Source organism: Microbacterium sp. H83, from assembly GCF_001650405.1.
GTDB lineage: Bacteria > Actinomycetota > Actinomycetes > Actinomycetales > Microbacteriaceae > Microbacterium.
Genome location: NZ_LWCU01000024.1, coordinates 1 through 48,033 on the forward strand (window position 1 = coordinate 1; position 48,033 = coordinate 48,033).

At 70.3% G+C, this 48,033-nt stretch carries 36 protein-coding genes and 4 tRNA genes; 25 read left to right on the forward strand and 15 right to left on the reverse strand.

What is annotated here, in order from left to right:
• Positions 1–119: 119 nt before the first annotated feature.
• On the forward strand, positions 120–1,160 hold the full coding sequence (locus tag A4X16_RS11375) for an alanine racemase (RefSeq protein ID WP_067120692.1): 1,041 nt from the start codon (positions 120–122) through the stop codon (positions 1,158–1,160).
• A gap of 71 nt (positions 1,161–1,231) precedes the next feature.
• Here the strand turns inward: A4X16_RS11375 and A4X16_RS11380 are convergent, their stop codons facing one another.
• A complete protein-coding gene (locus A4X16_RS11380) occupies positions 1,232–1,444 on the reverse strand; it encodes a DUF7455 domain-containing protein (RefSeq protein ID WP_042540282.1) in 213 nt (70 codons plus the stop codon).
• Positions 1,445–1,626: 182 nt separating this feature from the next.
• Here A4X16_RS11380 and A4X16_RS11385 point away from each other — a divergent pair, with 182 nt between their 5' ends.
• Positions 1,627–3,708 carry a DNA gyrase/topoisomerase IV subunit B gene (locus A4X16_RS11385; protein WP_082914428.1) on the forward strand — a complete coding sequence of 694 codons (2,082 nt, stop codon included), beginning with the start codon at positions 1,627–1,629 and terminating at the stop codon, positions 3,706–3,708.
• A gap of 3 nt (positions 3,709–3,711) precedes the next feature.
• On the opposite strand, the gene A4X16_RS11390 is transcribed toward A4X16_RS11385, so the two are convergent.
• Positions 3,712–4,929 carry a glycosyltransferase gene (locus tag A4X16_RS11390; protein WP_067120631.1) on the reverse strand — a complete coding sequence of 406 codons (1,218 nt, stop codon included), beginning with the start codon at positions 4,927–4,929 and terminating at the stop codon, positions 3,712–3,714.
• Between the two features lie 32 nt (positions 4,930–4,961).
• Here A4X16_RS11390 and A4X16_RS11395 point away from each other — a divergent pair, with 32 nt between their 5' ends.
• Genes A4X16_RS11395 through A4X16_RS11410 form a run of 4 tightly spaced genes read left to right on the forward strand, consistent with a single transcriptional unit; the run spans position 4,962 to position 8,966 of the window.
• On the forward strand, positions 4,962–5,951 hold the full coding sequence (locus A4X16_RS11395) for an NAD-dependent epimerase/dehydratase family protein (RefSeq protein WP_067120633.1): 990 nt from the start codon (positions 4,962–4,964) through the stop codon (positions 5,949–5,951).
• Complete coding sequence (locus A4X16_RS11400) at positions 5,948–6,745, forward strand: MBL fold metallo-hydrolase (protein WP_067120635.1); 798 nt, start codon at positions 5,948–5,950, stop codon at positions 6,743–6,745. Before A4X16_RS11395 ends, A4X16_RS11400 begins: the two co-directional genes overlap by 4 nt.
• Positions 6,746–6,759: 14 nt before the next feature.
• Positions 6,760–8,037: a F390 synthetase-related protein gene (locus A4X16_RS11405; RefSeq protein ID WP_197491825.1), complete on the forward strand. Its 1,278-nt coding sequence runs from the start codon at positions 6,760–6,762 to the stop codon at positions 8,035–8,037.
• Positions 8,031–8,966 carry a 3-oxoacyl-ACP synthase III family protein gene (locus A4X16_RS11410; RefSeq protein WP_082914430.1) on the forward strand — a complete coding sequence of 312 codons (936 nt, stop codon included), beginning with the start codon at positions 8,031–8,033 and terminating at the stop codon, positions 8,964–8,966. Before A4X16_RS11405 ends, A4X16_RS11410 begins: the two co-directional genes overlap by 7 nt.
• A gap of 149 nt (positions 8,967–9,115) precedes the next feature.
• Here the strand turns inward: A4X16_RS11410 and A4X16_RS11415 are convergent, their stop codons facing one another.
• Entirely contained in the window at positions 9,116–11,557 is a 2,442-nt protein-coding gene (locus A4X16_RS11415) for a DNA gyrase/topoisomerase IV subunit A (protein WP_067120642.1), read from the reverse strand.
• Between the two features lie 44 nt (positions 11,558–11,601).
• Here A4X16_RS11415 and A4X16_RS11420 point away from each other — a divergent pair, with 44 nt between their 5' ends.
• Entirely contained in the window at positions 11,602–12,723 is a 1,122-nt protein-coding gene (locus A4X16_RS11420) for an alkaline phosphatase family protein (protein ID WP_067120644.1), read from the forward strand.
• A 73-nt stretch (positions 12,724–12,796) separates the two neighbouring features.
• Here A4X16_RS11420 and sepH read toward each other — a convergent pair whose 3' ends face one another.
• Positions 12,797–13,852, reverse strand: a complete 1,056-nt coding sequence (sepH, locus tag A4X16_RS11425; RefSeq protein WP_067120646.1) for a septation protein SepH — start codon at positions 13,850–13,852, stop codon at positions 12,797–12,799.
• Positions 13,853–14,048: 196 nt separating this feature from the next.
• Here sepH and A4X16_RS11430 point away from each other — a divergent pair, with 196 nt between their 5' ends.
• Positions 14,049–14,342, forward strand: coding sequence for a DUF4193 domain-containing protein (locus A4X16_RS11430; protein ID WP_050720878.1), 294 nt, complete (start codon positions 14,049–14,051; stop codon positions 14,340–14,342).
• Between the two features lie 79 nt (positions 14,343–14,421).
• Here A4X16_RS11430 and A4X16_RS11435 read toward each other — a convergent pair whose 3' ends face one another.
• Positions 14,422–14,889 (reverse strand): DUF3093 domain-containing protein, encoded by a 468-nt coding sequence (locus A4X16_RS11435; RefSeq protein WP_067120647.1) that lies wholly within the window; start codon positions 14,887–14,889, stop codon positions 14,422–14,424.
• A gap of 12 nt (positions 14,890–14,901) precedes the next feature.
• On the opposite strand from A4X16_RS11435, the gene dut reads away from it, so the two are divergent.
• The 5 genes from dut (at position 14,902) to dxs (ending at position 21,849) form a co-directional block, all read left to right on the forward strand.
• Positions 14,902–15,393: a dUTP diphosphatase gene (gene dut, locus A4X16_RS11440; protein WP_197491826.1), complete on the forward strand. Its 492-nt coding sequence runs from the start codon at positions 14,902–14,904 to the stop codon at positions 15,391–15,393.
• Entirely contained in the window at positions 15,386–15,973 is a 588-nt protein-coding gene (locus tag A4X16_RS11445; RefSeq protein WP_067120652.1) for a DUF3710 domain-containing protein, read from the forward strand. The genes dut and A4X16_RS11445 overlap by 8 nt, the downstream gene beginning before the upstream one ends.
• Positions 15,974–16,071: 98 nt before the next feature.
• Positions 16,072–16,758, forward strand: a complete 687-nt coding sequence (locus A4X16_RS11450; RefSeq protein WP_157560144.1) for a DUF3159 domain-containing protein — start codon at positions 16,072–16,074, stop codon at positions 16,756–16,758.
• 153 nt (positions 16,759–16,911) lie between these two features.
• A complete protein-coding gene (locus A4X16_RS11455; RefSeq protein WP_067120656.1) occupies positions 16,912–19,749 on the forward strand; it encodes an aconitate hydratase in 2,838 nt (945 codons plus the stop codon).
• A 159-nt stretch (positions 19,750–19,908) separates the two neighbouring features.
• Positions 19,909–21,849 (forward strand): 1-deoxy-D-xylulose-5-phosphate synthase, encoded by a 1,941-nt coding sequence (dxs, locus tag A4X16_RS11460; protein ID WP_067120658.1) that lies wholly within the window; start codon positions 19,909–19,911, stop codon positions 21,847–21,849.
• A 33-nt stretch (positions 21,850–21,882) separates the two neighbouring features.
• Here the strand turns inward: dxs and A4X16_RS11465 are convergent, their stop codons facing one another.
• The gene (locus A4X16_RS11465) at positions 21,883–22,575 is read right to left on the reverse strand and encodes an SPFH domain-containing protein (protein ID WP_067120660.1); all 693 of its coding nucleotides are present in this window, start codon (positions 22,573–22,575) and stop codon (positions 21,883–21,885) included.
• A 233-nt stretch (positions 22,576–22,808) separates the two neighbouring features.
• Between A4X16_RS11465 and A4X16_RS11470 the strand changes: the two genes are divergently transcribed.
• Positions 22,809–23,741, forward strand: coding sequence for a diacylglycerol kinase family protein (locus tag A4X16_RS11470; RefSeq protein ID WP_067120662.1), 933 nt, complete (start codon positions 22,809–22,811; stop codon positions 23,739–23,741).
• 51 nt (positions 23,742–23,792) lie between these two features.
• Here the strand turns inward: A4X16_RS11470 and A4X16_RS11475 are convergent, their stop codons facing one another.
• The 4 genes from A4X16_RS11475 to A4X16_RS11490 all read right to left on the reverse strand — a co-directional run bounded on the left by A4X16_RS11475 (position 23,793) and on the right by A4X16_RS11490 (position 29,005).
• Positions 23,793–25,952 (reverse strand): 3-hydroxyacyl-CoA dehydrogenase NAD-binding domain-containing protein, encoded by a 2,160-nt coding sequence (locus tag A4X16_RS11475; protein WP_067120664.1) that lies wholly within the window; start codon positions 25,950–25,952, stop codon positions 23,793–23,795.
• 6 nt (positions 25,953–25,958) lie between these two features.
• Positions 25,959–27,164, reverse strand: coding sequence for a thiolase family protein (locus A4X16_RS11480; RefSeq protein WP_067120666.1), 1,206 nt, complete (start codon positions 27,162–27,164; stop codon positions 25,959–25,961).
• Between the two features lie 73 nt (positions 27,165–27,237).
• Complete coding sequence (locus A4X16_RS11485) at positions 27,238–28,431, reverse strand: ribonuclease D (RefSeq protein ID WP_067120668.1); 1,194 nt, start codon at positions 28,429–28,431, stop codon at positions 27,238–27,240.
• Positions 28,424–29,005, reverse strand: coding sequence for a DUF3000 family protein (locus tag A4X16_RS11490; RefSeq protein WP_067120670.1), 582 nt, complete (start codon positions 29,003–29,005; stop codon positions 28,424–28,426). The genes A4X16_RS11485 and A4X16_RS11490 overlap by 8 nt, the downstream gene beginning before the upstream one ends.
• Positions 29,006–29,030: 25 nt before the next feature.
• Between A4X16_RS11490 and A4X16_RS11495 the strand changes: the two genes are divergently transcribed.
• On the forward strand, positions 29,031–30,185 hold the full coding sequence (locus A4X16_RS11495; protein WP_067120672.1) for an alpha/beta hydrolase family protein: 1,155 nt from the start codon (positions 29,031–29,033) through the stop codon (positions 30,183–30,185).
• Here the strand turns inward: A4X16_RS11495 and A4X16_RS11500 are convergent.
• Together A4X16_RS11500 and A4X16_RS11505 are read right to left on the reverse strand one after the other, a co-directional pair.
• Positions 30,169–30,600: a SufE family protein gene (locus tag A4X16_RS11500; protein ID WP_157560136.1), complete on the reverse strand. Its 432-nt coding sequence runs from the start codon at positions 30,598–30,600 to the stop codon at positions 30,169–30,171. The two genes, A4X16_RS11495 and A4X16_RS11500, sit on opposite strands and share 17 nt — an antisense overlap.
• 18 nt (positions 30,601–30,618) lie before the next feature.
• On the reverse strand, positions 30,619–31,512 hold the full coding sequence (locus tag A4X16_RS11505; RefSeq protein WP_067120676.1) for a sulfurtransferase: 894 nt from the start codon (positions 31,510–31,512) through the stop codon (positions 30,619–30,621).
• Positions 31,513–31,659: 147 nt separating this feature from the next.
• On the opposite strand from A4X16_RS11505, the gene zapE reads away from it, so the two are divergent.
• The 4 genes from zapE (at position 31,660) to A4X16_RS11525 (ending at position 35,118) form a co-directional block, all read left to right on the forward strand.
• Complete coding sequence (zapE, locus tag A4X16_RS11510; protein ID WP_067120678.1) at positions 31,660–32,709, forward strand: cell division protein ZapE; 1,050 nt, start codon at positions 31,660–31,662, stop codon at positions 32,707–32,709.
• Between the two features lie 114 nt (positions 32,710–32,823).
• Positions 32,824–34,062, forward strand: coding sequence for an ammonium transporter (locus A4X16_RS11515; RefSeq protein ID WP_067120680.1), 1,239 nt, complete (start codon positions 32,824–32,826; stop codon positions 34,060–34,062).
• Positions 34,063–34,082: 20 nt separating this feature from the next.
• Positions 34,083–34,652, forward strand: coding sequence for a type II toxin-antitoxin system PemK/MazF family toxin (locus A4X16_RS11520; RefSeq protein ID WP_067120682.1), 570 nt, complete (start codon positions 34,083–34,085; stop codon positions 34,650–34,652).
• 79 nt (positions 34,653–34,731) lie between these two features.
• Positions 34,732–35,118, forward strand: coding sequence for an SPW repeat domain-containing protein (locus A4X16_RS11525; protein WP_067120684.1), 387 nt, complete (start codon positions 34,732–34,734; stop codon positions 35,116–35,118).
• 87 nt (positions 35,119–35,205) lie between these two features.
• Here A4X16_RS11525 and A4X16_RS11530 read toward each other — a convergent pair whose 3' ends face one another.
• The 3 genes from A4X16_RS11530 to A4X16_RS11540 form a co-directional block, all read right to left on the reverse strand.
• Positions 35,206–35,628: a GIY-YIG nuclease family protein gene (locus A4X16_RS11530; protein ID WP_157560137.1), complete on the reverse strand. Its 423-nt coding sequence runs from the start codon at positions 35,626–35,628 to the stop codon at positions 35,206–35,208.
• A gap of 57 nt (positions 35,629–35,685) precedes the next feature.
• The gene (locus tag A4X16_RS11535) at positions 35,686–36,138 is read right to left on the reverse strand and encodes a hypothetical protein (protein WP_067120686.1); all 453 of its coding nucleotides are present in this window, start codon (positions 36,136–36,138) and stop codon (positions 35,686–35,688) included.
• Between the two features lie 119 nt (positions 36,139–36,257).
• Positions 36,258–36,330, reverse strand: a tRNA-Val gene (locus A4X16_RS11540).
• 152 nt (positions 36,331–36,482) lie between these two features.
• Here A4X16_RS11540 and A4X16_RS11545 point away from each other — a divergent pair.
• The 6 genes from A4X16_RS11545 to A4X16_RS11570 all read left to right on the forward strand — a co-directional run.
• A tRNA-Gly gene (locus A4X16_RS11545) sits at positions 36,483–36,555 on the forward strand.
• Positions 36,556–36,608: 53 nt separating this feature from the next.
• A tRNA-Cys gene (locus tag A4X16_RS11550) sits at positions 36,609–36,679 on the forward strand.
• Between the two features lie 25 nt (positions 36,680–36,704).
• Positions 36,705–36,776, forward strand: a tRNA-Val gene (locus A4X16_RS11555).
• A 110-nt stretch (positions 36,777–36,886) separates the two neighbouring features.
• Entirely contained in the window at positions 36,887–37,270 is a 384-nt protein-coding gene (locus tag A4X16_RS11560) for a hypothetical protein (protein WP_157560139.1), read from the forward strand.
• Positions 37,271–37,496: 226 nt separating this feature from the next.
• Positions 37,497–43,619 carry a beta strand repeat-containing protein gene (locus A4X16_RS11565; RefSeq protein ID WP_067120690.1) on the forward strand — a complete coding sequence of 2,041 codons (6,123 nt, stop codon included), beginning with the start codon at positions 37,497–37,499 and terminating at the stop codon, positions 43,617–43,619.
• On the forward strand, positions 43,616–48,033 hold a 4,418-nt coding region (locus A4X16_RS11570), incomplete at its 3' end, for a beta strand repeat-containing protein (RefSeq protein ID WP_231880345.1). The genes A4X16_RS11565 and A4X16_RS11570, both read left to right, overlap by 4 nt.

Below are 48,033 nucleotides of genomic sequence, written 5' to 3' on the forward strand. Positions count from 1 at the left end.
CCCGTGACGGCCGCCCACCCCGCGGGGGCGGGCCTCGCGGGGTGGGCGGCCGTCACGGGTCTGACGATCGGGGAGCTGATCGCCGTCGCGGGATCGCACGCCGAACGGGGGTGGGAGGCGTGAGTCGTCCCGAGCTGCGCATCTCGTCGCAGCGCCTCTCCTGGAACATCGCCGCGGTGCGCGATCGCGTGGCCCCGTCCGAGCTCATGATGGTGCTGAAGGACGACGCGTACGGGCACGGCCTCCGCTGGGCGGTCGAGACGGCCGTCGCCGCGGGCGTGGGCTGGTTCGGCTCGTACGACGTCCGCAGCGGCGTCGAGACCCGCCGGATCCTCGGCGCCCACGGACGCGTCTTCGCCTGGGTCACCTCGACGCACGACGAGATCGACGACGCCCTGCGCGCCGGCGTCGACCTCGGGGTGGGCTCGATCGAGTACCTCGCGCGGATCATCGCCCGGGCGCGGGAGCTCGGCGCTCCTGCCCGGATCCACCTCAAGATCGACACGGGCCTCCACCGGAACGGCCTGCGGCCCGAGGAGTGGACGGGAGCCGTCGCCACCGTGCGAGCGGCGGAGGCCGAGGGCGTGCTCGATCTCGTCGGGATCTGGAGCCACCTCGCCGAGGCCAGCGACGCCGAGGACGACGACGCGCATCGCGCATTCCTCGATGCGGTGCGCCTGGCCGCGGAAACCGGACCGACCCCCGAGGCGCTGCACCTGACCGCATCCGCGGCGTCCTGGTGGCGGCCCGAGCTGCGCGGCTCGGTCTCGCGCATCGGAGCGTTCTGCTACGGCATCCGTTCGGCGGACGGACCCGAGCTGGAGGGCGTCGCGCCCGTGGCATCCCTCGTCGCGTCGGTGACGGCGGTGCGTGATGACGAGGCCGTGATCGCCCTCGGCTCGTTCGACGGGATCCCGTCGACGCTCGCCGGCGCGACCGTGGGCACGCCGGGCGGAGCCCGCGCGCTGCTCCGCATCGACGAGACGACCTCTGTCGTCGCCGCATGGCCGGGCGCGGCGGAGGGCGACGAGGTGTGGATCTTCGGCGGCGGCGAGCACGGGGAGTCCAGTGCGACCACCCTGGCCGAGCGCATCGACACCGTCGGCGAGGAGATCCTCACGAGGCTCACCGGACGCGTGCGCCGCGTGGTCGTCGACTGACGTCGGTCCCGGATACAGAAGGAGCCCGTCGGATCGACGGGCTCCGAGGACGGCTGGCGGAGCCGTGCGACTCAGTCGATGAGACGTGCCGTCTCGTCGTGCCAGCTCGTGGCGATGCTGCGGAGCTTCTCCTCGTACTTGCGTCCGTGGTGGGCGCAGAAGAGCAGCTCGGAGCCGTTGACCTCGGCCGCGATGTAGGCCTGAGCGCCACACGAATCACAGCGATCCATGGCGGTCAGGCGGAACTCGACGGCGGAGGTCTCACGTTCGGTCGTTGCGTTCATCTCGGTGCCTCCTTGAGTGTCGGGTTCGCTGGTTGGGCGTGTTCAATACAACCACGCTGCGGCTGTGGGGATGCCCGGCTTGCGGCGTGTTTCGCTCAGCGCGTACACTCCCGCGGCCGGCTCGCCCGCTGCGGGGAGTGTCTGCGGAGCGCACGGCGGTACCGCGAATAGACTCGGAGATTGTGACCGCCGAGTATTCCGCCCATCATCTCCAGGTGCTCGAGGGCCTCGAGGCCGTCCGCAAGCGTCCCGGTATGTACATCGGCTCGAACGGATCGCCCGGCCTGATGCACTGCCTCTGGGAGATCATCGACAACGCCGTCGACGAAGCGGTCGCCGGCAACGGGTCGAAGATCGACACGATCCTGCACGCGGACGGCAGCGTCGAGGTGCACGACCGCGGCCGCGGCATCCCCGTCGACGTCGAGCCCCGGACGGGACTCACAGGCGTGGAGGTGGTGTTCACCAAGCTGCACGCCGGCGGCAAGTTCGGCGGCGGCTCGTACGCGGCATCCGGCGGTCTCCACGGTGTCGGCGCCTCGGTCGTCAACGCGCTGTCCGAACGTCTCGACGTGGAGGTGGATCGCGGCGGCAAGACCTACGCGATGTCCTTCCACCGCGGTGAGCCCGGGCTCTTCGCCGACTCGGGCGAGAAGCGCCCGGATGCGCCCTTCACGCCGTTCCAGGACAAGAGCGAGCTGCGGATCGTGGGCAAGGCGCCGCGGGGAGCGAGCGGAACCCGGATCCGGTACTGGGCGGACCGACAGATCTTCACGAAGGACGCGGCGTTCCAGCTCGGCGAGCTCGAGACGCGTGCCCGTCAGACCGCGTTCCTCGTCCCCGGCCTCGAGATCGTCGTCCGCGACGAGCGCGGGGAGGAGACGAACGAGACCTCGTACCACTACCAGGGCGGGATCTCCGAGTTCGTCGAGTACCTCGCGACCGATGCCCCGGTGACCGACACGTGGCGGATCCAGGGCGAGGGCACCTTCCGTGAGACCGTCCCCGTGCTGCAGGCCGACGGGCACATGGTCGCGACCGAGGTCGAGCGCGTGTGCGCCGTCGACATCGCCATGCGGTGGGGCACGGGCTATGACACGGTCACCCGATCGTTCGTGAACATCATCTCGACGCCCAAGGGCGGAACGCATCAGCAGGGGTTCGAGCAGGAGCTGCTGAAGGCGCTGCGGGCGCAGGTCGACCAGAACGCCCGTCGCCTCAAGGTCGGGGCGAACGACAAGCTGGAGAAGGACGACGTCCTCGCCGGGCTCACCGCCGTGCTGACCGTCAACGTCCCCGAGCCGCAGTTCGAGGGACAGACCAAGGAGGTCCTGGGCACGCCGGCGGTGCGCCAGATCGTCGCGCAGGTCCTGCGCAAGGACCTCGCTGCCCGGTTCGCCTCGACCAAGCGCGATGACAAGAGCCAGGCGACGCAGCTCCTCGACAAGGTCGTCGCCGAGATGAAGGCACGCGTATCGGCGCGCGCCCACAAGGAGACGCAGCGTCGCAAGAACGCCCTCGAGTCGTCGACCCTGCCGACCAAGCTCGTCGACTGCCGGACCAACGACGTCGAGCGCAGCGAGCTGTTCATCGTCGAGGGCGACTCGGCGCTCGGCACCGCCAAGAACGCGCGCAACAGCGAGTTCCAGGCGCTGCTCCCCATCCGCGGCAAGATCCTCAACGTCCAGAAGGCGTCGGTCGGGGACATGCTCTCGAACGCGGAGTGCGCGTCGATCATCCAGGTGATCGGCGCGGGGTCGGGACGCAGCTTCGATATCGACGCGGCGCGCTACGGCAAGGTGATCCTGATGAGCGACGCCGATGTGGACGGCGCGCACATCCGCACCCTCCTGCTCACTCTCTTCTACCGCTACATGCGGCCGCTCATCGAGCACGGTCGCGTCTTCGCCGCGGTGCCGCCGCTGCACCGGATCATCGTCATGAACCCCGGATCCAAGCCGAACGAGACGATCTACACCTACAGCGAGCAGGAGATGCACGCTCTGCTGGCGAAGCTGCGCAAGGCGGGCAAGCGCTGGCACGAGCCGATCCAGCGGTACAAGGGACTCGGTGAGATGGATGCCGAGCAGCTGGCCACGACGACGATGGAGCGCGGCGGCCGTCTGCTCCGCCGCGTGCGCATGGAGGACGCGGAGGCGGCGGGTCGGGTGTTCGAGCTGCTGATGGGCAACGAGGTGGCGCCGCGTCGCGAGTTCATCATCGATTCGTCGGGACGGCTGTCCCGTGAGTCGATCGATGCCTGAGCATCACCGCACGGCGGCGATCGCGGCGCGGTAGACGTCGAGCAGCTCGTCGCGGTGGGTCGTCTGCGCGATCCGGCGGCGATGCCGGATCGCCGTCTCGCTCATCCGCGCGACCTCGTCGGGTGCGTCTCGGAGCGCGGCGAGCGCCGCGGAGAGCCCCTCGGCGTCGGGAGACGCCGTCACGATGCCGGCGCCGGGCGGGAGCATCTCGGCGAGATCCGGGTCGCAGACGATCACCGGGAGCCCGGCCGCGAGGGCCTCGAGGACGACCATCGGCTGATTGTCGAAGTCCAGAGAGCTCGAGACGAGGACGTGGGCGTCGGACATGCCCTCGAGGACACGGGACTGGGGCACGGCTCCGTGCACCCGGATGCGGCCCGCCGCCGTGGCGCCCACCCGTCGCAGCACGCGGCGACGGGACACCCCGTCGCCGAACATGTCGGCCTCGACCCCCGGCGTCCGGCCGATCGCGTCCACGAACACCTCGGGCCGCTTCTCGGGCGACAGCCGGCCGCACCACACCGCACGCAGCGGTCGGTCGGGCGCGGGATGCCGTGCCGCCGGGTGTCCGATGCGCTCGAGCACCGTGTCCTCCAGCCCGTTCGAGATCACGGTCAGCGGGACGCGCACGCCCTGGGCCCGGAGCTTGGCGGCGAAATGGGCGGACGGCACGATCACCTGCGAGGCGTGGTTCGCCTGGCTCACCATCAGACGCCACATCCGCCGAGCCTGCCTGGTCGACGCGTACGGCGCCGTGAGATCGAGGGATGCGCGGTCGTGGCTCATCCGCTGCCGATGCAGTCGGGCGAGCAGCGCGGTCGTCACGGAGGGGAGCGGCAACACCGAGCGCGTGTAGACGTCGATGCGCCCGTGCATGGTCTGGACCACGGGGATGCCGAGTGCGCGCGCAGCCTCGAAGCCGGCGAGCGCCGCGAACATCTCGGTGTGGACGTGCACGACATCGACGGCGATCTCGCGGAGCCGGTCGGTCAGCGCCGCCGCCGCGGCGGCCGGCGACCAGGTGAAGGGGTACCCGTCTGGAGCGAATCCGCGAGCGGTCGGCAGCCGGACGATGGCCGGATCGGCGCTCGGAGCGGCGAGCGGCGCGAAGACGTGCACATCGTGGCCCTCGCGCTCGAGCGCCTCCCGGTGGGCTTTGATGACGGTCTGCACGCCGCCGAGCGTGGGCAGATAGTAGTCGGTGACCATGGCGATGCGCACCCGACCACAATAGGGCGGCTAGGGTGAGGACCATGTCCGGAGCCCGCGTTCTCGTGACGGGGGCGAGCGGCTTCCTCGGCGGATACGTGGTCCGCGATCTGCGGCGTCACGGTGTCGAGGTGTTCGCCGCGGGCCGCGACGGCGCCGCCCTCGATCGCGTGGTCGACGGGGAGCATCGGATCGTCGGCGACCTCCGGTCCCTCGCCGCTCTCGATCTCCCTGTCGACGCTGTCGTCCACTGCGCCGCGCTGTCGACACCGTGGGGGCGCTGGAGCGCGTTCCGGGAGGCGAACGTGGAGGGGACGGGGCACGTCGTGACGTTCGCGCGACGCAATCACGTGCGACGGGTCGTGCACGTGTCCTCTCCGAGCGTCTATGCCGGCGCCCGCGATCGCCTCGGCATCCGTGAAGACGATGTTGACCCCGGCAATCGGCTGAACGGCTACATCCGCTCGAAGATCGCCGCGGAGGCCCTGGTCCGTGCGGCTCTCCGGTCCGGCGAGCTCCCCGAGGCGGTCATCATCCGACCGCGCGGTCTCATCGGTGTCGGCGACCCCAGCCTCGTGCCGCGTCTCCTCGACGTGCACGATCGGATCGGCATCCCGCTGGCCGACGGCGGCGCGACGATGATCGACGTGACGGCCGTCGAGAACGTCGCCGTCGCGCTGCGCCTCGCGCTGTCATCCGGCGACCCGGCGGGCGGCACCTACAACATCACCAACGGCGACCCGCGGTCCTTCCGGGACCTGCTGGGAGCCCTGCTCGGGATGATGGGCCGTGCGCCCCGGTTCCGGCCCCTTCCACGGCGCACGGCGTGGGCGCTCGCCTCCGTCATGGAGGGCGTGTGCTCCGTGCTGCCAGGACGCCCGGAGCCGCCGTTGACCCGGTACACGCTCAGCACGATCGCGTACTCGCAGACCCTCGACATCTCGCGGGCGGAGGCGGAGCTGGGCTACCGTCCCGAGGTCGCGCTCGACGATGCGCTGGCGCGGGTCGCAGACCATCTGCGGAGCACCGCATGAGCGCGCGGCTCCGCCACTACGCGTGCGGCCGCACCTCGCACGACCTCGGCCGGATGTTCCGCGACGGGCCCCGGGAGGTGCGCGAGTTCCCGTCCGGCGTGTTCCTGTACGACGCCTCCGACGAGCGGCGGGTGCTGTTCGACACGGGCTATGCGACCGGGGATTGGCGCACGGGCTGGCGCGGAGCGGCGTACCGGCGGCTCCTCCCGCCTCAGGTCGCCGACACGGACGACGTCGCCGCGCGACTGCTCGCCGACGGCGTCCGTCCGGACTCCATCACCCACGTCGTCCTGTCGCACCTCCACCCCGATCACGTCGGGGGCGTCCGTCGGTTCCCGTCGGCGACGTTCGTGCTCAGCGCCGGCCACGTGCGCACCCTCGCCGCACCTCGTCTGCGCAGCGGTGTCCTCCCCGGCCTCCTGCCCGACTGGTTCGACACGGCGAGGCGCGTCGAGCTCGGCGACGCCGACTTCGTGTCGGCCGGTCATTGGGGGGTGCGCCTGCGCAGCCACGATCTGTTCGGCGACGGCTCGTATCTCGTGCTCGACCTGCCGGGCCACGCCGACGGGCATCTCGGCGCGCTGGTGCACGGACGCGTCCTCCTCGCGGGCGACGCCGCGTGGGGCAGCGACCTCCTCGACGAGGCGACCCGGCTGCGTCGCCTGCCGCGAATGGTCCAGCACGACGCCGACCGCTACGCCGCGACCGCGCAGGTGCTCCGTGCTGCCGGGGATCACGGCGTCCGCGTGGTGTGCAGCCACGATCCGGTCACTGCGACGGAGCTGCTGCGCTGATGGGCAGGATACGAGTGCTCAGGGAGTTCGCCGCCGTCCGCTGGGCGCGGCCCCTGCGATCGCGGCGCGCGGTCGAGCGGCGTCAGCGGCGCCTCCTGCGCCGGCATCTCGCCTTCCTGCGGCGGCGCTCCCCGTATTTCGGCGCGCTGCTCGCACGGCATCCGTTCCCTGAGCTGCCCCTCCTCGACAAGCGCGCGATGATGGCGTCCTTCGATGAGATCTCCACGGTCGGGGTGCGACGGGACGAGGCTCTCGCCCTCGCGCTCGCGAACGAGAGGTCTCGGGATTTCCACGAGGACCTGGGGTCGGACTCCGTCGGACTCTCCAGCGGCACCAGCGGGCATCGAGGGCTCTTCGTGGTGAGCGCCGCCGAGCGCGACGCCTGGGTCGGCACGGTGCTCGCCCGGACCCTGCCGCGCCGGCGTCTCCTCGGGCATCGGATCGCGCTCTTCCTCCGCGCCGACAACACCCTGTACGAGTCGGTCGGTTCGCGGGCGGTGTCGTTCCGGTACTTCGACCTCTACGGAGATCTGGACGCGAACATCACGGCGCTGCAGAGCTACCGCCCCACCATCCTCGTCGCGCCTCCCTCGGTGCTGCGGCTGATCGCCGGAGCCGCCGACTCCGGACGCTTCGACGCCCTCCCGCAGAAGGTGTACTCGGTGGCCGAGGTGCTCGAGCTCGCCGACGAGGAGCGAATCCGCGTATCGCTCGACCAGCGGGTCATCCACCAGCTGTATCAGTGCACCGAGGGGTTCCTCGCGCACACGTGCGAGCGGGGAGTCATCCACCTCAACGAGGATTCGGTCCTGGTCGAGCGCGAGATGCTCGACGACGGGAGATTCACCCCGATCGTCACGGATCTGCGCCGACGCGCGCAGCCGATCGTCCGCTACCGTCTCGGCGACGTGCTGCGGCTGCGCGACGATCCCTGCCCGTGCGGCAGCGCTCTGACCGCGATCAGCCGCATCGAGGGCCGCCAGGGCGACACGCTGTGGCTTCCGGGAGGCGACGGCGGCCGCATCCCGGTCTTCGCGGACGTCGTGACACGCGCACTGCTGCACGCGCAGGGGTTCGACGAGTTCCGGATCAGGCAGACCGGCGCGTCGCAGCTCGAGATCGCACTGGACACGCTCGATGATCGGTCACGTCGTCTCGTCGCCGACGAGATCGGCGCGCTCTGCGCTCGACTGGGGTGCGCGATGCCGGAGCTGACCTTCGTCGGCTACGACCGCGACGATCGGGTGAAGCTGCGCCGCGTCGTGCGGGAATGGGGGGATCCGTCATGGTGAGGAACTGCGAGATCGTCGGATGGGGCACGAGCCTGCCGACGCGCACCGTGCGCTTCGGCGACGAGGTGCGCCATCGCATCGAGGACGACGTGACGCACCTCGACATGCTCGTCGAGGCGTCCCGGCGCGCGCTCGACCGGGCCGGGATCGACGCGGAGGAGATCGACCTCGTCCTGGGTGCGTTGGCGGCCGGGGTGCAGCCGATCCCGTGCACGGCCGCGCTCGTGCTGGAGCAGCTGTCGCTGAGCGGCCGGGCAGCCGCCTTCGACGTGAACTCGACCTGCACGAGCTTCATCACGGCCCTCGACGTCGCGTCCCGATTCCTCGATGTCGGCGACCGTCGCACGGTGCTCATCGTGTCGGGGGACGTCGGCTCGCGGTTCCTCAACCCGGAGCAGCGGGAGAGCTTCGAGCTGTTCAGCGATGCCGGAGCGGCGGTGGTGCTGCGACGCGCGGAGGATCGGGGGCGCGGTGTGATCGCGAGCGCCCAGCGCACGTGGCCGGCGTACGCGCACGACACGGAGATCCGCGGCGGGCTGTCGCGATCCCCGGCTCAGGCCTATGACGAGGCGGATGCCGCGGACTACCTGTTCGACATGGACGGGCGTCGGGCGCTGCTGGGCATGATGCGCGTGCTGCCGGCGTTCTTCGAGGAGTTCCATGCGACGAGCGGCGTCGCGCACGACGACGTCGCGCTGTGGGTGCCGCACCAGGCATCGGCCGCGCTGGGCCCGATGCTCGACCGCCTGGGCATCCCGGCCGAGCGCCGCATCGACGAGGTCGCCGCCTTCGGCAACATGGTGTCGGCATCCGTGCCGTTCATGCTCGCCCGGGCGCTCGATGAGAAGAGGGTCGCGCGCGGAGACACGGTGATCCTGTGCGGGACCGCCGCCGGACTGACCGCGAACATCCTCGCCCTCCGTCTCTGAGTCGGAGGCCGCTGACAGGATGGGGCCATGATCGCGATCAGCGCCTCCGGAACGTGGCGGCGGTCGTGGATCTCGCCGCGCTCGCGCCCCGCGCGCGGAGCTCGGGGCGGACGCGGGGCGGGCGCCGGGGTGACCGGCGCCGCCCCGCATCACACGAGAGTGCGGCCGATGCTGCCGATGACGCCGTCGATCTGCTGACCGGACGCGTCGCGGCGCGCCAGGCCCTCGGGCAGCTTGCGCACAGCCCCGGTGGGATCGACCGCGAGCGCGGGGTTCGGGCCCACCCAGGCGACTGTGAGGCGGTCCTCGCCCTTCAGGAACGCGTGCGCACGGACCCCGCCGGTCGCTCGGCCCTTGGCGGGGTACTCCGCGAAGGACGACACCTTGGCGCGACCGGGGTCGGTGCCGGGGAGGACGCTGTCACCGCCGGAGACCGTCGCGACGACGGCATCCGCTCCCGCCGTCACCGCTCCGAAGAAGAGGACGGATGCCCCGTTGCCGAGCTTGATGCCGGCCATGCCGCCGGCCGGAGCGCCCTGGGGTCGGACGCTCGACGCGCCGAAGCGGAGGAGCTGGGCGTCGGTCGTGACGAAGACGAGGTCGGCGTCGTCGGGGGCATCGGTCGCGCCCACCACCGTGTCTCCCGGCTTCATCCCGATCACCTCGAGGTCGGGGCGCACCGGGAGCGCCGTCGGGACGATGCGCTTGACCGTTCCCTGAGCCGTGCCGATCGCGATGGGGGTGTCGCTGTCGAAGCGCACGAACGCCAGGATCCGTTCGCCCCGGGTCGTGATGCCCAGGTAGTCGCGCAGCGGCGTTCCGGCGGCGAGCTGCACGGACGTCGCGGGCACGGACGGCAGGTCGACGGGGGAGAACCGCAGCACGCGTCCTTCGCTCGTCAGCGCCCCGATGTCGGAGCGCACGGTCGTCCGGACGGTGGCCAGGATGGCGTCGTGCTTGCTCCGGCGCGCAGGCAGAGCGAGCTCCTGCCCCTCGCCGAGGTCCACCCGCACGGCGCGGCCGGTCGTCGAGAGCACGAGAACGGTCGGAGCGTCGGCGATCTGCAGATCCACGGCGCCCTTCGTCGCTCGGGGCTTCGGCGGTGCGGCGTTCATGAGAAGCGTGCGGCGCGGCGTGCCGTAGGCGTCCGCCGCGGCATCCAGCTCCTTCGCGACGGCGGCGCGGAGGAGGACGTCGCTCGCCAGCAGCTCGCGCAGCGCGGCGATCTCGGCGAGGAGGGCGTCGCGCTCGGACTCGAGCTCGATGCGCGAGAACTTGGTCAGGCGGCGCAGACGCAGCTCCAGGATGTACTCGGCCTGCAGCTCGCTGAGGTCGAAGACGGAGCGGAGACGGGTGCGCGCCTGCTCCGAGTCGTCGGAGGAGCGGATGACCTGGATGACCTCGTCGATGTCGAGGATCGCGATCAGCAGGCCCTCCACGAGGTGCAGTCGCTCCTCGCGACGCGCGAGGCGGTAGCGGCTGCGTCGCGTGATGACCTCGACGCGGTGGGCCACGTAGACGCTGAGCATCTCCTTGAGGCCGAGCGTGCGCGGCTGGCCGTCCACGAGCGCCACGTTGTTGATGCTGAAGGAGTCCTCCAGCGGGGTCAGTCGGTACAGCTGCTCGAGCACGGCGTTCGGATCGAAGCCCGTCTTGATCCCGATCGCCACCCGCAGCCCATGGTTGCGGTCGGTGAGGTCGGTGACGTCGCTGATGCCCTGCAGCTTCTTCGCCTGCACGGCGTCGCGGATCTTCTCGATCAGTCTCTCGGGGCCGACCATGTACGGCAGCTCGGACACGATGATGCCGGTGCGCCGGGGGCCGAGCGGCTCGACCGAGACCCGGCCGCGCACCTTCAGCGCGCCGCGGCCGTTCGTGTACGCATCCTTCACTCCGTCGAGTCCCATGAGGATGCCGCCGGAGGGGAAGTCCGGCCCCGGCACGAATTCCATGAGCTCCTCGGTGGTGGCGTCGGGGTTCTCCAGCAGATGGGTCGCCGCCGCCACCACCTCGATGAGGTTGTGCGGGGCCATGTTCGTCGCCATGCCGACGGCGATTCCGCTCGCGCCGTTGACGAGGAGGTTCGGGAAGGCGGCCGGCAGCACGGCCGGCTGCTGGAACTGGCCGTCGTAGTTCGGCACGAAGTCGACGACGTCCTCGTCGAGATTCTCCGTCAGGGCCATCGCCGGGGCGGCGAGGCGAGCCTCGGTGTACCGCGCGGCCGCCGGGCCGTCGTCGAGGGAGCCGAAGTTGCCGTGTCCGTCGACGAGCGGCACGCGCAGCGCGAAGTCCTGGGCGAGGCGGACGAGCGCGTCGTAGATCGCCGAGTCGCCGTGCGGGTGCAGCTTTCCCATCACCTCGCCGACGACGCGGGCGCTCTTGACGTGCCCGCGGTCGGGACGCAGGCCCATCTCGGCCATCTGGTAGAGGATGCGACGCTGGACGGGCTTGAGTCCGTCGCGGGCGTCGGGGAGCGCGCGGGAGTAGATGACCGAGTACGCGTACTCGAGGAACGAGCCCTGCATCTCGCTCTCGAGGTCGATGTCCTGGATTCTCTCCGGGGCGAGCTCGGGCGGCGGGGTTTTCGGCATGGGCATCCTGAGGGCGTGCGGGAGCCTGTGTCAGACTGGCTCGGATGTCCCTCATGCTACCGTCCGAGTCGTCCTCGGCCCGGAGCGTCGTCGGGGTGGCGGACGACCTGTTCGCGGCTCTGCGCGGCGAATCCCCGTCTCTCCCGCGCGCGGAGTCGGTCGTCCTCGTCGTCATCGACGGGCTCGGCGCCATCGCCCTGCGCCAGCACGCCGGTCATGCGAGGGCGCTGACGGCCGGCATGGCCAAGAAGGACGTCGCCACGTCGGTGTTCCCGTCGACGACCGCGGCCGCACTCACCAGCATCCTGACCGGCGTCTGGCCGGGAGTGCACGGGCTCGTGGGGTACCGGGTCCTGGATCCGTCACGCGACGCGCTCGTGAACCAGCTCACCGGGTGGGAGTCCGAGGGACTCGATCCGATGACCTGGCAGTCCGCCCCGACCGTCTTCGAGCGGGCTCGCGTCGAGGACCGGCGCGCGTTCGCCGTCGGCGTCGCCGCGTACGCGGGCAGCGGGTTCACGCGGGCGACGCTGCGGGGTGCGGACTTCGTGGCCGCGCAGACGCCCGCGGAACGAGTCGAGGCCGCCTACGAGCTCGCCGAGCGGCACCCCGGTTCGCTGGTCTACTGCTATCTGCCCGAGGTCGACAAGGCCGGGCATCGGCACGGCGTGGACTCGCGAGCGTGGATCGCCGCCCTCGAGGAGATCGATGCGGCGCTCGCACTGCGGGTTCCGACCGGGGTCGGCGTCGTCGTGACGTCGGACCACGGCATGGTCGACGTCCCCGCTCACCGCCAGGTCGTCCTGGAGGCGGATCACCTCCGCGGAGTGCGGCATCTGGGAGGGGAGCCGCGCATGCTGCACGCGTACGTCGAACCCGATGCCGCCGCCGACGAGATCGTCGAGCGCTGGCGGCGTGATCTCGACCGGCTCGCCGACGTCGTGACGCGGCGCGAGGCGATCGACGCCGGTCTCTTCGGCCCTGACGTCTCGGATGCCGCGTCGTCGCGCATCGGAGACGTGCTCGTCGTGTCCCGCGGGGCCGTCGCGGTGTACGACGGCACGGCCGCCGACCAGCGCAATCGCGGCATGGTCGGCCAGCATGGCGCTCTCACCGCCGAGGAGCGCCAGGTGCCGCTGCTGCGACGGGGTGCCTTCGCCCGCTGAACGTCGGGCCGTCTCGTCGGCGCTGTCCGCCGACGGAGTGTCTCACTCGACGAGCATCACTCGCCGGAGCGTCTCACTCGTCGGTGCGTGCTCCGAAGACGATCTCGTCCCACGAGGGCATGGCGTTGCGTCGCTTGCGTCGCCCGCCGCTCTCGGACGACTGCTCGGGTGCGGAAGAGGGGCGCGGCTCCTCCTCGGGCTCCGGCTCGTCCGGCTCAAAAGCCGCATCGAACAGAGCGATGGGATTCGACTCCTCCGTGCCGTCGGCATCGTCGATGTCGCTCGCGATGAGCGGAGCGGCCTCGCGCTGGCCGCGCCGACGACGCAGCGCCTCGAGCAGGTCGGCCGTCTCGGGGCTCGTCGTCGGCGAGTCGGGGGCGCGCTTGGTCGCGGCCTCCTGCACGGACGAGGGCGAGCGCTCGGGCACGGCGCGCTCGTCGGCGGGAGAGTCCGCCGGCGAGACGAGTCGGGGGCCGAACGCGCCCGAATCGAATCTGCTCTCGTCCTTGTAGGGGGACGCGGGACGCTCCGCCTCGACCGCCCGCAGACGGGGGATCAGCCCCTCGGGAAGCGACCCCTGCCGTGAGAGCTGGGTGGCGTCGGCGTTCAGCGGTGCGAGCGCACTGCGCCGCGGGTCGAAGCTCCAGCGCGCGTCGTGATCGACCTCGTTGGCCGAGAACTCCAGCTTGATGATCCAGCCGGTCTCGTCCTTCCAGCTCGCCCAGCGCTCGGCGGTGGCCTCGACCTCCGCGAGCTTGGCGCGGATGGCGGTGCCGAAGGTGGGCTGGGCGTCGGGCTCGACCTCGCTGCCGATCAGGACGGGGACCGCGAGGGCCTGTCCGATGATGTGCTCGCGCTCCGCGAGCACGGGTCCTTCGAAGCGCGAGACGTCGTCGACCGTGATGCCGAGCAGCTCGGCGACCTCCGGTGCGGTGAGCCCGGCCCGGATCTGCGCCTGGATGTCGCGAGGGCTCGCGGCGAGCCTCTGCGCGGTCGGCTCGCTCTGCCGCGTCGCACGGCGGATCTCACGGTGCAGCACGTCGTCGATGGGCAGGGCGAAGCGCTCGCCCGACTCGGTCGCGAGTACGAGGACTCCTGCCTCTGTGCCGACGATGGTGACGTTTTCCATGCGTGTGCCCCTCTGATGGGTGTGCGTTCATGGTGTCACGCAGGACGCCCCCGATCCGGGAATACCCTGGGCGTGCCGTGAGTTTGCTCTGTCGCGTCCGCCGGCATTTGCTTATTGCTCTGCGGTCGTGCAAACTATGGCCGCCGATTACCCCGACGGCGCACCACCCACTCGCATGAAAGTGGAGATTCACCACATGGCAACCGACTACGACGCTCCCCGCAAGAGTGAAGACGACTCAGAATCGATCGAAGCCCTCAAGGAGCGTGTGCCGGACAAGAACTCCGGTTCCACGGGAGACGAGGACGCGGACAACCCGTCCAGCTTCGACCTCCCCGGTGCCGACCTCTCCGACCTCGAGCTCGATGTCGTCGTGCTGCCCGCGCAGCAGGACGAGTTCACCTGCATGAGCTGCTTCCTCGTGAAGCACCGCTCGCAGCTCGACCACGAGGACGCATCCGGCCCGATCTGCAAGGAGTGCGCCGCCTGAGCGCATCCGACCGACCTACCCTCGCGCCCCGACCTTCCCGGTCCGGGGCGCGTCGTCGTCTCCGGGCGGTGACAGACGATCAGGCCCGGGCGGCGCGGATGGCGGCGGCGAGTCGATCAGGAGTCCGGGTGGAGATGGTCCAGGTGTCCACCGGATCGTCCGCGTCTGTGTTCGGCACCACGACGACACCGTCGATGCCGCCCCGGATGAGGTGCCATCCCCGCGCCGGGAGGCCGGGTCCGCGTGCCTGACGCGCATCCTCCCCGGTGAGTGCCAGCGGTTCGCCGAGGTGGCGGGCATCGATGTGCGCGCGACCCGCGTGCAGGACGCCGCCCTCGACCCGCACCACCGGCGTGACGGAGATCGCGCCGAGCACGAGCAGAGCGGACACCGCGGCGCCCACGATCAGCGCGAACGTCGTGGATCCGATGCGGACGAAGATCAGCGACACCATCGGTCCGGCCAGCGCCACCGTGACGAGCAGCCACAGGCTCGGCGAGAGCCGCTCGCGGTATCGCGGACGTGTGTCGGGAACGGTGTTCTGCATTAGCCTCGGGGGGTGACTGATTCGGTGGATGTTCCCATTATCGCCCCTGTGCTCGGCGGTGCTGCCGTCGTGCCGGGGTACGCGCACCCGGGCGACGCCGGCGCCGATCTCGTGGCCGCCGAGGCGGTGCACCTCGGACCGGGGGAGCGGGCCCTCGTCGCGACCGGGGTCCGGATCGCGCTTCCCGACGGCTACGCGGCCTTCGTCGTGCCGCGCAGCGGCCTCGCCGCGAAGCACGGCATCTCGATCGTCAACTCCCCGGGGACGGTGGACGCCGGCTACCGCGGCGAGATCAAGGTCAGCCTGATCAACACCGACATCCGAAGCGCGTACGATGTGGCCGTCGGCGATCGCATCGCACAGCTGATCATCATGCCCGTGACGCGCGCCACGTTCATCCCGGTCGACGAGCTCCCCGAGAGCATCCGCGGCGAAGGCGGCTTCGGATCGACCGGATACCAGGCAGGACTCCACCCATCTCCAGCAGGACAGGTCAATGACTGACAACAACGCGACTCCTTCGAAGTCGGCGCCCCTCAACCGGGCGACCGATGGCCCCTTCGACGACTCCGAGGCGAACCCGGTGCGTCCGTACATCGATCTCGGCGGCATCAAGATCCTGCCGCGCGAGGGGCTCAACCTGCGTCTCGAGGTCGAGGAGCAGTCCAAGCGCATCGTCGCCGTGGGCCTCGACTACGCGGATTCGTCGCTCCAGGTCCAGCCGTTCGCGGCTCCGCGGTCGGGCGGTCTCTGGGACGAGACCCGCGTCCAGCTGCGCGATCAGGTCCGCTCGCAGGGCGGTCGGGTCGAGGAGCGCGAAGGGCCGCTCGGCAAGGAGCTCCTCGCGGAGGTCCCGGCCCCGGCGAACGAGGGCTCCGAGCTCCGACTCGCGCGGTTCATCGGCATCGACGGACCGCGGTGGTTCCTGCGCGGCGTCATCGGCGGCGCGGCGACCTCGGACCTCGAGGCCGCGGCCAAGGTCGAGGATCTCTTCCGGTCGATCGTGGTCGTCCGCGGCGGCGCGCCGATGCCTCCGCGCGATCTCATCCCCCTGAAGATGCCCGCGACCCCCGGCTCGGCGTGAGCGCGGCCGGTCCAGGGGCCGAGCGCGAGCAGAGCGCATCCGGGCCCGAGCGCGAGCAGTCGGCATCCGGGTCGGAGCGCGAGCAGAGCGCCTCGGAGATGCTGGGGGCGGCCCTCGGCGGCGCCGCCCGGCGCGCCGGTCTCGACCCCTCCGAGAGCGGCGCCACGCACCGCGTCGTGTGGTCGGCGATCGGCGGCTGGCGGGGGATCCTCGAGTCGGTGCTGCCGAGCCTCGCCTTCGTGATCCTCTTCACGATCCGTCCGGAGCCGCTCATCCTCTCGCTCGGCGTGTCGGTCGGACTCGCGGCGGTCTTCACGGTCGTGCGGCTGGTCCAGAAGTCTCCGCCGTCCGCCGCGATCGGCGGCCTCGTCGCCGCTGCCGCTGCCGCCGGACTGGCGCTGTGGACGGGACGCGGAGCGGACAACTTCGTGCCGGGCCTGATCACGAACGCGGCATACGGGACGGCGATGCTGGTCTCGGCGCTGATCGGCTGGTCGCTGATCGGCCTCGCCGCCGGCTTCCTGATGGGGGAGGGCACCGCCTGGCGCGCCGACCGCCGCAAGCGACGTGCCTTCCTGTGGCTCGGGATCGCCTGGGCGGCCCTCTTCTTCGCCCGACTGGCCGTGCAGCTGCCCCTCTACCTCGCGAACGAGGTCGCCGTCCTCGGCACACTGAAGCTCATCATGGGGCTGCCGCTGTTCGCGCCCCTGATCGCGGTCACCTGGCTCGTCGTCCGGGCTCTGTACCCCCGCGAGCCGAATGCCGGAACACCGTCGCAAGCGTGATAGATTTATCTTGACATCAAGATAAATTGCAGGCTTTCGTCCTGGCGTCTCGCGGAGCAGACTGGTTAGGTCTGCCTTGCTAGCCGCAGGGGCTCGCTGGCGAGCAAGATGGAGGCGCCTGTCGCTCCCATCCGAATAGAAGGAGACGGATTCGTGTCCACGGTGAACAGCTTCGGTGCCCAGAGCACCCTGACGGTCGGCAGCACCGACTACGAGATCTTCCGCATCGACACGGTGCCCGGTTTCGACAAGCTCCCCTTCAGCCTCAAGGTCCTCCTCGAGAACCTGCTGCGCACCGAGGACGGTGCGAACGTGACGAAGGCGCAGATCGAGGCGCTGGGGTCGTGGGATGCCGCGGCCGAGCCCAACACCGAGATCCAGTTCACCCCCGCGCGCGTGGTGATGCAGGACTTCACCGGCGTTCCGTGCATCGTCGACCTCGCCACCATGCGCGAGGCCGTGACGGCGCTCGGCGGAGACGCGAACAGGATCAACCCGCTCTCGCCGGCCGAGATGGTCATCGATCACTCCGTCATCGCCGATCTCTTCGGCTCCGAGAACGCCCTCGAGCGCAACGTCGAGATCGAGTACGAGCGCAACGGCGAGCGCTACCAGTTCCTCCGCTGGGGCCAGACGGCCTTCAGCGACTTCAAGGTCGTCCCCCCGGGAACCGGCATCGTGCACCAGGTGAACATCGAGCACCTGGCGAAGGTCATCTACGACCGCTCCGTCGACGGTGTGCTCCGGGCGTATCCCGACACCTGTGTGGGCACCGACTCGCACACCACCATGGTCAACGGCCTGGGCGTGCTCGGCTGGGGCGTCGGCGGCATCGAGGCCGAGGCCGCGATGCTCGGACAGCCCGTGTCGATGCTCATCCCGCGCGTCGTCGGCTTCAAGCTCTCCGGCGAGATCCCCGCCGGCGTCACGGCGACGGACGTCGTGCTCACGATCACCGACCTGCTGCGCAAGCACGGCGTCGTCGGCAAGTTCGTCGAGTTCTACGGCGAGGGCGTCGCCTCCGTCCCGCTCGCGAACCGCGCCACCATCGGCAACATGTCGCCGGAGTTCGGCTCCACCGCGGCGATCTTCCCGATCGACGACGTCACGCTCGACTACCTGCGCCTCACCGGCCGCAGCGAGGAGGCCGTCGCGCTCGTCGAGGCCTACGCCAAGGAGCAGAAGCTCTGGCACGACCCGTCGCACGAGCCCGTCTTCAGCGAGTACCTCGAGCTCGACCTCGGCACCGTCGTGCCGTCGATCGCCGGCCCGAAGCGCCCGCAGGACCGCATCCTCCTCTCCGAGGCGAAGTCGCAGTTCGAGCAGGACATCCTCGCGTACGCGTCCGCCTCCACCTCGGACGACGTGGTCGACCTCGAGTCGAAGCACTCCTTCCCGGCATCCGACCCCGGCGCCGTCCCCGGCGAGGAGGAGCCGCGCACGACCCGTCCGGTGCACATCAACAGCGGTGCGCCGGCGAACGCCTCGAAGCCGGTTCCGGTCACGACGCCGTCGGGCGAGAAGTACATCCTCGACAACGGCGCGGTCACGCTCGCGGCGATCACCTCGTGCACCAACACGTCCAACCCGTCGGTCATGATCGCCGCCGGGCTCGTCGCCCGCAAGGCGCTCGAGAAGGGCCTGAAGCAGAAGCCGTGGGTCAAGACGACGCTCGGCCCCGGCTCCAAGGTCGTCACGGACTACTACGAGAAGTCAGGGCTCGACAAGGACCTCGAGGGCCTCGGGTTCTACACCGTCGGCTACGGCTGCACGATCTGCATCGGAAACTCCGGACCGCTCATCGAGGAGGTCTCCGAGGCGATCAACTCGCACGACCTCGCCGTGACCGCCGTCCTCTCGGGCAACCGCAACTTCGAGGGTCGCATCAGCCCCGATGTGAAGATGAACTACCTCGCCAGCCCGCCGCTGGTGATCGCGTACGCTCTTGCCGGATCGATGCACTTCGACTTCGAGAACGACGCGCTCGGCACGGGCTCCGACGGCTCCGAGGTGTTCCTCAAGGACATCTGGCCGACGCCCGACGAGGTGCAGGAGATCGTCGACTCCTCGATCTCGCGCGACCAGTTCATCAAGCAGTACGCGACCGTGTTCGACGGCGACGAGCGCTGGCGCAGCCTTCCCACCCCGGACGACGACATCTTCCAGTGGGATGAGAACTCGACGTACGTGCGCAAGGCCCCGTACTTCGACGGCATGACGATGGAGCTCACCCCGGTGCGCGACATCGAGGGCGCACGCGTCATGGCCACCCTCGGCGACTCGGTGACGACCGACCACATCTCGCCGGCCGGAAACATCAAGCCCGGCACGCCGGCCGCGCAGTACCTCACCGAGCACGGCGTCGACCGCAAGGACTTCAACTCCTTCGGCTCGCGTCGAGGCAACCACGAGGTCATGATCCGCGGCACGTTCGCCAACATCCGCCTGAAGAACCTCATGGTCTCGGCGGTCAACGACGGACAGGTCGTCGAGGGCGGCTACACGCGCGACTTCACGCAGCCCGGCGGACCGCAGTCGTACATCTACGACGCGAGCATGAACTACCAGGAGCAGGGCACCCCGCTCGTCATCTTCGGCGGCAAGGAGTACGGCTCCGGCTCGTCGCGCGACTGGGCGGCCAAGGGCACGAGCCTGCTGGGCGTCAAGGCGGTCATCACCGAGAGCTTCGAGCGCATCCACCGCTCCAACCTCATCGGCATGGGCGTCGTCCCGCTGCAGTTCCCCGCCGGCGAGAGCTGGGAGTCGCTGGGCCTCGACGGCACGGAGATCGTCTCGATCACCGGCCTGGAGGAGCTCAACGAGGGCACGACCCCCAAGACGGTGCGCGTCACCGCGACCCCGAGCGAGAACTCGCCCGAGGGCAAGCAGGTCGTGGAGTTCGACGCGGTCGTCCGCATCGACACCCCCGGTGAGGCGGACTACTACCGCAACGGCGGCATCCTGCAGTACGTGCTGCGCTCGCTGGTCTGACCAGCGCACGGAGAAGGGGCCCGGCTCTCGTAGCCGGGCCCCTTCTCGCATGTCAAGGCACCACGCATTCTCCGAGCTTTCCCGGGGTGCCGGGGTAGGATCGAACCGGCATCCGCACCGGAATCGGATGCCGACAACGGTGCCTGTGAGGAGGTGCAGATGCCCATTCTTCCGAGCATCTCAGGACCGCGTGACCTGGATCGCCTGAGTGAGGACCAGCTGGTCGAGCTCGCTGCGGAGATCCGCGAGTTCCTCGTCGAGAACGTGTCGCGCACGGGCGGTCACCTCGGCCCGAACCTCGGCGTGGTCGAGCTGACGATCGCCCTCCACCGCGTCTTCTCGTCTCCCGAAGACCCCTTCATCTTCGACACCGGTCATCAGTCGTACGTGCACAAGCTCCTCACCGGACGTCAGGACTTCTCGTCGCTCCGCCTGCGCGGCGGACTCGCGGGGTATCCGCAGCGCGGCGAGAGCGACCACGACGTGGTCGAGTCCTCGCACGCCTCCAGCTCGCTCAGCTGGGCCGACGGGGTCTCGCGCGCTCTCACCGCGACCGGTCGCGCCGACCGACACGTGGTCGCCATCGTGGGCGACGGAGCCCTCACGGGCGGCATGACGTGGGAGGCCCTGAACAACATCTCCGACGACAACGACCGCAATCTGGTGATCGTCGTCAACGACAACGGCCGCTCCTATGCGCCGACGATCGGCGGCATGTCGCGGTACCTGAACCGGGTGCGCACCGCCGCGGCGTACAAGGATCTGCATCACAAGTCCGACCGCCTCTTCCGGGCGTTCGGTCCGATCGGACGCGCGATGTTCCGCGGACTGAGGGGCGGGACGCACGGCTTCCTGTCGCGCTTCACGAACAACGAGGCCCTGTACTCGAACCTCGACATCAAGTACCTCGGGCCGGTCGACGGCCACGACCTCCCCGCACTGCTGGAGACGCTCGAGCTGGCCAAGTCGTACGGCGCCCCGGTGATCGTGCACACGATCACCGAGAAGGGGCGCGGCTATCAGCCCGCCCGCGACGACGAGGCCGACCAGTTCCATGCCGTGGGCAAGATCGATCCGGTCACGGGGGAGACCCTCGGATCCGGGGGAACCGGATGGACGGACGTGTTCTCGGACGCGCTCGTGTCGGTCGGCGAACGGCGCGACGACGTCATCGCCATGACGGCAGCGATGCTGCGTCCCACGGGTCTCGCACCCTTCGCCGAGCGCTTCCCGGAGCGCGTGTACGACGTCGGCATCGCGGAGCAGCACGCCGTGGCATCCGCCGCCGGTCTCGCCTTCGGCGGCCTGCACCCCGTCGTCGCGCTCTACGCGACCTTCATGAACCGGGCGTTCGACCAGGTGCTCATGGACGTCGCGCTGCACCGCGCAGGAGTCACGTTCGTACTGGATCGCGCGGGCGTCACCGGCCCGGACGGTCCCAGCCATCACGGCATGTGGGATCTGGCCATGCTGCAGATCGTGCCTCACATCCGCATCGCCGCTCCGCGTGACGCCGTGCGTCTGACGGAGGCACTCGACGAGGCGGTGCTGGTCGATGACGCGCCGACCGTCATCCGCTTCCCGAAGGGCGACGTGGCCCCCGAGCTCCCCGCTCTCGAGCGGCTGCACGACGGCGTCGACGTGCTCGCGCGCGGCGAGACCGAGGACGTGCTCCTCGTCGCCATCGGTCCCTTCGCCGCCCTCGCGATGGACGTCGCGGAGCGACTGCGGGCGCAGGGGATCGGCGCCACCGTGATCGATCCGCGCTGGGCGATCCCGGTGCAGCCGTCGATCGTCAGCATGGCCGCGCGCCACCGCCTGGTGATCACGCTCGAGGACGGCATCCGCGTCGGCGGCATCGGGACCAGGGTCCGTCAGGTGCTCCGTGAAGCCGGCATCGACACCGCCGTCGACGAGCTCGGTCTGCCCGACGAGTTCATCGATCACGCCTCTCGAGATGAGATCCTCACGGACGCGGGGCTGACGCCGTCGAAGATCGCGCAGGACGTCGTCTCGCAGGTCCTCGGAACACGGATCCCCGTCGCCCGTCATGCCGGTGAGACCGGAACCATCGACCTCCCGCTGCGCGAGCGCAGCTGACGCCGGTCGCGCGCGGCGCGCCCGCCGCTGCGCTCAGTTGAGGGCGTGCAGAGCGGCCACGGCCCGTGCGTCGCGATCGGTGTCGCGGAGGGCCGTCGACAGCAGGTATCCGTCGGTGAGCGCGTCGCCGGTCACCATGACCCGCACGAGCTCGACTCCGCACGCGCGGCGGACCTCTTCGGCGCTGGCGGCGATGACCCGGGTGTTGATCTCGTCGTTGTGCGGGAGCTCGGCGCCGTCCATCCCGCGGATGACGTCGCGCAGCGCAGCGCCGACGATGTTCGAGGCGCGTTCCGTGACATTCACGACATCGAGTTCGAACACCCTGAGATCCCGCCCGGTCGGAATCGGTCTCCATTCGAAGGACGCATGCACGCGATGCTGGTGGCCGCTCGCACCGCTCATCTCGCGCGCGGGCAGATCGGTGGCCCGGCACCGCACGTCGATGAGCTTGTACCAGTAGAACAGCGGGAAGGCACCGTGGGAGCCGGGATCCAGCACCACCACTTCGCCCACGGCTCCACCGCGCTTGGGGCGCCGCGACGGACGATTGCGGATGATCGGCTTGCCGTTGCGCGTGCGGATCGCGGCCCAGCCCTCATCGACCGTCACGATGAAGATCTTCAACAGGGCCGGGACGACGAGCAGGATCGTGAGGATCGCCGTGCCCGTCTTCAGAAGACCCGACATTCCCTTACCGCTCAGCATCGTGAGGAGCATGTCCATGTGACCACTGTGCACGCCACGGGGACGGATGATCGTCCCCGGCGCCTGTCTCGACGCGGTATTCACGTGCTGTTCGCGGAGCGTTCTCCCGACCGCCTCGCCACGGAAAGGGGACGCGAGAGGTGCCTCGCGGTGGACGACGGCCGCGTCTTCCGCGTCGGCCGGCGCCGGCGGGGGATACTGAGCGGGAGCCGGTCTGCGCGACCGATGATCGCGTGACCGGAGGGCCGACAGTGGATGCACACGTCGCCGTGCTGTCGAACCCGACCGCGGGCAAGGGCAGAGCGCGTGTCGCCGCGGTGCAGGCCGCCGATGCACTCCGCATCGCAGGAGCGACGCTCCGCGAGTACTCGGGTGCATCCGTCGCCGAGACCCGGATGCTGGCGGCGCAGGCGCTCGCCCTCGCACCCGCCGCGCTCGTGGTCGTCGGCGGCGACGGTACGCTCTCCGGCATCCTCGACATCGTGTGCGCGAGCGACGTCCCCGTCGTGGTCGTGCCGGCCGGCACGGGCAACGATCTCGCCCGAGCGCTCGGTCTGCCGCTCGTCGATCCCGCTGCGGCGGCGATCGTGGCGCTGCGCGGCCGCACACGCCGCATCGACGTCGGCGAGGTGCGCAGCGCCGACGGCACGAGGCTCTTCCTGACGGTGGCTGCGCTGGGGTTCGATGCGAAGGTCAGCGATCGCACCGATCGTCTTCGCTGGCCGCGGGGACAGCTCCGGTATTACCTCGCACTGGTCATCGAGCTGTTCCGACTCCGGCCGATGCGGTTCCGGATGTCGATCGACGGCGGCGCGGCCACGGATGCCCCCGGAACGCTGATCGCGGTGGGGAACACGGCGAGCTACGGCGGGGGCATGCCGATGTGCGTGGGTGCGCAGCCTGACGACGGACGCCTCGACGTGGTCGCCGTCCGGCCTCTCGGACGACTGCGCCTGCTGCGGGTGTTCCCGCGTCTGCTCCGCGGGCGGCATCTCGACCTGCCGGAGGTCTCTCATCGTCGTGCGCAGACAGTGTCGGTGGCCGCCCCCGACCTCGTGGTCTACGCGGACGGCGAGCGCGTCGCGCACGGCGAGTGCGTCATCGCGCTGCGTGCATCCGCTCTCGCCGTCCTGGTACCCGTCGACGGAGTGCCGAGCGTGTCATCGCGGCCCGGAGACCGCTGACGACGACGCAGGGGCCGCGCGACGCGCGACCCCTGCATGTGCGACCCGTGTTCAGCGGTTCTCGGCGCCGCGGATCTGAGGCGAGTGGAACGACCCGCCGAAGGCTCGCTCCGACGCCCCCTCGCGGTCGAGGTACGGCGACGCACCGCCGTCGATGAACGGCCAGCCGGCGCCCAGGATGAGGCACAGATCGATGTCCTCGACCTCGGGCACGACGCCCTCGTCGAGCATCAGTCTGATCTCGCTCGCGAGTCCGTCCTGCACCCGCTGCAGGATCGCCGATGCCGAGGCGGGCGTCTTGCCCACGGCGGGTCGCAGGACCTTCTCCGCCTGCTTCGTCCAGCCGGTCACACGACCGCCCTTGTCCTTCTCGACGACCGCATCGAGCTCCGCCAGCGCGTGGAAGTTCTCGTTCGCGTAGAAGCGCTCGGGGAACGCGTGCGCCATCGTGTCCTGCACGTGGGCCGCGACCTTCCAGCCGACCAGATCGATCAGCTGGAACGGACCCATCGGCAGGCCGAGAGGAGCGAAGGCCTTCTCGACGTCCGTGACGGTCGCGCCCTCGTACACGGCGCGCGCCGCCTCGCCCATGACCTTGGCGAGGAGGCGATTCACGACGAAGCCGGGAGCATCCGCGGTGAGCACCGCGTTCTTGCCCAGGCTCTTCGCGACCACGAAGGCCGTGGCCAGCGCGGCATCGGCGGTCGTCGGCGTCTTCACGATCTCGATGAGCGGCATGACCGCGACCGGGTTGAAGAAATGGAAGCCGACGAGGCGCTCGGGGTGTGCCAGCTTCGCGCCGATCTCCTCGACCGACAGCGACGAGGTGTTCGTGGCGAGGATCGCGTCCTCGGCGATGATCGCCTCGATCTCGCCGAACACCTGCTGCTTGACGCCGACCTCCTCGAACACGGCTTCGATCACGAAGTCGCAGTCCGCGTACAGGCTCTTGTCGGTCGTGCCGGTGACGAGCGCCCGCAGCCTGTTCGCCGAGTCCGCGTCGAGGCGGCCCTTCGACTCCAGCTTGCCGATCTCCTCGTGGATGTAGGCGACGCCCTTGTCGACGCGCGCCTGGTCGAGGTCCGTGATCAGCACCGGCACCTGCAGCTTGCGGACGAAGAGCAGGGCGAATTGGCTCGCCATCAGCCCCGCGCCGATGATGCCGACCTTGGTGACCTTCTTCGCGAGCGCCTTGTCGGGCGCTCCCACCGGACGCTTGGCCCGCTTCTGCACGAGATCGAACGCGTACATGGAGGCGGCGAACTGGTCGCCCGTCACCAGGTCGGCGAGAGCCTCGTCCTCGCGGGCGAATCCCTCGGCCTTGGTGCCGCTCTTCGCCCTGTCGAGGAGATCGAGTGCGGCGTACGGCGATCTCGGCACCGTGCCGATCTTCGACTCGAGCATGCCGCGCGCCATCTTGATGGCGATCGGCCACTTGGTGAGTCGCTCGATCTTGCCCGGCTCGTTCCGGCGCTCGACCTTCTTGCCGTTCAGCACGGCGTCGGCCCACGCGAGCGAGTTCTCGAGGTAGTTCGCCGCCGGGAAGATCGCGTCCACGATGCCGTAGTCGAAGGCCTGCTGCGGCTTCAGCATCCGGTTCTGCTTGAGCGGATTCGAGATGACGACCTCGAGCGCGTTCTCGATCCCGATCAGGTTGGGCAGCAGGTACGCGCCGCCCCACCCCGGGATGATGCCGAGGAAGACCTCGGGCAGGGCGATCGCGGCGGCGGACGCGTCGACCGTGCGATACGTCGAGTTGAGCGCGATCTCCAGCCCGCCGCCGAGTGCGAGGCCGTTGACGAACGCGAACGACGGGACGCCGAGCTCTCCGAGGGTGCCGAGCACCTTGTGGCCGAGCTGGGCGATCAGCCGCGCGTGATCCCGCGATCCCACCTTGCCGATGTCCGAGAGGTCGGCGCCGGCGGCGAGGATGTACTGCTTGCCCGTGATCCCGACGGCCTGGATCTCGCCGGCGGCGGCTCGGTCGCGCAGCGTGTCGAGCGTCTCGCCCAGCGCGGTGAGAGTGGCGGGGCCGAGCGTGTTGGGGCGGGTGTGGTCGCGGCCGTTGTCCAGGGTGATGAGGGCGAGCACCTTGCCGGACCCGAGGCGGATGTCGCGGACGGTGGAGCGGGTGATCACCTCACCGTCGGTGAGCTCCTGGATGGGGGAGAAGTCGACGTTCGCGTACTGGTCGGAAATCGGAGTGGCCATCTGCGCTTACTTCCTCTTCTTGCCGTCGAAGTGCGGGTTCTCCCAGATGACGGAACCGCCCTGGCCGAGACCGACGCACATCGCGGTCAGGCCGTAGCGCACGTCGGGACGCTCGGCGAACTGGGCCGCGAGCTGGATCATCAATCGCACGCCGGAGGCCGCGAGCGGGTGTCCGACCGCGATCGCCCCGCCCCAGGGGTTGACGCGGGGATCGTCGTCGGCGATGCCGAAGTGGTCGAGCAGGGAGATCACCTGGATCGCGAACGCCTCGTTGAGTTCGAAGAGGCCGATGTCCGAGATCTGGAGGCCGGCCTTCTTGAGGGCCTTCTCGGTGGAGGGGATCGGTCCGATGCCCATGATCTCGGGCTGCACACCGGCGAACGCAAAGGAGACCATCCGCATCTTCGGGGCGAGACCGAACTCCTTCACCGCGCCGCCGCCGGCGAGCAGCGACATCGTCGCGCCGTCGGTGAGGGGGGACGAGGTGCCCGCGGTCACACGGCCGTGGGGGCGGAACGGGGTCTTGAGAGAGGCGAGATCCTCCATCGTCGTCTGCGGGCGACGACCCTCGTCCTCGGTGGCGAGGCCCCAGGCGCCGTCGGCGTCCTTGATGGCGACGGACACGAGGTCGGGCTGGATCCTGCCGGCGTCGTACGCGGCCTGCACCTTGTGCTGGCTCAGCATCCCGTAGCGGTCCGAGCGCTCCTTGGTGAGGTGCGGGAATCGATCGAAGATGCGCTCGGCGGTCACGCCCATGTTGAGCGCGCCGGGATCGACCATCTTCTCCGCCACGAACCGCGGGTTCGGGTCGGCGTTGCCGCCGATCGGGTGGTGGCCCATGTGCTCGACACCGCCCGCGAGCGCGACGTCGTACATGCCGACGCCGATCGAGGCGCCCATCGTCGTCACGCTCGTCATCGCACCGGCGCACATGCGCTCGACGGCCAGTCCCGGCACGGTCTGCGGAAGACCCGCGAGGATCGCGACGGAGCGACCGAGGGTCAGCCCCTGGTCGCCGGTCTGACTCGTCGCGGCGATCGCCACGTCGTCGATCCGATCGGCCGGCACGGTCGCGTTGCGCTCCATGAGACCGATCGTCGCCTTCACGGCGAGGTCGTCTGCGCGGGTGTTCCAGTACATGCCCTTTTCGCCGGCGCGCCCGAAGGGGGTGCGCACTCCATCGACGAAGAAGACGTCCGAGATCTCGGCCACTCTGCCTCCAAGTTTGTGCGGTGGCCTCAGTCTATGAAGGCGCAGAAACGGGGAGGAATCGGTTGGATCGAACCTACGAAGCGGGTGCGGACGCCTCGTCGGGCGATTGCGCGGCTTCTACAAAGGCAGTGGCGATCTTCTGTGCAGTCTGTGCAACCTGCCACGGCCGCGCGCCCAGCGCGATCAGAGCCGATCCGATCGCCTCCGGGGTCGTGCCGGGCACGTCCCAGGCGATCCGCCGGAGGTAGTCGGGCGTGAGGAGGTTCTCCGTCGGCATGTGCAGCTCTTCGGCGGTCGCCTCGACCAGCGGGCGCGCCACCTTCAGGCGAGCGTCGGCCTCGGGGTTCCGATCGGCCCAGGCGCGCGGGGGAGGCAGGGTGTCGCTGGGCACGCGCTCACGGGGCAGCTCCTCCGACGCGCGGCCCTCGACGATGGCCTGCCACCAGCGGTCGAGCTGCGTGCGGCTCGCCCGCCCCTGGAAGTCCTTGATGCCCGCGAGGGCCTGTTTGCTCTGCGGGTTCGCCAGCACGGCGGCGACCAGGGAGCGGTCGGGCACGAGTCTGCCCGGCGAGACGTCCTGCTGCTGCGCGTAGGCCTCCCGCGCCTGCCAGAGCGCCCGGGCGACGGCGAGGTTGCGTGCCCCCCGCACCTGGTGAAGGCCGCTCAACCGGCGCCAGGGATCCTCGCGAGGCGGCTTGGGCAGTCTCGTGAGCGTCGCGGCGAACTCCTCGGCGGCGAACGCGGTCTTGCCCTGCTCCACGAGCTCCGCCTGGAGCGCCTCGTAGACGTCGATGAGGTGGAGGACGTCGAGGGCCGCGTACTCCAGCCATGCGGCAGGAAGCGGACGCGTCGACCAGTCGGCCGCCGAGTGCTCCTTCTTGAGCGTGATGCCGAGGGTGCGCTCGACGACGGCCGCGAGACCGACGCGGTCGTGGCCGAGGAGACGGGAGGCCAGCTCGGTGTCGAAGATCGACGCGGGCATCAGATCGAGCTCGCGCAGGGAGGGGAGGTCCTGGCTCGCGGCATGGAAGACCCACTGCACATCGCCGATCGCCGCCTGGAGGGGAGCGAAGTCCCCCAGCGCGGGCGGGTCGAACAGGAAGACTCCCGCATCCCGTCGGAACACCTGGACGAGGTAGGCGCGCTGGGAGTAGCGGAAGCCCGACGCCCTCTCGACGTCGACGGCGACGGGGCCCGTGCCTGCGGCGAGCGCGGCGCAGGCCGCGGCGAACTCCGAGACGTCGGAGATCACGGAGTATTCAGTCACGTGCTGCCTTTCGCGCGCCGATCACGGCGATGCCCTCGGAACCGGGCGGAAGACCCGCCAGCATCCCGACCAGTTCGGCCCATGCTTCGACGTGCGGTCGGAACGGGCCCTCGGGTGTCCAGGACGCCCTCAATTCTATCTGCGCGCCGTCGCCTTCGTCCGCGAGGCCCCCGAAGCCCTTGGAGAGGGTCTTCGTCGACGTCCCGGATGGCGAGTGGTAGACCGCGCCCCGGGAGTCGAGAGCGTCCACGAGCCATGCCCACGTCACGTCCGCCAGAAGGGGATCGGTGCCGATCTCGGTCTCCAGCGGGGCCTGCGCGAAGATCACCGTCCGCCACGACCCGCCCCACGCGGCGGGAGCCTCGGGATCGTGGAGCAGCACGAAGCGCCCGGTGCCATAGACGGAGTCCCCGTCATCGTCCGGCCGGACGTCCGCGGCGAGGGCCAGAGCGAACGGTGCGAGGCCCTGGGGCGTGGGGATCTCACGGACGACGAGGTCCGCGCGGAACGCCGTATCGCGCAGTTCTGCCACGGCGGCGTCGAAGATCGTCCCGGCATCGGGGTGAGCGGTCACGGCAACAGGCTAGAGTCAGGAGGCGATGAAGAGTCTCAGGCACGCCGTTGCGCTCGTTGTCCCTGCTCTGCTCGCTCTGGGGACGGCGATGAGCCTTCTCGTGTTCGCGGTGGCGCGTCGTGTCGTCGTCCCGGCCCGTCGTCCGGCCGACGCCGAGATCATCTCCGTGGACACCGGGGCGCAGACGATCGAGCTCGCACGCACCCCCGACACCGAGCTCCCCGGCCGTTACGGACTGTCGACCTCGGGGACCTACGGCTACGTGAAGCTCGGGGCCGTGCTCAGCGCCGATGCCACGACGGTCCGGCGGAAGCTGCTGACGAAGATCGAGCCGGGCGCACGCGTCGACAGGTCAGCGGGGTTCAGCGGGTGGTACTACTCCTCGCCGAGCGAGCTGCACCTGCGGTGGGAGAACATCCTGATCGGCTCGCCGGCCGGACCGTGTCCCGCCTGGTACTTCCCCGCGGAGTCCTCGACCTGGGTGATCCAGGTGCACGGGCGCGGGGTCACCCGGGCGGAGTGCCTCCGAGCCGTCCCCGTGCTCAACGCCGCCGGCTTCCCGAACCTGGTCGTGTCGTACCGGAACGACGGCGAGGCTCCGCGCAGCCGATCCGGTGCCTACGCGCTCGGGGCCGCGGAGTGGCGAGACGTCGACACGGCGATCGCGTATGCACTGCGGCGCGGAGCGGAGCGGGTCGTCCTCATGGGGTGGTCGATGGGCGGCGCGGTGGCGCTGCAGACCGCCGTGAACTCGGGCCATCGCGATCGGATCGCCGGCCTTATCCTCGAGTCCCCGGTCGTCGACTGGCGAACGGTTCTCCGGTTCCAGGCGAAGGCGGCCGGGATGCGGGCGCCGCTGCCCGATCTCGCGATGAGCGCGCTGTCGGTGCCGTTCACCGCACGCCTCAGCGGTGCGGAGGACGCGATCCCGTTCGACCGCCTCGACATGGTCGCGCGCGCGGCGGAGCTCACGGTCCCCATCCTGATACTGCACAGCGACGACGACGGCTTCGTGCCCGCGGACGCCTCGCACGCGCTGCAGGAGGCGCGGCCCGACCTCGTCACGATGCCGCGGTTCTCGGTGGCGCGCCACACCAAGCTGTGGAACTACGACGAGGCGGGCTGGAGCACCGCGATCACCGACTGGCTGGCGCAGCGCGGATTCAGCGCTTCTGCCTGACCTGCTTCTTGGCGCGCATGAGCATCCCCGTCATCCCGCCGATGCGCAGCGGTGACACCGCTCTGGTGAGCCCGATCGACTGCGGGTAGTCGTCGGGGATCGCCAGGACCTCGTCGGGCGTGAGCCCGGTGATGCCCTGCACGAGGATGCTGGCGAACCCCCGCGTGGTCGGCGCCTCGGGCGGTGCCGTGGCGTGCATCGTCACCACGTCGTCGTGCACCTCTACGTAGATGTAGACCGGGGACTGGCACTCCGCGACGCGCTCGCACATCTCCGGATGGTTCGCGACCTCCTCCGAGACCTCCGGCAGCTCGTCGGCGTACTCCAGGAGGAGCAGCAGCCGATCGGACTCCGGGGTCTCCAGGAAGCCGTCGCGGATCTCGGCGAGGATGTCAGGAACGTTCGCGGTGGTCATCCCTGTCATTGTCACACGTCAGAGGGAGCCGGGCTCCGAGCCGGTGACGATCGGGACGCGCACCGCGCTGCCCCACTCGGTCCAGGAGCCGTCGTAGTTGCGGACGTTCTGGAAGCCGAGCAGGTGCTTCAGGACGAACCACGTGTGGCTCGAGCGCTCGCCGATGCGGCAGTAGGCCACGACGTCGTCGCCGTCGGCGAGTCCGGCGCCGTCGCGGTAGATCGCGTCGAGCTCGGCGCGCGACCTGAACCCGCCGTCCTCCGCGACCGCCTTCGCCCACGGCACGCTCTGCGCGGTCGGGATGTGCCCCGCGCGCAGCGTGCCCTCCTCGGGGTACGCGGGAGCCGTGGTGCGCTCCCCGCTGTACTCCTCCGGAGAGCGGACGTCGATCAGCGGGCTGCCGATGTGGGCGAGCACGTCCTCCTTGTAGGCGCGGATCGCGGCGTCGTCGCGCTCGACGATGGGGTACTCCGTGGGCGAGATCTGCGGGGCGTCCCGGGTGATCTCGCGTCCCTCGGCGATCCAGCGGTCGCGGCCGCCGTCGAGCAGGCGCACGTCCTCGTGTCCGAAGAGCGAGAACACCCACAGGGCGTACGCGGCCCACCAGTTGTTCTTGTCGCCGTAGATCACGACGGTGTCGTCGCGCGCGATGCCCTTGCTGCTGAGCAGCGCCGCGAAGCCCTCCCCGTCGACGTAGTCCCGCACGACGGGGTCGTTCAGCTCGGTGTGCCAGTCGACCTTCACCGCACCGGGGATGTGGCCGGTCTCGTACAGGAGGACGTCCTCGTCGGATTCGACCACCACGAGACCCGGCGTCCCGAGGCGCTCGGCGAGCCACTCGGTGGTGACGAGGCGGCCGGGCTCGGCGTACTCGGCGAACTTGGGCGAGGTGGTGTCGAACTCGATGGCCACAGGGATCTCCTCAGACTGGTGAGCGGCGATGATGCGGGGTGCGACGGCGTAATGTGGAGCCGTCACTTCGACGATAGATCCACGCCGTACGCCCTGCACCCGATTCGTAAGACTTCGACACAGGTGCGCACCCGAATCAGGACCGTGATGACCGACACGCCCACCCGCACGGGCATCGTGCACCTCACCGATCGCCAGCCGACCGTCAGCGGCCCCGAGATGCTCGCGAGCCTCGTCCCGCCGCCTCAGTTCGACGGTGCGACGTTCGACAGCTATCGGGCCGACCCCGCCTATCCGTCGCAGGAGGAGGCCAAGGAGACGCTGATTCGATTCGCGGGCCGCGGGGCGCCCGTCAAGCGAGGCGGATTCTTCAGCCGCGCGAAGAAGGAGCCGGAGGTCAAGCCCGGCGTCTATCTCGACGGCGGCTTCGGTGTGGGCAAGACCCACCTCCTCGCGTCGATCTACCATGCGATGCCCGCGCGCAGGAAGTACTTCGGGTCGTTCATCGAGTACACGGCGCTCGTGGGAGCGCTCGGCTACAAGAACACCGTCGACCTGCTCAAGGGCGCGGATCTGCTGTGCATCGACGAGTTCGAGCTCGACGATCCGGGCGACACGATGGTCATGACCCGTCTGCTCGGCGAGCTGGTGCCCACGGGGACCAAGCTCGCCGCGACCTCCAACACGCCGCCGAACGCGCTCGGCGAAGGGCGCTTCGCCGCTCAGGACTTCCTGCGCGAGATCCACGCGATGTCGGACAGCTTCCAGACGCTGCGCATCGACGGCGTCGACTTCCGTCAGCGCGCGCTGGACGGTCACGCCGTCGTGAGCGACGCCGACGAGTACGCACAGGCGCTCGAGACGGGCGCGGCGGCGGGAACGGCATCCGATGACTCCTTCGACGACGCGATCCGTCATCTGGCCCGCGTGCACCCCTCGCGCTACCTCCGCCTCATCACCGGCCTCGACCTCGTGGGGCTGCGCGACGTGCGCGTCCTGACCGATCAGTCGGAGGCCCTGCGCTTCGTCGCCTTCGTGGATCGGGTCTACGACGCGCAGATCCCGATCGTCGCGACGGGTGTGAGCCTCGACCAGGTCTTCGCGGAGGAGATGCTGGGCGGGGGATACCGCAAGAAGTACCTGCGAGCGATCTCCCGACTCAACGCACTCACACACGCGGATCGCAGCCCCGCGTAACGCGATGTTCACATCGCGGCCGCGGCTGTAACGCGCGCGCAACAAACTTCACGCATTCCGGAAATCGAGCGTCGCCACACTGAAGCTCTCCCTTCCCGAATGTGAGGTTTGACTATGGATGCTCCAGGCAACATCTCCTGGGCGATCACCGCGACCGCCCTCGTCCTGCTCATGACGCCCGGCGTCGCCTTCTTCTACGGCGGTCTCGTCAAGGCGAAGAGCGTCGTCAGCATGATGATGATGAGCTTCGGCTCGATCGGACTCGTCGCGGTCCTCTGGATCCTCTTCGGATTCTCGATGAGCGCCGTCGACAGCCCGACCGCCTTCGCCGGAAACCCGTTCGCGGACTTCGGCCTCTCGTCGCTCGCCTCGGGCGAGGGTTCGAACGTCGCGCTCCTCGGCGTGGCCTACGGCGCGACCTTCGCGATCATCACGGTCGCCCTGATCTCCGGCGCCATCGCGGACCGCGCGAAGTTCGGCAGCTGGCTGATCTTCGCCGGCGTCTTCGCCACCGTCGGCTACTTCCCGGTCGCCGCCTGGGTCTGGGGCGGCGGATGGATCATGAACCTCGGTACCACGCTGTTCGGCGAGGACAGCGGCATCGGCGTCATCGACTACGCCGGCGGCACCGCCGTGCACATCAACGCCGGGGCGGCCGCCCTGGCGCTCGCGCTCGTCCTCGGTAAGCGCATCGGCTTCCAGAAGGGCATCCTCAAGCCGCACAACGTGCCGCTCACGCTCCTCGGCGCCGCGCTGCTGTGGTTCGGCTGGTTCGGCTTCAACGCCGGTGCGGAGTGGCTCGCCGAGGACATGGGCGGCGTCGGACTCATCGGCCTGAACACGCTCGGCGCCACGGCGGCCGCGATCCTCGGCTGGATCCTCATCGAGAAGATCAAGGACGGGAAGCCCACCTCGGTCGGCGCCGCCTCGGGTGCCGTCGCCGGTCTCGTCGCCATCACGCCCGCGTGCGCCAACCTTACGCCCGGCTGGTCCCTCCTGCTCGGTGCGGTCGCCGGCATCGTGTGCGCCCTGGCCGTCGAGCTGAAGTTCCGCCTCGGCTTCGACGACTCGCTCGACGTGGTCGGCATCCACCTCGTGGGCGGCCTCATCGGCACGGTCTACCTCGGCTTCTTCGCCACCGGCACCGGCCTCTTCGTCGGCGGCGACGCCCGTCAGCTCGCCGTCCAGGTGATCGCCGCGCTCGGCGTGCTGATCTACTCGTTCGTGGTCGCGTTCATCATCGGCTTCGCGATCCAGAAGACGATCGGCTTCCGCATCACGAGCGAGGACGAGATCGCCGGCGTCGACCAGGTGGTCCATGGCGAGGAGGGCTACGCGCTCGCAGACGCGTGACCTGCGGTTAGGGTGACCGTGTGAGCAAAGGCACCGGCATCCTGACAGCACTCGCGGAGATCCTGCGCACCGCATTCGGATCAGACCGGGCGTCTCGGACATCACAGAGTCCGAGGCGCCCGGTCTCGCGTCTGCGCCCGACCGACGTCGCCCGGACGTCCGGGGCGGTCGCCACGAGCGGGACCGCCACGGTGCGCGTGGATCCGGACCGGATCGACGACCTGCGCATCGATCACGCGCCCGATCGGGACGGCGCCCCGGACGCGGGGGAGATCGTCTGGACCTGGGTGCCCTATGAGGAGAACGACGGTCGCGGCAAGGACCGCCCCGTGCTCGTGATCGGTCGCCAGTCCGCGGACCGCGTGTACGCGGTGAGGATGACGAGCAAGCCGCATGACGGAGAGCGCGACTACCTCTCCATCGGCGCAGGTCGATGGGACTCGCAGGGCAGGGAGTCCTGGGTCGACATCGAGCAGCTGTACAGCGTGCACGAGACCGGACTGCGCCGGGAGGCCGCCGTGCTCGACCGCGATCGCTTCGGCCGCATCGCAGCTGCGCTCGCGCGTCGTTATCGCTGGACCGCCGCCTGACGTCCTCGTCCAATCCGTTTCGCAGAGGGCTGCGAACCATCTGTGAGTCGCAACGCGCGGCGTCATGGAGGAGGCAATCATGCGTTTCATTCCCACCAAGGTCCACGGAGTCCTCGACTACGTCGTCGGCATCGCGCTCATCGCCGCACCGTGGCTGTTCGGCTTCGCCGGCGTCGGCGGTCCCGCCGTCATCATCCCGATCGTGCTCGGCGTCGGCCTGATCGTCTACAGCCTGTTCACCAAGTACGAGTGGGGCCCCTTCGGCTTCATCCCGATGCCCGTGCACCTCGTCTTCGACATCGTCGCCAGCCTGTTCCTGGCCCTGTCGCCGTGGATCTTCGGCTTCTCGACCGAGGCGCCCAACGTGTGGGTCCCTCACGTCGTCGTCGGCGTCGCGGTGATCCTCGTGGTGCTGTTCTCGCAGCCGCAGCCCGCGAAGGTGAAGGCCGGCGCAGCGCGCGCCTGACCTTCCTCACGACCCTGAGGCCCCGCACGGTATCGGTCCCGTGCGGGGCCTCAGTTCGTCCGCACGCTGTCGGGTCGGGCACGCGACTCACCGCCGCAGGGCGTCGCTCACCCAGCGGGCGTAGAGCTGCCAGGGGTCGGGCAGGGTCTGCAGCCCTTTGATATGCGATCCGAGGCCGGGAGTCAGCGTGAACCACTCGCCACCTTCCCGGCATTCGGCGAACTCGAGATGGCGCGCCTGTTCGACATCGCGACCGCCGCGTTCGAACGCGAGGAGCTCCTCGTGGCGGATGCTCGCGAGACGCTGCCTCGGGCGCCGGCTCGTGCCGATCTTCACCCTCCGGTCGTAGCGGATGTAGTAGACGACCTCGATGATCGGACGGGGCAGATCGTGATCGGGACTCGTGCCGAACAGCCACCCGCACCACGCGCAGACGAGGCCGTTCTCCGTGCGCACGCCGTCGGACCGCCCGCAGAGGGCGCACGGGTCGGGAAGACGGATGCCGGTCATCTCCGTGAGGCTAGCGGCGGGTGCCGACACTCGGCATCCCGCACCCGCGGACGCGCCTCAGACCTCGCCGCGCCGGCGCTTCGGGCCGCGGGGCTTCCAGTCCCACCACATGAAGTGGTGATCGCCCTGCTCGACGTCGAAGACGAGGCCGCAGACCGCGCATTCGCAGACGTACGTCATCGACCATCCGGGTTCGCTGGTCGAGAGGATGCGGACGTTGCCGCTGGTGTCCTCCTTGCGCGGATCGTGCGTGAGCATGCCCGGGTAGACCGCGCACCAGCATCGACCCTCACGGTGCTTCTCGAGCTTCGTCAACGCGTGCGCGAGGTGGCCGTTGTTGGAGTAGATCATCCCGCCGAGGTCGAGGTCCGCCGTCGAGCGCCTGATCAGGGGGAGGGCCTCGACGAGCGGCTGCAGCTGCTCGGGATCCCGGGAGCGGATCGTCTCCCAGACGGCGTGGAGGACTCGCGAGCCGTCGCGGGAGAGGAAGTCGTCGAGCAGCGTCGGCATGTGGTCAGGCTAGCAATCGACGGATGCGGGATCGGCGTGCGGCGCCCGGGGAGCGATACGGAGTCACCACGGCCTCGGGAACGGAAGAAGCCCCTCCGTGGAGGGGCTTCTCGATGCGGTGGGCGATACCGGACTCGAACCGATGACCTCTTCCGTGTGAAGGAAGCGCGCTACCAACTGCGCCAATCGCCCATACCCGTGGGGTACGTCAACCGATACTACCGGACGCCGGACGGCGCCGATGACCATCCGTGCGGACACGCGCGAGAATCGGACCCGGTTTGGACAGTCGCCGATCATCGGCTAATGTTTATCAAGTGCTCGGGGGAACAACCCGGGACAACGCGGATGTAGCGCAGTTGGTAGCGCACAACCTTGCCAAGGTTGGGGTCGCGAGTTCGAGTCTCGTCATCCGCTCAAGTGCAGGGGCCTTCTTCGGAGGGCCTTCCGCACGTGGGGTCAATCCACACGGTGGCGTGGCCGAGCGGCTAGGCACCGGCCTGCAAAGCCGTTTACACGGGTTCGAATCCCGTCGCCACCTCTCTGAAACTGAATAGCCCTTACGGGCGCGATTGGCGCAGCGGTAGCGCGCTTCCCTGACACGGAAGAGGTCACTGGTTCGATCCCAGTATCGCGCACAGACGAGAACCCCCGGCATCTGCCGGGGGTTCTCTCGTATGCGCTCGCTGATCCTGAGCGTCGACCCGCATCCCGGAGGGCTCCCAGCCGGCCTCGGTAGGCTCAGCGGGTGAAGACCTCGAGACTGCGCATGGCCCTGGCCGGCACGCTGCTGGCCCTGACGATGTCCGGCTGCAGCGCGCCGGCACCGACGCCCACTCCGACCGAGCCGGCGCCGCAGACTCCGCCGCCCGCCGCCGTGTCGACGCCGACTCCCGCCCCCGGCTCGGCCTCGGAGCAGACGGCCGTCGAGGTGCAGGCCATGAGCGACCTGTGGGAGAGTGCGCCCCCGGAGCAGCGCGAGGACGCCCTGCGCGTGATCGGTCTCGATCCGGCCGATCCGCAGCCGACGGACGACGCCGTCGAGACGCTCGTGTCGAAGGCGGCGGAGCTCGGGTACGTCGTGTCCGAGGACGCAGCGCGGCAGTTCCTGGCTCAGATCTCAGGAGACTGACCCGCGATCGCGGACCCGATGACACCGCTTGGACTTTCGTCGAAGGCCTCGAGGGGACTTTCGTCGATGATTCCCATTCGTCACATCCGCACCATTGCCCCCACCTGAGAGCTCGCTTAGTGTGGTCGGAACGTGCTCCCGGGGAGGGGAGTGACGGGACTCTGAGGGGGGTTCGACGATGGTCGGGGGAGGTGTTCGGCGCGGGTGGCGGAGGTCCGCCATCGCGATGATCACAGCCGTCGCGGTCATCGCCGCCGGATTCACGCTGGGTGCGCCACAGGCCGCCGAAGCCGCCGTCGTGCAGTGGGGGACCAACTCGGGTACGACGCCGAACTACCAGGCGAACGTCAACGGCGACTTCATCATGGCGGGCAATGGCGTGCTCGCCTGCTCCGCCACCACCGGGACCACGGCCAACGGCACCTGCGCGGACCTGCACGCGGCGTCGAACACCAACACCGCGAACGTCAACGACAACTTCGTCATGACGCAGTCGAACACCGTCTCCGGCTTCACGGCGAACTCGAGCAGCGCGACCATGACGATCCCGGCCGGCGCCACCGTGGTCAAGGCGTTCCTCACCTGGAGCGCCAACACAGGCGTCTACACGGGGGACACGCGGCGACTGTGCTCGCAGTACTCGGCCGCTCGCGGCGTGGCGACCATGCCGACCGGAAGCGCGACCGGATACACGTCGCGCGCGGTGCAGCTGCGGGTCGGGAGCGGCGCGATCGTCGACGTCTCGCCGCAGAGCATGTTGCAGGACCCCGCCTCGCAGGCGACGGCGCTGTACTACTCCGCGAGCGCGGATGTGACCTCCGCGTTCGCCTCGGTCACCACCGGCTCCGAGATCACCGTCTCGGCGGGCAACATCTGGACGCCGACGGGGGCCGGCTGCTACGCCGGCTGGTCCGTCAACGTCGTCTACGACTACGGCACCTTCATCCCCGACAACCCGGCATCCGTGCCGCACAACATCATCTACTACGAAGGTCACGTCCGTCAGGGCGCCAACGACGCCGACCTCACCGTCGCGTTCAACGGCTTCACCGCTGTCGCCGCCGGCACGCGCGCGGGCTTCACCCTGTTCGAAGGCGATCGCAACATCACCGGCGACACCGCCTCCTACTCGCGAGGCGGTTCGACGACCTACGCAGAGATCCCGAACGCCGCGGGAGCGACGGGCAACGTGGGGATCTCCCGAGCGGTCGGCTCGGTGCGATACACGGGCACCGCCGGCACGGCGTTCACCAATCAGAGCGTCGACGTGGCGACCGTCGGGCTCGCGAACGTCGTCGCGGGGGATTCGACCGTCAATCTCCGCCTCGGGACATCCGGCGATTCGTATCTGCTGCGCAACGCGATGCTGTCGGTCCCGACGGCAGGTCTGCAGATCATCAAGACCTTCAACGGGACGGCCGACACCCAGTCCCGCACGTCGGGGGAGCTGGCCACCTTCACCGTCCGGATCACGAACACGGGAGCGGGGACGCTGCGCAACATCGTCGTCACGGACGATCAGGCGAACTGCGCCCGCAATCTCGGCACCCTCACCCTGGCGCCGTTGCAGACGACGACGTACACCTGCACGGCCACCGCGCCGTCGGCGACCGGCTACGTCTCGACCGCCGACGCGACCGCGCGGACGGTCGTCGGCGACTTCCTCGCGCAGGACAGCGACAGCACGACGGTGTTGCTCAGCGCCATCAGCCTGTCGAAGACGAGCGCGCTCGCGCCCGGCGGCACCGGCCGAGCCGGAGACGTCGTCGTCTACACGTTCACGGTGACGAACACCGGCCAGTCCACGCTCACCGACATCGTCATCACCGATCCGCTCGTCGGCCTCTCGGCGATCACCTTCGGCTCGTGGCCGGGGACGCCGGGCACGCTGACCGCGGGGCAGTCCGTCACCGCGACCGCCACCTACACCCTCACGCAGAGCGACGTGGACGCCGGCGCCGTGGCGAACACCGCGACGGTCAGCGCCGCCGACGACGACGGCGGCATCCGTCCGTCGGGCTCCGCGAACCGCGTGACCCCGATCGCCGCGGCGGGCGCCGTCACCGTGACGAAGACGGGCGCTCTGGCGAGCGGCGCGACCGGCCGCGTGGGCGATCGCATCACCTACAGCTTCACGATCCGCAACACGGGCAACGTCACGCTCGCGAACGCGTCGCTCGTCGACCCGCTCCCGGGTCTCTCGCCTCCGGCGATCACCTGGCCCACCGCGACAGCCGGGGTCATCCCCGTGGGCCAGGCCGCAACCGCCACCGCCTTCTACACCATCACCCAGGCAGACGTGGACGCCGGCAGCGTCCGCAACACCGCCACCGCCACCGCTCGCACACCGGCCGGGACGTCCGTCTCCGGCTCCTCTCCGCAGGTCACCGTCCCCACCATCGCCTCGGCCCCCGGACTCACGACGACGAAGTCGGGTTCCGTCACCCAGGGCGCCGGCGGAGTGGGCAGCACCGTCACCTACACGTTCACCGCGCGGAACTCCGGCAACACCACTCTCACGAACGTCGCGATCACCGATCCGCTGCCCGGCCTCTCCGCACTCGCCTACACCTGGCCCGGCGTCGCCGGGACCCTCGCGCCGGGGCAGTCGGTCACCGCGACGGCGACCTACACGGTCACGCAGGCCGACGTCGACGCCGGAGCGGTCCGGAACACCGCCACCGGAACGGCCAGGACGCCCGCCGGCGCGACTCTCACGGTGCCCACGAGCCAGTCGGTCGTATCGACCGCCGCATCCGCCCCCGCCGTCACGCTGACGAAGACCGGCGCACTCGCTCCCGGCAGCACGGGTCGGGCCGGCGACGTCGTCACCTACTCGTTCCGTCTCGTGAACAGCGGCAACGTCACGCTCACCGACGCGACGATCGCCGATCCGCTGCCGCGACTGTCGGCACTCGCCTACACCTGGCCGGGGACCCCGGGCGTCCTCGCCCCCGGACAGGCGGTGACGGCCGTCGCGACCTACACGCTGACCCAGGCGGACGTCGATGCCGGCGCGGTCGCCAACTCCGCGACCGCGACAGCGCTCCCGCCGAGCGGAGCCCGCGTCTCCCAGACGCGTTCGTCCACGCTGCCCGTGGCCCCGAGCGGCGCGCTCACGGTCCTGAAGTCCGGATCGGTCACCGCCGGATCCGGGGGCGTCGGCAGCACGGTCACCTACTCGTTCTCGGTGACGAACAACGGCAACGTGACTCTCAGCCAGGTGGCGCTCGCAGACCCTCTGGTCGGTCTCTCCGCCATCACCTACACCTGGCCGGGCACGGCCGGCACGCTCGCTCCGGGCCAGACCGTGCAGGGTCGCGCGACGTACACCGTGCGACAGGCCGACGTCGATGCGGGCGCGGTGACGAACACCGCGAGCGCATCCGCCCGCACACCCGGCGGTGCGTCCGTCAGCGGATCCTCGCCGACGACGAGAGTGAACACGGTCGCCGCGGCGCCCGCGAGCACGACGAGCAAGACCGCGACCGTCTCCGGCACCGCCGCCGTCGGCGACGTGGTGACGTACACGTTGCGCACCACCAACACCGGCAACGTGACCCTGACCGGGGTGAGCATCTCGGACACGCTGCCTGGGCTGTCGGCGCTCTCGTACAGCTGGCCGGGTGCGGCAGGCACACTCGCACCGGGGCAGACGGCGACCGCCGTCGCGACCTACACGATCCGCCAGACGGATGTGAACGCCGGCGCTGTGCGCAACGTCGCATCCTCCACCGCGGCATACGGCTCGACCCCGGTGACCAGCATGTCCGGCACCGTCACGACAGCGACCGTGCCGCCGACGGCCGGTATCGTCACCACGAAGACCGGCGCCCTGCAGAGCGGCTCCTCGGGCCGCGCGGGCGACACGATCACCTGGTCGATCACCCTGCGCAACTCCGGCAACGTGACACTGAGCGGCGTCGCGGTGTCTGATTCGCTGCCCGGCATCTCCTCGCCGACCTACGGTGCCTGGCCGAGCGGCACGACGGGCGTGCTGCAGCCCGGACAGACCGTCACCGCGACCGCCACCTCCACGATCTCGCAGGCCGACGTCAACTCGGGCGCCGTCAGCAACACCGCGACCGGCTCGGGGACGCCGCCGAGCGGAGCAGCAGTGACGAGCACGGCGCCGGCGACCGTGTCGCTCGCATCCGCTCCCGGGATCGTGCTCACGAAGACCGGCGCGCTGACGAGCGGGAACGGCTCCGTCGGCAGCACCATCACGTACTCGTTCTCCGCGCGCAACACCGGCAACGTGACGCTGACCGGGGTCGCGATCACCGATCCGCATGCCGGCCTCTCGGCTCTCGCGTACTCGTGGCCGGGTGCCGCCGGCACGCTACAGCCGAATCAGACGGTGACCGCCACGGCCACGTACACGGTGAGACAGTCGGACGTCGACGCCGGCGCCGCGCGCAACACCGCGAGCGTGACGGGCGCCCCGCCGACGGGAGCGGCGATCAGCGCTTCCTCCGGCGAGGTGACGGTGGCCACGGTCGCAGCGGCTCCCGCGATCGCCGTCACCAAGTCGGCCGCGGGCGGCGGCGGGGGTGTGGGAAGCACGATCACCTACACATTCCGCGCGAGCAACACCGGCAACGTCACGCTCACGGGCGTCGCGATCGCCGATCCTCTCGCGGGACTCGGCGCGCTGCAGTACGTCTGGCCGGGGACGAGCGGCACTCTCGCGCCGGGGCAGTCGGCGGTCGCGACGGCGACGTACATCGTGACGCAGGCGGACGTGAACGCCGGATCGATCACCAACACCGCATCGGCGTCCGGCGCGGGCGGTGGGACGACCGTGACCGCGGCCTCCGGCGCCGTGACCACCTCGACCGCCGCGAGCGCGCCGTCGCTGGCGGTCACCAAAGTCGGCACGCTCAACGGCTCGGGCGCTGCGGGCGACACGATCACCTACGCCTTCACCGTGCGGAACTCAGGCAATGTCACGCTCACCGGCGCCTCCCTCGTCGACCCCCTCATCGGCGGCGCGCCGATCACGCTCTCGGGATGGGCCGGAGCCGCCGGAGTTCTGCAGCCGGGCCAGAGCGTCACCGGGTCGGCGACGTACACCGTCACGCAGTCGGACGTCGACGCGGGCTCCGTCGCCAACACGGCGACAGCGACCGGAGCACCGCCGCGAGGTGCCGCCGTGACGGCGACCGCGCCCTCGACGGTCCGCATCGCGGCCGTGCCCTCGATCGCCGTCTCGAAGACCGGATCCGTCACGAGCGGCTCCGGCGGGGTGGGGAGCGAGATCACCTTCGTCTTCACGATCCGCAACTCGGGCAACGTCAGCCTCAGCGGCATCACCCTGACCGACGATCTGGCCGGCCTCGGCACGCCGAGCATCACCTGGCCGGGGGCCGCGAACGCGCTGGCTCCGGGCCAGACCGCCACAGGAACGGCCACGTACATCGTGCGCCAGGCCGATGTCGACGCCGGTTCGGTGCGCAACACCGCCGCCGTGAGCGGCCGCCCGCCCGTCGGAGCGGTGGTGAGCGCCACCTCCGGCGAAGCCGTGGTGCCCACGAGCGCGGCGGCCCCGGGCCTGACGGTGACCAAGAGCGCGAGCACGGGCGCCGGTACCCGCGTCGGAGACGTGGTCACCTACAGCATCCGCGCCGAGAACACCGGCAACCAGACGCTCACGGGCGTCACGATCAGCGACCCGCTCCCCGGGCTCTCCGCCCTCTCCGTCACCTGGCCCGCCACGGCAGGCGTCCTGGCGCCGGGACAGGCGGCGACCGCCCGCGGCACCTACGTCGTGACGCAGGCCGACGTCAACAGCGGCACGATCCGCAACACCGCTGCCGCCACCGCCACCGCGCCCGGCGGCGTCCCCGTCAGCGGCTCGTCCGCGGAGCTCGTGACCGCCACAGCGGTCGCGGCACCGCGCGTCACCCTCGACAAGACCGCGAGCCTGGCCGCCGGGGCGACGGGTCGCGCCGGAGACGTCGTCACCTACAGCTTCACGGTGCGCAACGCGGGCAACGTGACCCTCACGGGCGTCGGGATCAGCGATCCGCTGCCCGGTCTCTCGGCCGTCGAGTTCACCGCGTGGCCCGGCCCGGCCGGAACTCTGCAGCCCGACCAGAGCGCGACCGCGACAGCCACGCGCACTCTCACCCAGGCCGATGTCGATGCCGGATCGGTGGTCAACACAGCGACAGCGACCGCCACGCCGCCCCGTGGTGCGGCGGTGCAGGGATCGGCCTCCGCGACCCTGCCCCTGCTCGCAGGGCCGCTGCTGACACTGGCCAAGTCCGGCGCCTACACGCAGGGGACCGGAGCGGTCGGCAGCGTGGTCACCTACACGTTCACGGCACGCAACGCGGCAACGTGACCCTCACGGACGTCGACATCTCGGACCCGCACCCGGGCCTCGGCACGATCGCGCTGACGTGGCCGGCGGCTCCGGGCACGCTCGCGCCGGGCGCGCAGGTCACGGGAACCGCCTCGTACACGGTGACGCAGGCGGACGTCGACGCGGGAGTCGTCCGCAACACCGCGCGGGTGACCGGCGTGCCGCCCACCGGTGCCGCCGTCGGCGCCGACTCGCCGACGGTCACGCTCGCGACGGTCGCCGCCGGCCCCGCGCTGACGACCGTCAAGACCGCCGTCGTCGGCGGAACCGGAGCGGTCGGCGACATCGTCGACTACACCGTGCGCCTCACCAACACGGGCAACGTCACGCTCGGGAACGTCCAGGTCGCCGACCCGCTGCCCGGACTCACCCCCTTCGTGTACTCCTGGCCCGGAGAAGCCGGCGTGCTCGCGCCGGGTGCGCAGGTGGTCGCGACCGCCCGTCACACCATCACGCAGGCCGACGTCGACGCCGGCGCGCTCGTGAACGTGGCGACGGGGACCGGCACCGCGCCGAGCGGAGTCTCGGTCAGCGCAGCATCGGGCACCGTGACGACGCCCACGGCCACCGGCGACCCGCGCCTGCAGGTGAGCAAGTCCGGCGCGCTGCCCGCGGGGGCGACGGGAGTCGCGGACGAGGTCATCACCTGGACGGTGACCATCCGCAACGCCGGCAACGTCACGCTGTCGAGCGTGTCCGCCGCGGATTCGCTCCCCGGCATCTCCGACCTCTCCTATGGCGCCTGGCCGAGCGGCACCGCGGGGGTCCTCGCGCCCGGCGACGCGGTGACGGCGACGGCGACGTCCACCGTCCAGCAGACGGATGTCGACGCAGGGTCGATCGCGAACACGGCTACGGCAACAGGCACTCCTGCGCGAGGTCAGGCCGCGTCGGCCACCGGATCGGGCACGGTGCCGCTCCGCTCCGCCCCGGCCCTGAGCATCCAGAAGTCCGGCGCGTACACCGAGGGCTCCGGTGCGGCGGGCGACACCATCACCTATACGTACGCCGTCCGGAACGCGGGCAACGTCACGCTGACCGGGGTCGCGGTGAGCGACGCCCACAGCGGACTGTCGCCCCTCGCGTACGGCCCGTGGCCGTCGAACACGCCGGGGACCCTCGCGCCGAATCAGACGGTGACGGCGACCGCCACGTACACGGTGCGCCAGAGCGACGTGAACGCGGGGTCGATCACCGACGTCGCCTCGGTGTCGGGCCGGCCGCCGACGGGACCGGCGGTCTCGGCCGCATCGCAGACGGTGGTGCTTCCCACGGATGCCGCGGCTCCGTCGATCCTGACCACGAAGACGGCCTCGGTGAGCGGGGGCGGCCAGCTCGGCGACCTCATCACCTACACCCTGCGCGCGTCCAACACCGGGAACGTGACGCTCACGGGAGTCGCGCTGACGGATCCCGCCCCCGGTCTCAGCCCGCTCGCGTACGGCCCCTGGCCGGGTGCCGCCGGAACGCTGCAGCCTGGCGAATCCGTGACCGCGACGACCACCCACCGCATCAGCCAGGCCGACCTCGATGCCGGTGCCGTGACGAACACCGCGAGCGCGATGGGGACGCCTCCCGCGGGGCCTGCGGTGACGGATCCGTCCGACACGGTCACGACGTCGACCGCCGCCCGGACCCCCGACATCGAGGTCACGAAGAGCGGAACGCTCGCGGGCGGCGCCGCCACAAGCGCAGGCGACGTGGTCACCTACTCGTTCTCCGTGCGCAACACGGGCAACGTCACGCTGACCGGCGTCGCGCTGGCCGACCCCGCCGCCGGCCTCTCCCCGCTGGTCTACGCCTGGCCGGGCGCCGAGGGCGTCCTCGCCCCCGACCAGGTCGTCACGGCGACGGCGACGTACGCCCTGACCCAGGAGGACATCGACACCGGCACCATCGACAACCAGGTCACCGGCACGGCCACCGCACCCGGCGGGGCCGCCGTGAGCGAGACCGACGAGGTCACGATCCCGCTCGCGCAGGCGGGGACGATGTCGGTGACGAAGACCGGGACGGTTCTGGGCTCAGGACTCGCCGGCGACAGCATCCGCTTCGACTTCTCGGTCGTGAACACCGGCAACGTGACTCTGAGCGGGGTCGCGCTGGACGAGGCGATCGTCGGCCTCGATCCCGTGATCGACTGGCCGGACGACGGCGCGCCCGGCGTGCTGGCGCCGGGGGCGCAGGCCACCGCCGAGGCGTTCTACGTCATCACGCAGGCGGACGTGAACCGCGGCCAGGTCCGGAACTCCGTGACCGTGACGGCGAACGCGCCCTCGGGGGCGATCGAGCCCGTCGTGGCGTCGGCCGATGTGGCGACGGGCGCGCAGCGGGCGCAGCTGGTCATCACGCAGACCGCCCCGCCTCAGGCCGCGCTCGGTCAGACGGTCACGTTCAGCTACGTGGTCCGCAACACCGGCACCGTGTCGGTCGACGGGATCGACGCGATCGGCAACAGCTTCCCCGGGATCTCGAGCGCCGTGTTCGACTGGGGCGGCGGCACCCCCGGGACGCTCGACCCCGGACAGTCGGTGACCGCGACCGCGACGGTCGTCGTCACGCAGCAGAACGTCGACGCGGGATCCATCGCCAATACGGCGTCCGTGTCCGGGACCTCTCGCGTCGCGCAGCCGGCACCGGTGTCGGCGACCTCGCAGACGGTCGTCGTGGCGATGCCGACGGCTCGGCCCTCCGTGGCCGTGACCGACTCGGGCACCCTCCCGGCGGGGGCCAAGGCCGGCGATGCCGTGACCTGGACGTACAGCCTGCGCAACACCGGGAACGTGACGCTCACGGGTGCCGCGCTGTCCGATGCGCTGCCCGGCACCAGCGCGCCGCAGTACGCGTGGGAGGGACCGGCCGGCGAGCTCGCTCCCGGCGGTTCGGTCACGGCCACCGCCTCGACCGTCCTCACGCAGGCCGATGTCGACGCCGGATCGATCGTCAGCGTGGTGACGGGACGCGGCACCGCGCCCTCGGGTGCAGTCGTCACGGCGACGGCACCGGCGACCGTCGCGATCGCCTCGACGGCGGGCCTCACACTCGTCAAGAGCGCGTCGCAGGACGAGGATCTCACCGTCGGCCAGACCGTCACCTTCACCTTCGACATCACGAACTCGGGCACCGCCACGATCGACGCGATCGCGCTGAGCGACACGCTTCCGGGGCTTTCGGCCATCGCCTTCGGACCGTGGCCGGGCGGGCAGACCGGCTCGCTCGCGCCCTCCGCATCGGTGAGCGCATCCGCGACCTACCGAGTCACACAGGCGGATCTGGATGCCGGGGGCTTCTCCAACACCGCGACGGCCACGGGCCTCACCCCGTCGGACGCACCGGTGTCGAGCACTGCTACGATCGCGCTGACGACGGCGGCCAGGACGCCCGCGCTCGAGCTCGAGAAGGACGAGAGTCTGAGCGGCACGGGCGCCCTGGGCGACTCGATCGCGTACTCCTTCACCGTCCGCAACGCGGGCAACACGACGATCACCGACACGGCGGTCCAGGACGACCTCGAGGGCATCTCGGGCATCGCCTTCGGAGCATGGCCGAGCGGCGAGAGCGGCGTGCTGCTGCCGGGCGACGAGGTGACCGCCACCGCACGCTATACGCTGCGGCAGGCGGATGTGGACGCCGGCGAGGTGGTCAACACCGCGACGGCGACCGGATCCGCGCCGGCAGACGCCGACGTCTCATCCGCGGAGGCGGAGGCGACCACGGCCCTCGCCGCGGCGAACCCGCAGCTCAGCACCACGAAGCGCGGCGCGCTCGCTCCCGGATCCACCGGTCGCGCGGGCGACACCGCCGAGTTCCGCTTCTCGGTCGTGAACAGCGGCGATGTGACGATCGGCGGGGTCGAGTTCGACGATGCGCTGAGCGGGCTGAGCCCCCTCGCCATCACCTGGCCCGACGCATCCGCCCCGGGTGTCCTGGCTCCGGGTGCCGAGGCGACGGCGGTCGCGACCTACACGCTCCTGCAGTCCGACGTCGACGCCGGTGCGCTGACCAACGGCGTGACCGTGACCGGCGTCTCGCTCCGCGACGGTGCGGAGGTCCGCGCCACCGCGGCGGCGACCGTGCCGATCGCTCCCGGCGCCGCGTTGTCTGCGGTGAAGTCGGGGGTGTTGGCGGTGGGTGATATCGGTGTGGTGGGGGACACGGTCGAGTATGAGGTGGTGGTGACGAATACGGGGAATGTGACGGTCACGGGTGGTGTGCTGGTGGATCCGATGGAGGATCTGTATGGCGTGTCGATCGTGTGGCCGGATCCGTTGCGGCCTGGTCGTGTGGGTGTGGGGGAGCAGGCGGTGGGTCGGGGGTTCTATGACCTGAAGCAGGCGGATGTGGATGCCGGGTTCGTGGAGAATACGGCGTCGGTGGCGGCGACGGCTCCGGG

Coding starts and splice junctions, on each gene's coding strand:
- A4X16_RS11565 (WP_067120690.1), top strand. CDS start 37,497: ATGATCACAGCCGTCGCGGTCATCGCCGCCGGATTCACGCTGGGTGCG.
- A4X16_RS11530 (WP_157560137.1), bottom strand. CDS start 35,628: ATGACCGGCATCCGTCTTCCCGACCCGTGCGCCCTCTGCGGGCGGTCC.
- A4X16_RS11420 (WP_067120644.1), top strand. CDS start 11,602: ATGTCCCTCATGCTACCGTCCGAGTCGTCCTCGGCCCGGAGCGTCGTC.
- A4X16_RS11475 (WP_067120664.1), bottom strand. CDS start 25,952: ATGGCCACTCCGATTTCCGACCAGTACGCGAACGTCGACTTCTCCCCC.
- A4X16_RS11535 (WP_067120686.1), bottom strand. CDS start 36,138: ATGCCGACGCTGCTCGACGACTTCCTCTCCCGCGACGGCTCGCGAGTC.
- A4X16_RS11410 (WP_082914430.1), top strand. CDS start 8,031: ATGGTGAGGAACTGCGAGATCGTCGGATGGGGCACGAGCCTGCCGACG.
- A4X16_RS11380 (WP_042540282.1), bottom strand. CDS start 1,444: ATGAACGCAACGACCGAACGTGAGACCTCCGCCGTCGAGTTCCGCCTG.
- A4X16_RS11500 (WP_157560136.1), bottom strand. CDS start 30,600: ATGACCACCGCGAACGTTCCTGACATCCTCGCCGAGATCCGCGACGGC.
- A4X16_RS11495 (WP_067120672.1), top strand. CDS start 29,031: ATGAAGAGTCTCAGGCACGCCGTTGCGCTCGTTGTCCCTGCTCTGCTC.
- A4X16_RS11515 (WP_067120680.1), top strand. CDS start 32,824: ATGGATGCTCCAGGCAACATCTCCTGGGCGATCACCGCGACCGCCCTC.
- sepH (WP_067120646.1), bottom strand. CDS start 13,852: ATGGAAAACGTCACCATCGTCGGCACAGAGGCAGGAGTCCTCGTACTC.
- A4X16_RS11525 (WP_067120684.1), top strand. CDS start 34,732: ATGCGTTTCATTCCCACCAAGGTCCACGGAGTCCTCGACTACGTCGTC.
- A4X16_RS11435 (WP_067120647.1), bottom strand. CDS start 14,889: ATGCAGAACACCGTTCCCGACACACGTCCGCGATACCGCGAGCGGCTC.
- dxs (WP_067120658.1), top strand. CDS start 19,909: ATGCCCATTCTTCCGAGCATCTCAGGACCGCGTGACCTGGATCGCCTG.
- A4X16_RS11445 (WP_067120652.1), top strand. CDS start 15,386: ATGACTGACAACAACGCGACTCCTTCGAAGTCGGCGCCCCTCAACCGG.
- A4X16_RS11430 (WP_050720878.1), top strand. CDS start 14,049: ATGGCAACCGACTACGACGCTCCCCGCAAGAGTGAAGACGACTCAGAA.
- A4X16_RS11415 (WP_067120642.1), bottom strand. CDS start 11,557: ATGCCGAAAACCCCGCCGCCCGAGCTCGCCCCGGAGAGAATCCAGGAC.
- A4X16_RS11465 (WP_067120660.1), bottom strand. CDS start 22,575: ATGGACATGCTCCTCACGATGCTGAGCGGTAAGGGAATGTCGGGTCTT.
- zapE (WP_067120678.1), top strand. CDS start 31,660: ATGACCGACACGCCCACCCGCACGGGCATCGTGCACCTCACCGATCGC.
- A4X16_RS11450 (WP_157560144.1), top strand. CDS start 16,072: ATGCTGGGGGCGGCCCTCGGCGGCGCCGCCCGGCGCGCCGGTCTCGAC.
- A4X16_RS11395 (WP_067120633.1), top strand. CDS start 4,962: ATGTCCGGAGCCCGCGTTCTCGTGACGGGGGCGAGCGGCTTCCTCGGC.
- A4X16_RS11400 (WP_067120635.1), top strand. CDS start 5,948: ATGAGCGCGCGGCTCCGCCACTACGCGTGCGGCCGCACCTCGCACGAC.